We start from the raw sequence: 57671 nt of genomic DNA, 5'->3' as shown, positions 1-57671 counted from the left end.
GGCGAGCCGCACCAGTTCCAGCCGTTCCATCGCCTGCCGGGTCAGCGACCAGCGGCGGGAGAGGTAGCGGCTGGTGATGAGCCGCTGCTCGGGGTGGCCGGGCAGCCAGCCCTCGCCGGCCCGCAGCAGCTTGTCGACCTCCTCGGAGGTCACCCAGTAGTGCTTGGCGTCGTCGAGGACCGGGAGCAGGACGTAGAGGTGGCGCAGCGCCGCGGAGAGGGTGAGGGTCTCCGACTCCAGGACCAGCCCGACGTAGCGCGAGTCGCCCCACTCGGGGAACGCGGTGTCCAGGGCGACCGGTTCGGCGGTGACCGTCCAGCCGAGCGGCTCGAAGAGGCGCCGTACCAGGCCGGGGCCGCCCCGGGCGGGCAGTGCCGGGACCTCCACGCGCAACGGCCGCGGCTGCGCGGGGGCCTGCGGGAGGGCGCGGCACACGCCGCGCAGCGCACTGGAGAAGACGTTGCCGATCGCCACCGCGAGCAGTGAGGAGGCCGCGTACGGGCGGTCGTTGACGTACTGGGCGAGCGCCGCGTCGGGTGCTCCGCCGCGTCCCTTGCCCTTGCCGCGCCGGACCAGCGCGACCGCGTCGACCTCCAGCAGCAGCGCCGCCGTGCAGCGCTCGGCGTCCGCCTCCGGGTAGAAGACGTGCGCGACGCCGTAGGAGGTCGAGAACTGCTGCGCGCTGTCGGGATGCTTGTGCAGCAGGTACCCGAGGTCGGTCGCGGGACGTGCGGGGGTGCCGGTGGTGGTGATCGTCAGGAACACGGTGGGTCGCCTCGGAAAGGGTCGGAAAGAGTGCGAACGCGCTGGTGGTGCGCTTGTTCGCGGCTCCAACGTACCGAGGATCCCGGTACGGGACCCGGGATTTTTCCCCGCCTACCGGTCGGCCGGTACCCAGGCGCCGACGCCGAGTCGTCCCGTGGTGCCGAGGTCCAGGTACGGGGTGACCGTCACGGGTGCGGCGCCCGGCCTGGCCACGACGCGGACGTAGGGCACGGTCACCGAGGTGCCCGCCAGTGTCGTGTTGCGCCAGACCAGGCCGGAGCGGGCGGTCTGGCCGGGCTTCAGGGTGAGGGGGGCGGGCGGGGCGTCGGCACCGGTCCCGGAGGCGATGGCGGCGCCGCCGTGCAGGATGCGGATGCCGTGGACGGGCTCGCGGTTCTCGTCCAGGAGGCTCAGCCGCGGATAGCCGTCGAGCGTGTAGTCCGTCTTCCCGCAGTTCTCCAGGTGGAGTCCGACGACGCGCAGGCCCATCGCGGCGTCGCCGTCGTCGGCCCACAGCCGGGCACCGGAGGCCGGGCAGCCGCCCGTTCGGGCCGGTGCCTCGGCGGCGGGCACCTTGCCGACCTTCTCGATCTTCACCCTGGTCACCGGGGAGGCGCCGGGGGCGAGCACGCCGAGGTCGACCCTCCCGCTCCTGGTGCTGCCGGGAGCGACCCCGCTCACGGTCACCTCCCGGTGGTCCATCACCTCGCCGGTGTCCGTCGTGAAGGCGAAGAGCACCGTGTAGGTCATGGCCTCGCCGCCGTCGTTGGCGACCTGGTAGGCGGCAAAGATGCCGGAGTCGCCGGGCAGCCGGTCCGCGTGGACCGGGCCGCGGGTGGCCGACGGGGCAGGGGAGGCGGCCGGGAGGGTGACCGAGGTGATCCGTACGCCGTCCACCGGCGGGTCGGTGACGGGGGCGCGGGGTGCCGGGACGGCCGCTCCGGCGCCATGGTCCTGGTCCGCGGGAACCGCGCCGCACGCCGTGGCGAGGAGCAGGGCGGCGGCGGGGGCGAAGAGGCGAGGGCGGGAGCTGCGCATCCGGCCACCCCATCAGGGCGGGCCCCGGGGTGACTGTGACGGAGGCCATACCTCCGGTCACAGCCGTGTCACAGCAGGCCGGATGCGCGGTTCCGTACCGGTTACGACAGCTGGGACTGGACCTGGGCGGAGATCAGCTCCAGGTGGTCCAGGTCGGAGAGGTCGAGGATCTGGAGGTACATCCGGCGGGAGCCGACCTCGGCGTAGCGGCCGATCTTGTCGACGACCTCGGCGGGGGTGCCGGCCAGGCCGTTCGTCCTCAGCTCGTCGACCTCGCGACCGATCGCGGCGGCACGGCGGGCGACCTCCTGGTCGTCCTTGCCGACGCAGACCACGAGGGCGTTGGAGAGCGTCACCTCGTCGCCCTTGCGGCCGGCGGTCTCGACGGCGGTGCGCACCCGGCCGAACTGGGCCTTGCTGTCCTCGACCGAGGCGAACGGCATGTTGAACTCGTCGGCGTACTTGGCGGTCAGCCGGGGGGTGCGGGTCGCGCCGTGACCGCCGATCAGCACCGGGATCCTGGCCTGGGCCGGCTTGGGCAGCGCGGGCGAGCCGGTGAGGTCGTAGTACGTGCCGTGGAAGTCGAAGGTCTCGCCGACCCGGGTCTTCCACAGGCCGGTGACGATCGCGAGCTGCTCCTCCAGGCGGCCGAACTTCTCCTTCGGGAAGGGGATGCCGTACGCCTTGTGCTCCTCCTCGAACCAGCCCGCGCCGAGGCCCAGTTCGACCCGGCCGCCGGACATCTGGTCGACCTGGGCGACCTGGATGGCGAGGACCCCGGGCAGGCGGAAGGTTCCTGCGGTCATGAGGGTGCCGAGCCGGATCCGCTTGGTCTCCCGGGCGAGCCCGGCGAGCGTGATCCAGGCGTCGGTGGGACCGGGCAGGCCGTCGCCGCCGCCCATCCTCAGGTAGTGGTCGGAGCGGAAGAAGGCGTCGAACCCGAGGTCCTCGGTGGCCTTGGCGACGGTGAGGAGGGTGTCGTAGCTCGCGCCCTGCTGGGGCTCGGTGAAGATGCGAAGGTCCATGCGTCCATCCTGCACGGCCCCGGCCCCGGCAACCGCATCGGCATCGCCCGCCGCGCCCGTCCCCCCTCGGGTGAATGTCGTCGATCTCGGGCGCCGACCATCGACGTGGCCGGTGACCGGCACCTTCGGTGATCGTTGAGCGAGGGGAGCCGGACCGCCCGGCACCTGCGAGGTCGTCGGCCAGGGCCCTTCTGATGGATCTCCGTGGGAGAAGGAGCGGCGTTCGGTGCGTCGGGCGTGCGTGCCGGGCGTCGCGACGCCGCGGAGATCCATCAGAAGGGCCCTAACCGTCGCGGACCTCCTCGCGGGCCGCGAGTCTGCGGAGCATCTCCAGGACCCTGTCGCGGGACTCGTCGGCCGCGTCGATGGCCTCCATGCACTGCCAGTACGTCGTCTCGTCGGCCGCGGCGCTGGCCATGCCGACCAGCGCGATGCCGGCCTCGGCGAGCAGGGCGCCGAGGGAGAGCAGCGTCACGCGGGCGTCGTCCAGTTCGGTGAGCTGGGCGGCGCGCAGGGTGCCGGGGTCCAGGTCGGGGGTGGTGAGGACGCCGCAGCCCCGGCCCGCCAGCTCGGTCAGGCCGAGGGCCTCGCCGCGCAGTTCGGGCGGCCCCGAGACCGCCAGCCGGCTGCCGATCGCCTGGGCCAGGGCCTGGGCCTGCCACACCTCGGTCATCAGTTCCGTCACGCCCGCGCCGTGCGCCAGCGCCCGTCTGCTCGCCACGATGAGCCGCGTCGCGTCCATCCGTCGCCCCGTCCCCGTCGGTCCGAACTCCCATGCCGCACTCAGTAGTTCACTACCCAGAGTGAGGGTCTGCGAGACGTGGAGCCAGAGGAAGGCGGAAATCTGTGGACAACAATTCGGATTCGGGCGAGGTTTTGGTTACCGAGCGTCAACCATGCGCGCGGGACACCGGGGCCGACGGGGTGTCAGGCGGGCGGGAACCGGCTCTCGTTGCGGTCGATCTTGGCGGCCAGCGCGGCCAGCGGGTCGATGTCCAGGACGTCGCAGAGCTGGAGCAGATAGGACAGGACGTCGGCGACCTCGTCCGTGACCCGGTGCGCGGTACCGGGGTCGGCCATCACCCGGGACGACTCCTCCGGGGTCAACCACTGGAAGATCTCGACCAGTTCGGAGGCCTCCACACTGAGGGCGGCCACCAGGTTCTTGGGGGTGTGATACTGCCGCCAGTCGCGGGCGGCGGCGAAATCGGCCAGTCGGCGCTGGAGTCCCGCCACGTCGAGGGGTTCGTCGGTCACGCGTCCAGGTGTACCACTGTGATCGCCCCGGCTCCGTCCGCCCATGACGCGTCGCCGACCGCGCCGACGAATCGGATGTGCCCGCGTTCGCCCATCAGGACCGCCGTGCGCAGGAGTTCGGTGCGCTGGCGGGGGTCGAGGCAGCGGTCGAAACCGTCGGCGAGGACGGTGAGGCCGCGCATGGCGTCGGGGACCTCGCCGGGGGCGTCGACCTCCAGGACGCCGGGGCCGGTGAAGAGGACCAGGGCGAGGGCGAGATAGCGCAGTTCGCCGTCGCCGAGCCGGGCCAGCTCCGTACGGTGGCCGTCGCCCCGGTCGAGCAGCGCCCGTACCGTGCCGTCGCCGAGCAGCTCGGCCACCAGGTCGGTCACCGGTCCCGCGCAGCCGGTGCGCACGGCGTCGACGAGAAGTCCGTGCCGGCGGCCGCATTCGGCGCGGGTGCGCCACAGGACGTCGGCGAGGTTGTCGCAGCCGCGCAGCAGCCGGCCGGAGCCGGTGAGGACCGGGGTGCGCATGCTCTCGGGCCGCGGGTCGCAGGGGAACACCGACCGCAGGGCGACGACCATCTGCTCGACGGCGGCGAGGACCCGCCGCTGGCCGTCCGTCTTGCCGGCGACGCGCAACGGCAGCAGCGCTGTGCCGAGGCGGTCGTCGGGCAGCGGAGCCCTGGTCACCGGGGCGGTGCCGGCGGTGTGCCACGCGGCCTGGACGGCCCGGCGGCCCGGGTCCCGCAGGGCGGTCTCGAGGAGCACCAGCCCCCCGGCGGTCAGCCGCTCCCCCACGACGCGCAGTTCGGGCTCGGCCTGTACGGCGACGTCGAGCCGTACCGGCCCCTCGGCGCCGTCGGCCGTACAGCCGATCCGGAACCCGCGGCGGCGCTGCGCGTCGGGCCGGGCCCGCTCGGGTACGAGCGCGCCGGGATCCGGGAACACCTCGGCGAGCGCGGCGCCGCCGCCGAGCCGTGCGAGCGCCTCGTAGGCCGCGAGCACCGTGCTCTTCCCGCTTCCGCTGGGCCCGGTGAGGAGGGTGACCCGCCCGACCGGAAAGGCGGCGCCGCGGTGCCGGGCGAAGGCGGAGAGCCGGAGTTCGGTGACCCGGGGACGGGGGTCGCGGCGGAGGGTGGCGGCCGGGGGGCCGGGGTCGGGGGGCGACAGCGATGCGACCGGGGATCCACCGGCGACACGGGAAGAGGCGTACGGGTCGGGGGATCCGGAGGGTCCGGAAGGCCCGGAAGGCCGGAAAGGAGCCGAGGAACCGGAGGAACGGCGGGAATCAGAGGCGCCGGGAGGGGTCGGCGGCGGGGAGGAGGCGGAGGGGGCGGCCATGTGCGGACCGTAGGACTCCGCCGATCAGCCGAACCGTTCCACCCACCGCCCCTTCCTCCGATCGAGCGACACCGGGCAGAGCCACCCGAGCACTCACCCTCGCTACCGGCGCCACACCGCCCTCGCTACCGGCACCACACCGCCCTCGCTACCAGGCACCACACCGCCGGACCCACGCAAGCGCACCACACCGGCGGGCCCATCCACCACCCACCGGCGCCGGAGCCGCCCCCGCCCCGCCCCGCCCCGCCCCTCAGCCGCCGGAGGCTCCCGCGTCCTGCATCAGGCCGCTCACCTCGGTGCCGGGCGGGGTGAGGAGGAACACGTTGCGGTCCACCCGGTGCATCCCGCTGGCCAGGCCGAAGACCACGCCCGTGCTGAAGTCGAGGACGCGCTTGGCGACCTCCGTCTCCGCGCTGGTCAGGTCGAGCAGGACCGGTATCCCGGCCATCAGTGTCTCCGCGACCTCACGGGCGTCGGCGAAGATGTTGACCCGCAGGACGACGAACCGGCGTCTCGTCTCGGTCTCCGCGTCCGGCAGCGCGCGATGGTCCACGGCCGACGGCCAGGCGTCCCGGCCCCGTAGCGGCACCACCTGGGCGAGCCCCTCCCACTGTTCATCGGTGACGTCGTAACGGCTCACCGGCTCCCCCTGACCTGACTCGCACCCATTGCATGCACCAGCCAATTCTTACGCCAAGTCACCCGTTCGGCCCAACAGCGACACGAAGCGCGAACGGATGCGCAGGTCACACCACATCAGAAGGGAGATCTTCGTATCATTACGTCGATTGCGGCGCATTAACGGCCTCTTACTGCCCTCACACCGGACTCTTCACCTCCGGTGACGCCCCGTTCACCGCCCGCGATTACCGTCCCGGGGGTGCACTTGGCAGAATCTCAGCAGGTGGCACCCGGCCGGCGGACACAGTCGGCGGTGTCCGCCGCTCCCGGGGACCCCGGTGCCCCCGCGCACTGGCACCGCGTCCTCACCCTCCTCGCCGACATCGGCCTCTTCATCGGCACCCGGTCGATCTGGACCCAGGCCGCGACGCACCATCTGGTCCTGGCCGCCCTGATCTCCGTCTGCTACGTCTCGATCCTGGTCACCGGGGTGCTGACGCTGACGGTCCGCAGGACCCGCTCGCTGGCCCGCCTCGACCTGCTGGTCCTGGTCACGGCGGTGGTCCTCGCCCTGTGCGGCTGGGCGCTGAACCACGGCGGCGGCGACGAGGGCGCCCTCACCACCCAGGCCGCCAGGGAACTGGTCGCCGGCCACGCGGTCTACGGCCGGCCCTGGCCCTGGCTGTTCCACGGCACGGGCATCGCGCTCACGCCGACGACGAGCGGCGGTTACGACTACACGTACGGCTATCCCCCGCTGGCCCTGCTGCTCACCGCCCCGCTGCTGTGGCTCGGCCACCAGGGCGCCCCGGCGACGGCGGCGTGCACGGGCGCCCTGATCGCCGGCACGATCGCGCTGTGGCGGCTGCTCCCGGTGCCGTGGCGGTCCGCGGCGACCCTGTCCTGCCTGGGCTTCGGCCTCCTGACGGGGTACGCCCGGGTCGGCTACCCGGCGGTCGTCGCGCTGGCCCTGCTGATCCCGGTGGCGGTGCGCTGGCCCCGGATCGGGCGGGGCGGCCGGCTGGGCGCGCCGGGGATCGCCCGGGCCGCGTGCCTCGGCGCCGCCTGCGCGGCCCAGCAACTGCCGTGGTTCGTCACCCCGTTCCTGCTGGCCGGGATCTACGCGGTGCGGCGCGGCGAGCTGGGCGGCCGGGCCGCCGCCGGGGTGGTGCTGCGGGTCGCCGGGGTGGCCGTGACGGTGTGGCTGCTGATCAACGCGTACTTCATCGTGTCCGAGCCGGGCCGCTGGCTGCGCGGGATCGCGCTGCCCCTGATCCAGGGCGCCGTGGTGCACGGCCAGGGTCTGGTCGACATCTCGCTGTACTACACGAACGGCAGCGACCGGCTCGACTGGTACTCGTACGCGAGCCTGCTGCTCGCGGCGGCCCTGCTCGCCCTGTTCGTGCTGTTCGTGCGGCGGCTCGGCCCGGCCGCGACCGTCCTGCCGTGGCTGGCCTTCTTCCTCGCGACCCGTTCCCAGGACGGCTACTACCTCCTGATGACCCCGCTGTGGGTGGCGGCGGCGGTGACCGCGCCCCTGACGGAGTTCGAGCGGGCCTGGCAGCCGCGCCCGGCCGTGCTGACGGGCCCACGCCGCCGCCCCGCACTGGTCGTCGCGGTCGTGCTGCTGCTCGTCCCGGCGCTGGGGAGCGCGGCGCTCGCGGTGACCGGCGGGCCGCCGCTGCGGATGGAGATCACCTCGCTGCGGCGGGCGAAGCACCAGGCCGCGGTGGTCAGGTCGATGAGGCTGAAGGTGGTGAACACCGGAAGCGTGCCGCTCACCCCGCACTACACGCTCACCACCGGTCAGGGCATGAGCATGTACTGGCTGCTGGTGCGGGGACCGGCGACGATCCCCGGGCACGGCACGGCGAGCGTCGAACTCAGACCGGCGAACGGCCGGTTCGAGGTCCCCGCCAAGCCGAGCACCCGGATCCGGCTGCGCGCCTTCACCGCGGACCCGCAGACGCTGTCCAGTCAGGACGTCAGGCTGCGCAGGACGGCGGGTTAGCGCGTTGCGCCTGCCCGCGGTCCCGGCCGCCCGGCGGGTCGCGGGTCAGGCCGCCGCGCGGGTGAAGCGCAGGGTGGCGGTCACGGTGGTCGGGCCGCCCATCATGCGCAGCTGGTTGAAGGTGACGCCGAACTCCTCGCGGATCACCTGGAACTCGGTCTCCAGCGTCAGCCCCTCGGCGTCGGCCGCGACCAGCTTCGCGGTGACCTGCTGGGGGCGGCTGATGCCCCGGACGGTCAGCCGGCCGTCGACCCGCACCGTGTCACCCGCGCCCCGCTCGGCACCGCGTACCTCGAAGGTGATCTCCGGGTGGTCGGCGGCGTCGAGGAAGTCGGCCGAGCGCAGGTGGTCGTCGCGCTTCTTGTTCTTGGTGTCCAGCGAGGCCGCGTCGATCACCAGGGTGCCGGCCGCGGTGCCGTCGGGGGCCACCTCGCCCCGGCCGCTGACGCCGGCGAAGGTGCCCTTGACGGTGATCAGACCCCAGATGCTCTTGTGCCGGAAGGCCACGGCGGAGGCGGTCGGGTCGAGCTGCCAGAGGCCGGTTTCCACGGTGACGGTCATGACCGTGCTCCGATCGATCGTGATGTTCAAATTTGGATGACTCTCACGCTAGCCCAATATCCAAATTTGGACAACGGGTAGGATCGAGGTCATGGCCGCACCTCAGGAACACCCCGTCGAGCTGCCCGCATGTCCGTCCCTGGCGGGCGGCGGCCTGCTCCCGGCCGAGCTGCGCGCCTGGATGGTGCTGCTGGCCGCGACGGGCGCGGCGGAGCAGCGGCTGCGGTCGGTGGTGAAGGACTCGCTCGACGTCTCGCACGACGAGTTCCTGATCCTGTGCCTGCTGGCCGAGCAGCCGCACGAGGGCCTGCGCATGACGCGCGTCGCCGAACTGCTGGGCCGTCCCAAGACCCGCCTCACCTACCAGATCGCCTGCCTCCAGCACGCGGGGCTGGTCACCCGCAGGTCCGTCTGCGGCGACAAACGGGGCATCGAGGTCGCCCTCACCGACAAGGGCCGCCGGCAGCTCCAGGAGGCCTCCGACGGCCTCGCGGAGACGGTCCGCGACGCCGTCGGCCACGTGATCGGTCCGGAGCAGCGCAAGGCGCTGTGCGCACTGGTCCCCGACCTCGCGAACGAGCCGGACCCACCGTCCGCATCGGGCCGCTTCACCCCGCGAGGCCCAGGTCACAGCGACGGCGAGGGCAAGGTCACAGCCGTGCCGCCGGGCCCGTCCGGGCAGTCTGCCCTAGCATCCGAGCATGACGGTCCTGCCTGACGACGGGCTCTCCCTGGCCGCCGAGTTCCCTGACGCGACGCACGAGCAGTGGCAACGCCTGGTCGAGGGCGTGCTGCGCAAGTCGGGCAAGGAAGTCTCGGGCGAGGCAGCCGAGGACGCCCTGTCCACCACGCTGGAGGACGGGCTGCGCACCCGCCCCCTCTACACCCCGCGCGACAGCGCGCCCGACCCCGGCCTGCCCGGCTTCCCCCCCTACGTGCGCGGCGGCCGCCCCCAGGGGAGCACCGCGGGCGGCTGGGACATACGGCAGCGGCACGCGGCGGCTCCCGACGGCGCGGTCCTGGCCGACCTGGAGAACGGCGTCACCTCGCTCTGGCTGCTCGTGGGCCGGGGCGGCATCCCGGTGTCCGGCCTCGCCCACGCCCTCGACGGTGTCTACCTCGACCTGGCCCCGGTGGTCCTGGACGCGGGCCGTGACACCGAGGCGGCGGCGGCCGAGCTGCTGCGGCTGTACGACGAGAAGGGTGTCGCCCCCGAGGCGGCACGCGGCAACCTGGGCGCCGACCCGCTCGGGTACGAGGCGCGTACGGGTGAGTCCCTGGACTTCGCCCCCGTCGCCGCGCTCGCCCGGCGCACCGCCGAGGAGTTCCCGGGGCTGCGGGCGCTGACGGTGGACGCGCTGCCGTACCACGAGGCGGGCGGCTCGGCCGCGCAGGAGCTGGGCGCCTCGCTGGCCACCGGCGTGGCCTACCTGCGGGAGCTGACCGAGTCCGGCCTCGGTGTCGAACAGGCCCTCGGGCAGCTGGAGTTCCGGTACGCGGCGACCGCGGACCAGTTCCTGACGATCGCCAAGCTGCGGGCCGCGCGCCGGCTGTGGGCGCGGGTCGCCGAGGTCAGCGGCGCGGCCGGCGCGGGCGCCCAGGTGCAGCACGCGGTCACCTCACCGGTGATGATGAGCCGCCGCGACCCGTGGGTGAACATGCTGCGCACCACCATCGCGACGCTGGCCGCCGGGGTGGGCGGTGCCGACTCCGTGACCGTGCTGCCGTTCGACCACGCGATCGGCCTGCCCGACGCGTTCGCCCGGCGCATCGCCCGCAACACCTCCACGATCCTCGTCGAGGAGTCGCACCTGGCCCGGGTGATCGACCCCGCGGGCGGCTCCTGGTACGTCGAGCGGCTCACCGACGAACTCGCCCACGCGGGCTGGGAGTTCTTCCGCACGATCGAGCGCGACGGCGGCCAGGCGGCGGTGCTGCGCTCGGGCCGGCTGCGCACCGACCTGGCGGCCACCTGGGCGCAGCGCTCCAAGAAGCTCGCCAAGCGGCGCGAACCCATCACCGGCGTCAGTGAGTTCCCGCTGCTCGCCGAGAAGCCGGTGGAGCGCGAGCCGGCGCCCGAGACGCCGTCGGGCGGCCTGCCCCGGGTCCGCCGGGACGAGGCGTACGAGGAGCTGCGGGCCCGCTCCGACGCCCATCTCGCGGCGACCGGCGCCCGCCCCCGGGTCTACCTCGCCACGCTCGGTTCCGCCGCCGAGTACACCGGCCGCGCGACCTTCGCCTCGAACCTCTTCCAGGCGGGCGGCATCGAGCCGGTGACCGGGGGGAGCTTCGCGGAGAGCGGCGCCGGCGAGGCCGTGCTCTGCTCCAGCGACGACCGGTACGCCGAGCAGGCCGAGTCCGCCGCCGAGTCGCTGAAGGCGGCCGGTGCCCGGCACGTCTTCCTCGCGGGCCGCGGCGGGTACGCGGGCGTCGACTCGTACGTCTTCGCGGGCTGCGACGCCGTGGCCGTGCTGTCCGAGACCCTCGACCGCATGGGAGTGTCCTGATGGGAATCCCCGACTTCTCCGGCATCGAGCTGGGCACCCCCGTCACCGAGGGCAGTGCCGACCAGTGGCGGGCGGCCGGCGGTGACCTGCCGGTGTGGGAGACCCCGGAGGGCATCGGGGTCAAGCCGCTCTACACCGGACGCGACCTGGAGGGCCTGGACTTCCTGGGCACCTATCCGGGCATCGCGCCGTACCTGCGCGGCCCCTACCCGACGATGTACGTCAACCAGCCGTGGACCATCCGCCAGTACGCGGGCTTCTCCACCGCCGAGGAGTCCAACGCGTTCTACCGGCGCAACCTGGCGGCCGGTCAGAAGGGCCTGTCGGTCGCCTTCGACCTGCCCACGCACCGGGGTTACGACAGCGACCACCCGCGCGTGACCGGTGACGTCGGCATGGCGGGCGTGGCCATCGACTCGATTCTCGACATGCGCCAGCTGTTCGACGGGATCCCGCTCGACCGGATGACCGTGTCGATGACGATGAACGGCGCGGTGCTGCCCGTGCTGGCGCTCTACATCGTGGCGGCGGAGGAGCAGGGCGTACCGCCCGAGAAGCTGGCCGGGACCATCCAGAACGACATCCTCAAGGAGTTCATGGTCCGCAACACCTACATCTATCCGCCGAAGCCGTCGATGCGGATCATCTCCGACATCTTCGCGTACACCTCGCAGCGGATGCCCCGCTACAACTCGATCTCCATCTCCGGCTACCACATCCAGGAGGCGGGCGCGACGGCCGACCTGGAGCTGGCGTACACGCTCGCGGACGGCGTCGAGTACATCCGGGCGGGCCGGGAGGCGGGCCTGGACGTGGACGCGTTCGCGCCGCGGCTCTCCTTCTTCTGGGCGATCGGCATGAACTTCTTCATGGAGATCGCCAAGTTGCGGGCGGCCCGGCTGCTGTGGGCGAAGCTGGTCGCGCAGTTCGAGCCGAAGAACTCCAAGTCCCTTTCGCTGCGCACCCATTCGCAGACCTCGGGCTGGTCGCTGACCGCGCAGGACGTCTTCAACAACGTCACGCGTACGGCCGTGGAGGCGATGGCGGCGACCCAGGGGCACACCCAGTCGCTGCACACCAACGCCCTGGACGAGGCGCTGGCCCTGCCGACGGACTTCTCGGCGCGCATCGCCCGCAACACCCAGCTGCTCATCCAGCAGGAGTCGGGCACCACCCGGGTCATCGACCCGTGGGGCGGCAGCGCCTACGTCGAGCGGCTGACCTACGACCTCGCCCGCAAGGCCTGGGCGCACATCCAGGAGGTCGAGGCGGCGGGCGGCATGGCCAAGGCGATCGACGCGGGCATCCCCAAGCTGCGCATCGAGGAGGCGGCGGCCCGCACCCAGGCCCGGATCGACTCCGGGCGGCAGCCGGTGATCGGCGTCAACAAGTACCGGGTCGACAGCGACGAGGCGATCGAGGTCCTCAAGGTCGACAACTCCTCCGTGCGCGCCCAGCAGATCGAGAAGCTGCGGCGGCTGCGCGCGGAGCGGGACGAGACGGCGTGCCGGGACGCGCTCGACGCGCTGACCCGGGCGGCCGACGGCGACGGCAACCTGCTGGAGCTGGCCGTGCGGGCGGCCCGCGCCAAGGCCACCGTCGGCGAGATCTCCGACGCCCTGGAGAAGGTGTACGGCCGGCACGCGAGCCAGATCCGTACGATCTCCGGTGTGTACCGCAACGAAGCAGGCGAGTCCCCGAACGTGGACCGCACCCGGGCCCTGGTCGACGCCTTCGACGAGGCCGAGGGGCGCCGCCCGCGCATCCTGGTCGCCAAGATGGGCCAGGACGGCCACGACCGCGGCCAGAAGGTGATCGCGACCGCCTTCGCCGACCTCGGCTTCGACGTCGACGTCGGCCCGCTGTTCCAGACCCCGGAGGAGGTCGCCCGCCAGGCGGTGGAGGCGGACGTCCACGTGGTCGGCGTGTCCTCGCTGGCGGCCGGTCACCTCACCCTCGTACCGGCGCTGCGGGAGAAGCTCGCCGAGGAGGGCCGGGCGGACATCATGATCGTGGTCGGCGGGGTCATCCCGCCGCAGGACGTGCCGACCCTCCTGGAGATGGGCGCCACGGCCGTGTTCCCGCCCGGGACGGTGATCCCGGACGCGGCCCACGACCTGGTGCGGCGGCTGTCGGCGGAACTCGGGCACGACCTGTGATCGATGTCGACGCCTATGTGAAGGGTGTGCTCGACCAGAAGCGCGCGGTCATCGCCCGCGCGATCACCCTCGTCGAGTCCACCCGGCCACAGCACCGGGCGCTGGCACAGGAGTTGCTCACCGCGCTGCTCCCGCACAGCGGCCGGGCCCGGCGCATCGGCGTCAGCGGGGTGCCGGGCGTGGGCAAGTCGACGTTCATCGACGCGTTCGGCACCCTGCTGACGGGGCTGGGACACCGGGTGGCGGTGCTCGCCGTGGACCCGTCGTCGACGCGGACCGGCGGCTCCATCCTCGGCGACAAGACACGGATGGAACGCCTCGCCGTCGACCCGGACGCCTTCGTCCGCCCCTCCCCCAGCGCGGGCACGCTCGGCGGAGTGGCGAAGGCTACCCGCGAGTCGATGGTGGTGATGGAGGCCGCCGGGTACGACGTGATCCTGGTCGAGACGGTCGGCGTCGGGCAGTCCGAGACGGCGGTCGCCGACATGGTGGACTCCTTCCTGCTGCTCAGCCTGGCCCGCACCGGCGACCAGCTCCAGGGCATCAAGAAGGGCGTCCTGGAACTCGCCGACGTGATCGCCGTCAACAAGGCGGACGGCCCCCACGAGCGCGACGCCCGGTCCGCGGCCCGTGAACTGGCGGGCGCACTGCGGCTGATGCACGGCAAGGACGCGTTCTGGACCCCGCCGGTGCTCAGTTGCAGCGCCCGGGAGTCGACCGGCCTCGAACTGGTCTGGGAACGGCTGGAACAGCACCGGGCGCTGCTCGACTCCACCGGGCGGCTCGCCGCCAAGCGCCGGGACCAGCAGGTCGGCTGGACCTGGTCGATGGTCCGCGACGAACTGCTGGGCCGGCTGCACGCGCACCCGGCGGTGCGCGCGGCCGCCCCCGGCCTCGAACAGCGGGTCAGGGACGGCTCGTTGACGGCGACGCTGGCCGCCGAGGAGATCCTCAGGGCGTTCGAGGGACCTCAGGACAGCTGATCCTGGAGCGCCTCCCGGGCCCGGGCGACCCGGGAGCGGACCGTGCCCACGGGGCAGTCGCTGACCCGGGCGGCCTCCGCGTACGGCAGTCCGAGCAGCTGGGTGAGGACGAACGCCTCCCGCCGCTCGGCGGGCAACGCCGCCAGCAGGTCGAGCAGCGCGACCCCGTCCTCGAACCCGGGCAGCCCGCGCGGCTGGGCGCGCTCCACGGCGAGCTGCCAGTCGGGGACGTCCGCGGCGCGCGGGCGGGCGGCGGCGTACCGGTGGCTGTCCACGACCGCCCGGCGGGCGATCGACAGCAGCCAGGACCGGGCCGAGCAACGGCCCTCGAACAGGTGCAGGCTGCCCAGCGCGCGCAGGAACGTGTCCTGCGCGAGGTCGTCGACCGCCTGCGGGTCGGCGCACAGATGGGCGACGAAACGGGTCACGTCACGGTGCAGGGCCCGTACGAAGGCGTCCACGGCGGCCGGGTCGCCGGACCGGGCCGCGAGGGCCCAGGCCGTGACCGACGCGTCGCGTTGCGCGTCCGGCGCGGGGCGTGCGGGCAGGACGGAAGTGATCACTCGGTGTCCTCGGGGGAAAGGTGCGGGGGCGGCGGCCCGCCGTGCGGCGCCCACGCGGGTGACGCGGGCTCACGGGGCCGCCGTGTTCGTCCGGGGCGCGCAGGGGCGCGCCGGACCACCGGCTGTCGTCAGGCGACAGCGGTCCCCGCGGGCGGACCCCGGGTGGTGATCGCGTGGCCGAGGAGCAGCAGCCGCGGCGCCCGGTCCGAGCGACGGCGGTACGGCCGGGGGCGCGGCGGCCCGGCCGGGGCGGGCAGGGCGAGCAGCAGCCGCAGCGGGGCGGTGAGCCGGCCGGCCACGGCCCGCAGGACACGGAACACGGCGCGCTCGCCGTGGCCGAGCCACAGTCCGCACAGCAGCGCGGCGAGGAGGTGGGCGGCGAGCATGCCGGTCGCGGCGGGTCCCGTGCTGCCGAAGCCCAGGTACGCGACGGGACCCACGGGTGCCGAGGCCATGTGCATGTCGGCCATGCCGCCGGTCATGGCGCCGGCGGGGTCACCGGTCATGTCCATGTGCATCGCGGTCATGGGGGCCGTCGGGGCCGTCCACGCCTGGGCCGCGGAGAACCCGGAGTGCAGCGCCGTCTGGGCGCCCACCGCGGCGCAGACCACCAGCGGCAGCCCGCGTTCGCGTCCGGCCAGGGACCAGCCGGCGGCCGTGGTGGCCAGGAGGCCGGTGGCGAACGCCCAGGCCGGCACCGCACTGCCGGACATCAGCACGTGCCCGACGGCGGCGAGCAGCACGCAGACGGCCGCGAACACCGCGGACCGTACCGTGCGCGCACACCGACCTGCCGTCATGGCGCCTCATCCTTGCATCCGGCGCGGGATTGTCAGGGGATGGTACGGAGATGCACAGGCGGCGTGCTCAACGCACAGGCCGGGCGAGCTGGTTCACAGCGGACCTCGGGGCGTCAGCCCTTGGCCCACGGGCCGTCCGGCACCCCCGGACGTACCCGTGTGGCCGTCAGGTCCACCATGATCGTGCGGTCGTCGTCCAGGTCCTCCCTGACGCGCCGCAGCCGGCCCGCCCCGTCGACCCAGAACCGCAGCGACGGGGGCGCGGAGAAGATGTCGTAGCGGCGGCCGCCGATGCGGTCCTGGCCCACGTGGCGCCGGGCCGAGCGGGCGAACAGGCGGGCGCTGTCCGGGCGGTCGGCGGCCAGGGACAGGGCCAGCCGCAAGGCCGTGTCCAGGGACGCGGGCCCGTAGCTCCGGCGGATCCACACCCCGCGCCGCAGCCGCCCGGCCTCCGCCACCGCCTGGGCCAGGGACGCCGGCCGGGTCAGCGGCGCCGCGCTGCCGTCGGTCCTCGGCCGGGCCACCGCCAGGCCCCGGGTGTCCCACGCCAGCAGCCCGCGCTCCGCCGCGTCGCCCGTGTCGAACCAGCCCACCGCCCGGTGCCGGTGCTCGTCGACGACCGCGCGGACCACGGCCGTACCGCCGGGCAGCGGCGCCCGCACCGTCACCGCGGCCGGACTGTCCCGGTAGGTGCGGAACCGGGTGAGGGCCAGCCGCCGGGCCTCGCCCGCCGTGAGCGGCCGGGGGGCGTCGCCGCCTGCCATGACGTACGGGAGCGCCCCGCACACCGCCGTCACGACGGCGAGGGCGGCCCAGGTCCAGGGGGATCGCATCGGTGTCCGCATGGTCACGTACCTACACGTGCGCGGGCCGCGCCCGGTCGACACCGGTACGCGGCCCGCGCTGCGTCACCCTTGCGGGGTGCGTGGTGTACTCCGTGCCTACTCCGTGCCTCCTCCGGGCTCCTCCGCGCCTACTTCGGGCCGAGGGACAGCACGGCCGCCCGGATCACGTCGGCGACCTCCTGCGGGTGGGCGAGCATGACCAGGTGCGACGAGTCGACCTCGACGGTCGTCATGCCGGCGCGCTCGTAGCCGTAGCGCTCGACGTCCGGGTTGATGGTGCGGTCCGCGGACGACACCAGGCCCCAGGACGGTTTGGTCCTCCAGGCCGCGACCGGGGCCGGCTCGGCGAAGGCGGCACCCGCCAGCGGCCGCTGGGAGACGGCCAGCACCCTGGCCAGGTCCGGCTCCACGTCGGCGGCGAAGATCTCGGGGAACCGCTCGGGGTCCACCGTCACGTCGGTGCCGGGCTCGTCGGAGCCCTCGACCGGGAACGGCGTGTACACGAGGGCCGAGGCGAGCTCCGAGTCCGGGAAGCGGCCCTGCAGCTCGCCGAGGCTCTCGCCCTCCTCCAGGGCGTACCCGGCCAGGTAGACCAGGGCCCGCACGTTGGGCTCGGCGCCCGCCACGGTGATGACGGCGCCGCCGTAGGAGTGGCCGACCAGGACGACCGGGCCGGGGACGGCCCGGACCACCGAGGCGATGTAGGCGGCGTCACCGGTGAGGCTGCGGTTGGGCACGGCGGGCGCGAGCACCCTCAGGCCGTCGGCCTGCAGTTCCGGGACGACCCGGGCGAAGCTGGAGGCGTCGGCGAAGGCGCCGTGGACCAGGACGATCGTGGGCGTCGGGTCAGTCATGTCAGGCGGTGTGCAGGGCCGTGTGCAGGGTGCGTGCGGCCAGCGAGATGGCGGCCTCGGCGGCCTGCGTCCCGCGCAGCGCGTTGAGCATCACGAAGTCGTGGATGATGCCCTGGAAGCGGACCGCGGTGACCGGGACGCCGGCCTCGCGCAGCTTGTTGGCGTAGGCCTCGCCCTCGTCGCGCAGCACGTCCGCCTCGGCGACGATGACCAGCGCCGGGGGCAGGTCCTTGAGCTGCTCGGTGCTGGCGCGCAGCGGACTGGCGGTGATCTGGGCGCGCTCGGCCTCGTCGGTCGTGTACTGGTCCCAGAACCAGAACATGCCGTCGCGGCGCAGGAAGTAGCCCTCGGCGAACTGGTGGTAGGAGGCGGTGTCGAAGCTCGCGTCCGTGACCGGGTAGAACAGCACCTGCTGCACCAGCGGCACCCCGCCGCGCTCCTTGGCCATCAGGGTGAGGGCGGCGGTCATGTTGCCGCCGACCGAGTCACCGGCGACCGCGATCCGGGTGGCGTCCAGGTCCTTGGTCGCGCCCTGCTCCACGACCCACTTCGCGACCGTCCAGTTCTGCTCGATGGCCACCGGGTAGCGGGCCTCGGGCGAGCGGTCGTACTCGGGGAAGACGACGGCGGCGTTCGCGCCGACGGCGAGTTCGCGGACCAGGCGGTCGTGGGTGTGGGCGTTGCCGAAGACCCAGCCGGCGCCGTGGATGTAGATGATGACCGGCAGGGTGCCGGTGGCGCCGGCCGGCTTCACGATGCGGGCCCGGACGGTGCCGGTGGGCCCACCGGAGACCGTGATCCACTCCTCGTCCACGGCCGGCTTGGCGATCTCACCGGACTGCACCTCGTCGACGGCCTTGCGGCCCTCCTCCGGGGCCAGGTCGAAGAGGTACGGCGGGTTGGCGGTGGCCTCGACGAAGGCCTGCGCGGCGGGTTCCAGCACCGGCTTGACGGGCGAGAGGGCTTCGGACATGCGAGTCTCCTGGGATTGCGTGCGGCGCACCGGTCGGTTCCGGTACCGCCGAGCCCCACGGTAGGGGCGTCCCGGACACGGCAGTTGACCGCGAGCGCACACCCGGCGGCCCCGCAGCGCACGCCGGCGCCGCTCATCTCCGTCCGAGATGACTGCCATCCCGGATGATCGCCGCGAGCTGGGAAGTACGGCGGGCGGCGCGGCGCTGTGGGGGTACGTGAGTACACAGCCTCCTGTGAGGAACATCCCCGTGTCCCAGTCGTCGTCCGATCTCAGCTCCCCGCGCCGGGAGGCGCCCGCCGGGTCCGCCCACGGGGTGCCCGGCTGGCTGATCGCGCTGTTCGCCGTCGCCTGCGGGATGACGGTCGCCAACCTGTACTACGCCCAGCCGCTGCTGTCCGAGCTGCGCGGGGTCTTCCACATCGGCGAGTCCGCCGCGGGCGCGCTGATCACGCTCACCCAGGTCGGTTATGTGATCGGCATGGTCTTCCTGGTCCCGCTCGGTGACCGGCTGGAGAAGCGCGGCCTGGTCACCGCCCTGCTGGCGGTGACCACGCTCGCCCTGGTGGCGGCCGGGCTGTCGACCGGGTTCCCCATGCTGCTGGCCGCCTCGCTGGTCAGCGGTGCCACGTCCGTGGTGGCGCAGATCCTCGTGCCGTTCGCCGCGAGCCTGGCGCCCGACCACGCGCGGGGCCGGGTCGTGGGGCGGGTGATGAGCGGCCTGCTGACCGGCATACTCCTGTCCCGCACGCTCAGCAGCCTGGTCTCCGGGGTGGCCGGCTGGCGGGTCGTCTACCTCGGCTCGGCCGTGCTGATGGCTCTGCTGGCGGTGGCCCTGCGCGCCGCCCTGCCGCGGCACGCGCCCACCACGTCCGTGCCGTACCACCACGTGCTGCGCTCCACCGCCGCACTGGTGCGCACGCATCCGGTACTGCTGCGCCGCGGCCTCTACCAGGCGGCCATGTTCGGTGCCTTCAGCGCCTTCTGGACCACCGTCTCGTACGTCCTGACCGGGCCGCGTTTCCACTACTCCGCCGTCGGTGTCGGAGTGTTCGCGCTGGTCGGAGCGGCCGGTGCGGCCGTGGCCCCGTTGGCCGGGCACTGGGCCGACCGGGGACTGACCCGGCCGATGACCGGGGCCGCGTTCGGCGTCGCCGCGCTGGCCTTCGCCGTGGCCGGTCTCGGTCAGCACAGCGTCGTCCTGATCGGCCTGGCGGCCGTCGCCCTCGACATGGCGGTGCAGACCAGCCTGATCCTCGGACAGCACACGGTCTACCAGTTGGACCCCCTGGCCCGGGCCCGCCTGAACAGCGCCTTCATCGCGATCTTCTTCATCGGCGGCGCAATCGGCTCCCAGGCGGCCTCCCTCGCCTTCCGAGCGGACGGCTGGACCGCGGTGACCCTGTTCGGCGCCGCCCTGCCGATCCTGGCCTTCCTGTACTGGCTGACGGAACTGCGACGGGGGGCGGTGCGGTCGGCGTAGGGCTGGGGGCGACGGGCGTGTGGGTGCTGGGTGTGGCCGCTCCTTCGTGGTGGGGGGCGTGTCTAGGATGCGGCGGAGGTCGTCGCCCGGCTCGGGCGGGCGCTGGGTCGGTGGGAGCGGATGATGGACCTGCGGCAGATGGAAGTCGTGGTCGCGGTGGCCGACGCGGGTGGGTTCACGGCGGCGGCGCGCCGGCTGCACGTGGTCCAGTCCGCCGTCTCCGGTACGGTCCGCGCCCTCGAACGCGAGCTGGGCACCGCGCTGTTCACCCGGACCACGCACCGGGTCGGCCTCACCCCGGCCGGCGAGGCGTTCGTCCCGGCGGCCCGGCAGGCGCTGCGCGCCGCCGAGGCGGCCAGGGAGGCGGTCGACGCGGCGAGGGGCGAGCTGCGCGGCCGGGTGACGGTCGGCACGATGCAGGGCGTCTGGGCGGACCTGCACCTCGCGCTGGCCGCGCTGCGGGCGGAACATCCACGGGTGGGCGTCCGGTTGCGGCAGGCCGCGGTCACCGACATCCGGCAGGCGCTGCGCGAGGGCACGGTGGACCTGGCGGTGGTGGCACTGGACCGGCAGCAGCAACGCGGGCTGGTGACCCGGCTGCTGTCCCGGGAGGAGATGGTCCTGGTGGCCTCGCCCCGCCGGAGTCTCACCGTGAGCGGCCCGGAGGACACCGTCGACCTGGCCGACATCGCCGAGCTGCCCCAGGTGGAGTTCACCCCCGGGTGGGCCATCAGGGACGCGGCGGACCGCTCGTTCCGGGCGGCGGGCGTCGAACGCGCCACGACGTTCGAGGTCAACGACATCGTGGCCGCGTCCGAACTGGTCCGTGCCGACCTCGGCGTCTGCATCATGCCGCCGACCATCGCCCACCGCTTCCCGGACCTGACGGCCTACCGGTTCACCCGGCACGCGCCGAGCTGGAAGGTGATGGTGGTACGACCGCCCGGCGAGCCCCCGGCAGCGGTCGCGGCCCTGCTGCGCCACCTGCACCGGCCACCGGCCCCGAACCGGAACCCGACCACCGGACCGGAACCGGAACCCGACCACCGGACCTGAACCGGTCACGGGGGTCGAACCGCCCACGGGCCCTGCACCCGACCACCGGACCCGAACCGGCCACCGGACCCGAACCCGCGACCGCCGGACCGCGACCCGCGACCGCCGGACCCGAAGGCGGCCACCGGACCCGGATCGGAACCCGGCCATCGGACCCGAACCGACCACGGTCCCTGAACTGACCGTCGGCCGTGGCACCCGGCCACCGGCCCTCCCCACCGGCCAGGACCCGAACCGACCGCGGCTTCTGCACGGGCCGTCGGCCGTGCGTCGGCTGTCGGGCCGGACTCGGATCCGGGGTCCCGGCCACGGGGGCCGCTCGGGGCCGGCGTCCGAGTCAGTAGGCGTCGGCCTCCGGGATCACGTGCATCGCCGTCTCCTCCGCCGACGCGCCCGCGCCGTCCAGGCCCCGGTCGGAGGCGAACAGGTCGGACTCGGTGACCTCGTGCGTTCCCTCGTCCGGTGCGAGGAGCCGTCCGGCACGGTAGTCGCCGACCTCGTCGTCGACGAGTTCGCCGTCCGTGTCCCAGGCGTCGCCGATGCCGTCGCCCTCCGGGACGCCGAGGTCCGGCACCTCCTCGGCGAGACGCTCGTCCAGGGTCTCGCCCCGCCGCCCCTCCGCCGCCGTCACACCGGTGTGCTCCACGGCCCAGGGCCGCTCCGGCGGCGAGTAGCCCTCGTCCAGGGCCTCCTCGCCGGCCCGGTAGTCCAGGGTGTCCGCGGCGTCCAGCAGCCCCGCGTCGTCCTGCACCTCCGAACCGTCCGGCTGGTAGACCTCGTCACCCATCGCCTCGTCGGTCATGTCCGCTCCATCGCTCCCAAGGGGCAGTTCCCGAAGGACGGACCCCAAGCGGCAGCCCCACCCCATCGACCCCAAGTATCGGGGCGCCGCCCCCCGTCCCGCCCGCCGATCGCCGATCTGTGCGCTCCCGGAGCACGACAGGGCACTGTCGTCACTCCCCCTCGGCCGCCGCCCGCCGCCACTGCGCCGGTGACATCCCGTACGTCTCACGGAAGGCCCGGCTGAAGTGGGAGGCGCTGGCGAAGCCCCAACGGGCGGCCACCGCGGCGATCGGCCGCCGGGCGGCGCCGGGCCCGGCGAGTTCCGCACGGGCCGCGGCCAGCCGGCGGGTCCGCACCCAGGCACCCATGGTGGTGCCGTGCCGCTGGAAGAGCCGGTGCAGGTAGCGCAGCGAGATGGCGTGCTGGTCGGCGATGTCCCGCGGGGCGAGGCCGGGTTCGCCGAGCCGGGCCTGGACCGACGCCGTGATCCGCTCCCACAGGGCCGACTCGGGCGGCTCGCCGATCCGCTCGACGGCGAGGGCGGCCAGGATCTCCGGTACGGCACGGGCGAGTTGCTCGCGCCGGGACGCGCCGGACCGGGCGACCTCGTCGACGAGCCCGTCGAGCAACGGCAGCAGCAGCGCCGCCGCTCCCCCGGCGGCACCGTCCACGACGGTGGCCGTGAGGGCGTGCAGCTGCCGTTCCTCCAGGCGCAGCAGGGCGCGGGGCAGCATCAGGATCCGCGCCCGCTGCCGTTCGGGGAGCACGACGCGGAACGGGCGGCGGGCGTCGTGGAACGCCAGCCGGCCGGGCGTGAGTTCGGCGGTGCGGCCGTCCTGGAGCAGCAGGGCGGTGCCCTCCAGCTGCCGTCGGACCAGGATGTGGGTGCGCGGGTCGGCGGCGACGGTGCGCGCGTCGCGCAGGATCGCGCCGGGGCCGAACTCCTCGGTGGCGATCTGGAGGACGCCCAGCCGTTCGGCGGTCAGGGTGCCGGTCCACGGGCGGTCCCGCTCCACGCCGACCTCGACGTCCACGAAGGTCCGGGAGAGGGCGCGCTGCCAGGCGGCGAGGCGCTCGTCGGGTGCCGGTTCCCGGGCGGCACAGGTGACCGCGGTCAGCATGGCGCCCCGCCCGCCCGTACCCGGTCCAGCCAGTCGGTCGGGGACAGTCCGTAGGCGGTGCGGAAGGCCTTGCCGAGGCCGGCGGGGCCGCTGAAGCCCCAGCGCCGGGCGACCCGGCCCAGGTCGACCGAGCCGGGCGGCTGCGCGACGAGTTCCCTGCGGCACTCCCGCAGCCGCAGTTCGCGGATGAACCGGCACACGGTGGTGTCCTCGTCCTGGAACAGCCGGTGCAGGTAGCGGACCGAGATGCCGTGCGCCCGGGCGATGCCGGCCGGGGTCAGCCCGGGGTCGGACAGCTGCCAGCGGATGTACGTCCTGACGCGCAGCAGCAGGACGCCGTCGGCGCCGGGCAGTTCGGCGGGGTCCTGAGCGAGCTGGTCCGCCGCGGTGGCCGCCACCAGGTCGACGACGCTCCCGGCCAGCCGCTGAGCCGTCGGGGTCGCGTACGCCTCCGAGGTGTCCGCCAGCCGTTCCAGGAACGGCGCGAGCAGGGCGGGGAACCCTCCGCCGGGGCTGATCGCGCGGCCGGTGAGCCGCCGCAGGTCGGCCTCCGGGAGGTCCAGCAGACGCCGTGGCACCGCGAAGATCCTCATCCGGAAGCGTTCCGGGAAGGCGGTGCGGAAGGGTCGTACGGTCTCGAAGAACCCGATGTCCCCGGCCCGCAGCTCGGTGCTGCGACCGTCCTGTTCGACCAGGGCGCGGCCGGTGCTCTGGACGGCCACGAAGACCTGGCGCCCGTCGCCGCGGGCGATGAAGCGCGGTGCGCGGTGGACCGTGCCGGGGTCGGCCTCCACCGTGGTGATCTGCAACTCGCCGAGGCGGTCGGTGCGCAGGGTGGCGTCGTAGGTGCGGCCCTCGGCGGCGATGTCCATCCCCACCAGGGTGTCGAGCACGGCGTCGTGCCAGTAGTCCAGGCTCTCGCCCGGCGGCACCGAGCGCGTGGTCAGCACCCTGGCGCGGGGGCTCTCCTCGGGGGAGTCGATGACGGTCGGCATGGTGTCAGCCTCACCCGGCGGTGCGGGCCGGCGCATCAGTCGCCCGACTGGTCCTCGACGGCCGCGGTGGTGGCGGTGCCGGTCGCCGTCCCGGGGGGCCGCGCGGCGTCGAGGCGGGTGCGCAGGAAGGAGCCGCCCGTGCGGATCGCGGCCCTGGTGGTCTCGCTGTGGGCCAGGGCGTGCAGCGCCACGAAGTCGTGGACGGTGCCGAGGAACCGGACGGACAGCGTCTCGACGCCCGCCTCGGTGAGCAGCCGCGCGTACTGCTCGCCCTCGTCCCTGGCCACGTCGGCCTCGGCGGTGACGACCAGGGCGGGCGGAAGTCCCGCGAGCTCCTGCGGGCGGGCGCGCAGCGGCACGGCGGTGGGTTCGGCGCGCCCGGCCGGGTCGGTGACGTACCTCGCCCAGTAGGCGCGCAGGGCCCGGCGGGTGAGCAGGTGGCCGGTGCCGAACCGGCGTTGCGAGGCGCTGTCGCAACGGGCGTCGGTGAGCGGGTAGTAGAGGAGCTGCGCGGCGATCTTGGGACCGCCCCGGAGCTTGGCCAGCATGGTCACGGCGGCGGCGAGGGTGGCGCCGGCGCAGTCCCCGGCCACCGCCAGCCGGCCGGGGTCCAGGGCGAGTTCGCGAGCCTGGGAGACAGCCCGGGTCAGCAGGGCGTAGCACTCTTCGAGGGCCACCGGGTAACGGGCCTCCGGGGTGCGGCTGTACTCGGGGACGACGGCGCACACGCCGGCGTCGGTGACGAGTTCGCTGATGAGCCGGGCGTGGGTCTGGGCGTCGCCCAGGGTCCAGCGGCCGCCGTGCAGGTACAGCAGGACCGGGAGCGGTCCCGGCACCCCCGCCGGGCGGACCGTCCAGAAGCCGAGCAGCCCGGAGGGACCGACCGGTGCGGTGCGGAAGACGGCGTCCACGGCGAAGTCCTCGAACCGGTCGGCCTGGGTCTCCCGCAGTGCCTGCCGTGCGGTGTCCGGGCCGAGGTCGTCGAGGGCGGGCGGTGCGGCGGTGGCGCCGATCAGGCGCCGCACGGCCTGGTCGAGGACGACGGCCGTGGCCGGCCTGCCGGGTGTCATGGGCACCCCCGCGACCGGTGTCCCGACGTCATGGGCGTCCGTCCGGCCGGGCTCCCGGTGTCACGGGCTGTCCCGCGGCCGCCGTCCGTCGGCCCGCTCACCGGCCCTGCACCAGGTCACGGAGCTGGTGGCGGCTGCTGATGCCGAGTATGGGATACACCTTGTACAGGTGCGAGCCCACGGTCCGCGGCGAGAGGAAGAGCCGCTCGCCGATCTCCCGGTTCGACAGGCCGCCCGCGACGAGCTGGACGATCTGCCGCTGCTGAGCGGTCAGTCGCTCCAGCGGACCGGCGCCCTCGGGGGCCGGTGCGGCGCCGCTGGCGCGCAGTTCGCGGTGGGCGGCGTCCGCGAGGGTGCCCGCGCCGAGGTGTTCGGCGGTCTCCAGGACGGTGGTCAGCTGTGCGCGCGCCTCCCGGGTGCGGCGGGCACGGCGCAGCCAGATCGCGTAGCTGAGGCGGAGGTGCGCGCACTCCCACGGCCAGCGGTTCGCGGAGTGGTTGACGAGGGCGAGCTGGTAGTGCTGCTCGGCCTCGCGCTCCGGGCCGACCAGGGCGGCGGCGTGGTGCAGCAGCAGGGTCATCCTGGTGCTGGGGCGGTCGCCCTGGGCCGCCCGGACCCGCTCCAGGACCGGCAGGGCCTCGGCCGTGCGGCCGGTGCGCTGGGCGGTGACGGCGAGTGCGGCGATGCCGCGGGGCGACAGGTGGGGGTGCAGGGGTGATCCGTCGGCGGTGAACAGGCCGCGCAGGTGCCGCCAGCCGTCCTCCATGTCCCCGCGCAGCACGGCGACGAGACCGCGGGCGCGCAGCAGCCGGGCGTGGGTGGCCCGGTTCTCCTGAAGGCAGACGGCACGCCAGACGGACGGGGTGAGCCGGGGTTCCGGGGCCGGGGCGCCGCGCAGCGCCCACAGGGTCAGGGCCTGGGCCTCCAGGTCGGCCGTCAGGCCCGGCAGCCGCAGTACGGCGGCCTCGGTGCGGGCGTCCTCGATGACGGAACCGGCCTCGGTGAACCGCCCGCCGGCCAGCAGGGTGTCCACGTGCGGGACGACCGACCAGCCGCGCAGCCCGAAGGCGCGGGCGGCCCTCAGCCGGTCGTCGGCCGTGCGGGACCGGCCCAGGTCCGCGTCCGCCTCGTCGGCGTGGTGCGCCACCGCGGCGAGTACGGTCCGGACGACCGGCGCGTCCGGACCGCCGAGCGGGGCCCGCCCCGGCCGCCCTGGCCCGGCCGGCGCCCCAGGGGCGGTCTCGGGCCGCCCCACCACACCGACCAGCGCCTCCATGGCCCGCCGGGCCCCCGAAGAGTCCAGCCCGGCCAACGGTCCCTCCCCCTGGACCAGCCAAGCCCCGGCAGCCGCACCGGCCCCGCCGACCCGCTCGGCCCTCTCGGTCCGCTCGATCCCCCCGGTCCCCCCGGCTCCGGGCGTCCGGCGTACCCGGGCGAGCAGGGTCGGCAGGGTCGCCCGGTGTTCCGGCAGGCCCGAGCGGGCGGTGATGCCGGCGGCCAGGGTCGTGAGGGTGAGGGCGAGGGTCGGGTCGAGGGCGGGGAAGTGCTCCGAGGCGGCGGTCAGCAGCTCGAACGCCTCGCGCTGGGCGGACTCGTGGGACAGGGCGGAGGCCAGGGCCCCGGCCGCCACGCACAGGAGTTCCGGGTCGGCGTCCTCCTGGACGAGCCGTCCGTACAGCTCCCGGGTCCAGCCGGGGTCCCCCACCGTGCACGCCGCCGTCAGTGCCGCGGCGAGCAGGCGGGCGCGTTCCGGGCGTCCCGGACTGAGCCGGGCCGCCTGCTCCAGGTCGCGCGCGGCCCGCACCGCGTCCCCGCGCCGCCAGGCGGACCCCTCCAGCGCCGCGGCGACGGACGCGTCCGTGCCCACGGTGGCCGCGGCCAGGTGGCGTGCCCTGGCCTCGGGCCGCGCGGCGACCTCCGCGAGGTCGCGGTGCGCGCGCTGGCGCTCGGCCGCGGGACGTCGCAGACAGGCGGCCGACCGCGCCAGCGGATGCCGGAAGTCCAACCGGTCCTCGGCGAGCACGACCAGCCCGGCCGCCTCCGCCGGCGCCCACACCGCCAGGTCGCCGATGCCCAGGGCGGCCATGACGGCGGCGACGCTCTCGTCCGGTTCCGCGGCGGCCGCGTACAGCAGGGCCCGGCTCGTCGCGGCGGGCAGCGCGGCGAGTCGTACCCCGAAGACGTGTTCCGCGGGGGCGTGCCGCACCGCCTGCGCGGGGCCCGGCGCGGCGCGGCCGAGTTCCACGAGGGCCAGCGGGTTGCCCGCGGCCTCGGCGAGGATCTCCAGCCGGTGTCTGCCGGTGGGCGGGAGCGGCTGGCGGTCGAGGAGGGCGGCTGCCGCGGCGGCGTCCAGCGGGCCCAGCCGCAGGGACTCGGTACCGGGTGGCGGCACGGGCAGGGCCGCCTCGTGGCGGGCGCCGAGCAGTAACGTCAGGGCGCGGCCGGCCAGCAGCCGGGCCGCGGTGAACAGCGTCTCCAGGAAGGCGCGGTCGCACAGGTCGGCGTCGTCCACGCACACCAGCACCGGCCGGTCGGCACAGAGCCTCTCGAGCAGCGCCGTCACCGCCGCCGGCAGGTCGGCCTCGTCCGGTCGCCCGTCCCCCGGTGGTACGGCCCCCGGCGGGCGCTCGTCGGCCGCCCGCGACGACGCGAGGAGCTGCCGCAGGCAGGCGGGTACGGGCCGCGGGTCCCCGGCCCAGCCCTGTGCGGCCAGCACCAGGACGCCCTCGGTTCCGGCCCGCTCCCGGACGTGCCGGAGCAGCGTCGTACGCCCGATCCCCTCGTCGCCGAGGAGCAGCAGGGTCCCCGGGGTGCCGGGTTCGCGCCGCACGCACCGCAGGATTCGCTCGATCTCGCCGTCCCGGCCCAGCAGGGCGGTCCCCGGCGTGGCCCCCTCGGGTGGGTGGACCGTCATTCACGTACTCCCATGGCGGTGCGTTCTCCCTGGCCAGGGCCATCCTCGCGGAGTCCGGGCCGGCCCGCTTCCGTCATCTGACCAGTCACCGCGGTACCGGTCGCCCCGGTCGTCACTGGCAGGATGGACGTACCAGCGCGCTCACCTCGACCCGTGGCGGCGCACAGACGAGAAGGACGGTCATGCACGGCGGCACCGACCACCCCCGCGAACCGCGCATCCTGGGCCGGACCGCCGAACTGGGCCACGTCGACCGGCTGCTCGCGGCGGTGGACGGCAGCGGTCCGCAGGTGCTGGTGCTGACCGGGGAGCCGGGGGCGGGCAAGAGCACCCTCGTCGACCGGGCGGCCGAGCGGGGGCGGGAGCTGGGCCTGGGGATCCTGCGGGTGCGCGGCAGTGAGGGGGAGGCGGGCCTCGGTCTGTCGGGGGTGCACCAGCTGCTGCATCCCCTGCTGCCGGGCGACGGGCTGCCCGCGGCCCAACGGGAGGCCCTGGACCGTGCCTTCGGTCCGGACGGGGCCCGGTACGAGCTGAAGCTCGACCAGTTGTCCCTGTGCGCCGGTGTGCTCGGCCTGGTCACCGAGGCCGCCGCCCGCCGGCCGCTGCTCCTGCTGGTGGACGACGCCCAGTGGCTGGACCTCGGTTCGGTGGACGTGCTGGGCTTTCTCGCCCGGCGGCTGGAGGGCAGGCCGGTGGTGCTGCTGCTGGCCGCCCGCGAGGACGGCGTACCGGCCCGCTTCGACCGGGACTTTCCCCAGGTGACCGTGGGCCCGCTGAGCCGCACCGCGGCCGGGCTGCTGCTGGACGCGCAGCCGGATCCGCCCCGGGGCAAGGCACGGGCCGAGATCCTGAGGCAGGCGGCCGGCAATCCGCTGGCCCTGATCGAGCTGCCCCGCGCGCTGGCCCGCGGCCGGAGCGCGGACGGCGGCCAGGGCGCCGCGGGTACCACGCTGCCCCTCACGGCGCGGCTGGAGAACCTGTTCGCCGCCGACCTGCCCGGTCTGCCCGCGCCCACCCGCCAAGCCCTGCTGCTGATGGCCGCGGCCGGCGCGGCCCCGCTGGCCGACCTGATACGGGCCGCGCCGGATCTGGACGTCGTACGGGCGCTGGACCCCGCCGAGCGGGCGGGGCTGGTGCGGGTGGCGGACGGCAGGGTGCTGCCGCGGCATCCGCTGGTGCGTTCGGCCGTCTACCACGCGGCGTCCTTCCACGAGCGCCGGCAGGCGCATCTCGCGCTGGCCGCCGCGCTGACCGAGGAGCCCGACCGCCGGGCCTGGCAGCTGGCCGCGGCGGCCACCGGCCAGGACGCGGAGGTCGCCGACGCCCTGGCCGAGAGCGCCGAACGGGCCCGGGACCGGGGCGGCTACGCGGCGGCCGCGACCGCGCTGGAACGCGCCGCCGAGCTGACCCCGGCCCCGGACCTGCGCGCCCGGCGGCTGCTGACGGCCGCCCAGGCGGCGATGTTCGCCGGCCATCCGCAGTGGGTGGGCGAGATGAGCGGCCGGGTCGGCGGGATCACCGAGGATCCCCGGCTGCGTGCCGAGGCCTCGCTGCTGGGCGGCTGGGCCCTCGGGGTGACGCTGCGTCACGAGGACGCGCTGGCGCTGCTGCTCGGCGTCGCCGAGGCCTGCGCGGCGCCCGCTCCGGGTCTGGCCCTGGACGCCCTGAGCACCGCCGCGACGTCCGTCTACAACTCCGGTGCGCCCTACTACCGTGAGGAGCTCCGCCGGATCGGCGGCCTGATCGACGAGGACGGTGACCCGGCGGGCCGTGCCTGGGTCCGGGCGGTCGTCGATCCGCACCACGAACGGCCGCTGCTGGCACGGCACCTGGAGGACGGACTCGCCGCCCTGGCGCGGGCGGAGACCCTCGGGAACCTCACCGCGCTGGGCGGCACGACCTGGATCCTGGACGAGACCGGGCAGGCGGTGCGCATCCTCGGGCGCACCATGGACGTGCTGCGGCGGGCCGGCAGCGCGGGCACCAACGCGACCGTCACCCAGGCGCTCGCCCTCGCGCTGTTCGAGAACGGCTCCTGGGCGGCGGCGAAGGACGCGGCGGACGAGGCGTTCTGGATGGCGACGGAGGCGGGTGCCGACAACGTGACGGCGGGCGCCCGGGTGCTGCGGGCCACCCTGAGCGCGCTGCGCGGTGACCACGCGGCGGCCCGGACGCAGGCGGCGGAGGCCGTCCACGGCGTGGACCTGCGCCGCTCGCTGAGCCTCCAGGTCCGGCACCGGTACGCCCTGGGCATGGCCGCGTTCGTCGCGGGCGAGCACGAGGACGCCTACGAGCAGCTGCGGGCGATCTTCACCCGGGACTTCCGCCCCGTGCCCGTCCACTACCACGCCTCGCTCTACCACCTCGGCGACCTGGCGGCCGCGGCGGTCCGCGCCGGACGGGCGGACGACGCCCGCACGGTGGCCGACGCCGTGGCCCACGCCCTGAAGCCCGACCCCTCACCCCGGCTGGCAGCCGTCCTGAGCCGGGCCGCCGCGCTGCTGACCGACACCGACGAGGCGGAACGGCACTTCCGTGCCGCGCTCGACGACCCGGCCACCGACGCCTGGCCGTTCGAGAAGGCGCTCGCGCGGCTCGACTTCGGCGAGTGGCTGCGCCGGCGCCGGCGCAGCGTCGAGGCCCGTGCGCACCTCGGCGCCGCCCTGGAGTGCTTCCAGCGCCTGGACGCCCGCCCGTGGACCGAGCGGGCGGCCGCGGAACTGCGGGCGGCGGGGGCCTCGGGGCCCTCGGTCGGCGGTGAACTCACCCCGCAGGAGCGGCAGATAGCCGAACTCGCGGCGCAGGGCCTGACCAACCGCGACATCGCGGCCCGCCTGTACCTCTCCCCCCGTACGGTCGGCTACCACCTGCACAAGGTCTTCCCCAAGCTGGGCATCACCGCCAGGGCCCAGCTCCGGGACGCGCTCTCGGCCGACGGTCCGCGGTGACGGTCCGTGGTGACGGTCCGCCGGCCGGCGCAGGACCGGCACCCGTCACTCGGTACCGGTGGGCCTCCCGGCGCACAGCGCGTGGTCGACGAGGGCGCCGGTGGCGCGGTTGAGGGTGGGCAGGTCCGGTGGCGCGGTGGTCGTGGTGATCGAGACGGTCACCGCGCGCCTGCCGTCCGCGCTCACCGCGGGACGGGTGTTGACGCCCGCCCCGTCGCCCTCGTGGGTGTAGTAGTAGCCGCCGCAGGAGAGCGGGATCCTGCGCAGCCCGAGGCCGTAGGTGCCCTCGGGCATCTCCGCGACGTCCTCCGGGTCGTCGGTGCGCTCCACCGTCCGCCGCATCTCGCGCCACTGCGCGGCGGGGAGCAACCGGCCGCCCGCCAGGGCGCGGAAGAAGGTGTCGAGGTCGGCGGTGGTGCTCACCACCCCGGAGTCCGCGGTGTGCTGGAGGCTGTGCTCGGTGACGTCGAGGCGCCTGCCGTCGGGGTTGGTCAGGTACGCGTTCACGTGCGGGTCGGGCAGGCGCGGGTCGAGTCCGGGCACGGAGGTGTCGCGCAGCCCCAGCCGGTCGATCACCCGGCGCTCGACGAGCTCCCGCCAGCTCGCGCCGCCGGCCTTCTCGGCGATCATCCCGGCCACCAGGTAGTTGGTGTTGGAGTACGCCCAGCGGGTGGCCCCGCCCCGCTCGGGCACGAACAGCGGGCGGTGTCTCATGGCCACCGCGACCAGGTCGGCCGCGGGTGTGGTGTCGTACCGGTTCTCGTCGAAGTGGTGGAGCAGCCGGTCCTGGATCTCCGGGTCGTCGACGTAGTCGTACAGACCGCTGGTCTGGCGGAGCAGGTCGCGGACGGTGATGCGGCTGCCGTCGTTGCCGTGGCCCGCGACGACTCCGGGGAGCCAGTGCGCGACGGTGTCGTCCAGGGACAGCCGTTTCTCCGCCGCGAGTTGGAGGACCACGGTCGCCGTGAACGTCTTCGTCGTGCTCGCCACCCGGAAGTGGGCGTTCCACGGGACCGGTTCCGCGGAGCCGGCCGTCCGGGTGCCGATCCGTGCCATGAGCGGCCCGCCGGCCGTCCCGTCGACCCTGGCCAGCACGTTCACGTCGCCTCCCCCGGCCCGTCGTACGGCCGCCAGGTCCCGCCGGAGCACGTCCTCGCCGTAGTGCCGCCCCGGTCCCGGCGGCCCGCCGGTGCCGGCCGTGGCGGTCACGGGCGGCACCAGCGTGAGCAGGGCGGCGGTGAGTACGACGGCTCCGGCCCTCTTCGGTGTCGGCATCCGCATGGTCGGTCCCCCCCGGTGGTGAGTTCTGTCGGTGACGTGCACCAGCCAACCGGATCCGGGGGCGCTCGAGAATGGGGCCGTCCGCAGGTCCGGGGTGTACCCAACCCCCCTTCGGGTGCGCACGGCCCCCGCCGCTCAGGTTTCGAGGGCCCGGCGGACGAACGCCTCGCGGGTCGCCGTGGCCGCCCGGGAGACCGCCGCGTCCGGTACCGTCCAGTCGAACCCGTGGAAGCCCCCGCCCCACATGTGGAGGTCCACGCTCACCCCCGCCTCGGAGAGACGGCGGGCGTAGTCGAGGATCTCGTCGCGGAACCCCTCCGCCGAACCGGTGTCGAGGTAGGTCCTGGGCAGCCCGGCGAGGTCCGCGGCGCGGGCCGGCGCGGCGTAGGGCGACACGTCCGGGCCGCCCCGCCGGTCGCCCAGCAGGGCGTTCCAGGCGTAGAGGGCGGCGTTGCGGTCCCAGGTCCCCGTGCCGTCCAGCATGCGGCTGCTGTGCGTCCCGAAGCGGTCGTCGAGCATGGGGCACATCAGCACCTGGTGGCTCAGGCCGGGGAAGCCGCGGTCGCGGGCGAGCAGTGCGGTTCCGGCCGCGAGGCCGCCCCCGGCGCTGGCGCCGAGCACGAGCAGCCGCTCGGGGCGGATGCCGAGCCGCTCCGCGTTCTTCGCGGTCCACACCAGCCCCGCGTAGCAGTCCTCGACCGGCGCGGGGTCGGGGTGCTCGGGGGCCAGCCGGTACTCCACGGACACCACCACGGCGGCGCCCTCGGCGACGAACGGCAGCACCGTGCGCAGGCCGTTGCGGCGGTCTCCCACGACCGTCCCGCCCGCGTGGATGTGGTAGATGCCGCCGACCGGCTCCCGGTGCCCGGCCGGGCTGAGGACCAGCAGGGTGAGGTCGGGGGCGCCCTCGGGTCCGGGGACCCGGAATTCCGACAGGCGCACCCTGCCGCCCGCCCGCAGTTCCTCCGGCCCCTCGCCGGGCAGCCCCTGGGCGGTCAGCCGGCGGGCCTCGGGGAGGGTCGCGTCCGACAGGGCCGGGAGGTTTTCGCGCAACTCGGCCTCGACAGGCGCCAGTTCGGGGTCCAGCGGCGGCCGTACCGGCGTAGGACCGAGATCGGCGGCCGTCGTGCGGTCGGGCATCGTGCTCTCCTTGTCGAACGGGGCGGACTCCTCGACCCCGGCGAACCTGTGCGGCTTCGGCGTCGTCCGACGGACGGGTACCCCGCCGTACTCCCCTCTGCCCGAGGCAGGCAGGACGAGCCGGAAATATCCCTGCACGTCGCATGGCAGCGCCCGGTTCACTCCGGTTCCTCCGGTGGGGGATCGGTGGGCGGCGTGGAGGTGGGCCCGTGGGTGCCGCGGGCGTAGGAGGCGAGGCGGGTGGCGAGGGCGCTGACGAGGTCGCGCAGTTCGTCGGGGCGGTCGATGACGAACGGCCGGTCCAGGGAGGCGAGGACGGGAGGCAGCCAGTCGAGCCGCTCCGCCCGGATCTCGACGCGCCGCCAGCGCTCGGCCGCCGCATCCCGGCCCGCCGCGGGCTCGGGATCCGCCAGCCTGGCGACGGCGGCGGGGAGGCGGGCGCGGATCTGGGCGACGGTCCCGTGGATCCGCAGGATCACCTCGTGCCGGTGGTCGGCCGTGGCCAGGGCCGACAGCAGGCGCTGCGCCGGGGCGGGCCCGGCGGGTGGCTCGAACGAGCCCGGCAGGGTCCTCGCGTCCGCGATGCGGTCGAGCCGGAGGGTGCGGTCCTCGTCGATCCCGGCGTCCTTGCCCGTGACGTACCACCGGCCGGAATGGGCGACGATCCCGTACGCGTGCAGCGTGCGCTCGCTGTGCCGTCCCGCGCCGTCGGTGTACCGGACCGTGACCGGCCGCCGGTGGCGCACCGCATCGGCCAGGGTGAGCAGGACCCCGGCGTCCGGGGCGTCGGACCCTCCGGTCCGGTCGGTGAACGCGAGTGTCTCCAGGAGCGCGGCGAGCCGGCGGGCGAGGTGTCCGGGCAGCACCCGCCGGATCTTCGCGGACGCCGTCTCGGCCGCCGTGTCCCCCGCCGCCGTCAGCCCGGTGCGGCGGCCGGCGACCAGGCCGAGCAGGACGGCCAGCGCCTCCTCGTCGGTGAGCATGAGCGGAGGCAGGCGGTGTCCCGGAGCGAGTCGGTACCCGCCGTAGCGGCCGCGCACCGACTCCACGGGCACGTCCAGGTCGATCAGCTGGTCCACGTACCGCCGCACGGTGCGTTCCTCGACGCCGAGCTGGCCGGCGAGTTCGGCAGCGGTCCGGGTGCCGCCCGACTGGAGCAGCTCCAGGAGGGTGAGCACGCGTCCGGTGGGTCGGTACATGTTCCCAGCCTAGGGCGAATACCGGACCGGTTCCGTCCGCTATCTCTCCTAGCCTGCGAGGCGTACACCGTCGGCACAGCCAGGGAGACCCCCGTGAACTTCGTATCGATCCGCATCATCACCGGCGACGTGGCGCGTCTCGTCGAGTTCTACGAGCGGGCCACCGGCGTGCGGGCCGCCTGGGCCACCGAGGACTTCGCCGAACTCAGGACCCCCACCGCCACCCTCGCGATCGCCGGTACCCGCACCGTCCCGCTGTTCGCCCCGGACTCCGCCCGCCCGGCGGACAACCACAGCGTGATCACCGAGTTCCTCGTCGACGACGTGGACCGCGTCCACCGTGACCTGGCCGGTTTTGTCACCGACTTCGTCACCGAGCCCACCACGATGCCCTGGGGCAACCGCTCACTGCTGTTCCGCGACCCCGACGGCAACCTGGTCAACTTCTTCACCCCGGTCACCCCGGCGGCCGTCGCGAAGTTCGCCCGCTGACGCCCGAGCGGCGCGCTCGTCGTGCGGTCAGCGCCCGCCGAGGTCCGCCAGCACCTCCCGGGCGGCCCGCGCGCCGGAGGCGAGGGCGCCCTGGACGGAACCCGTGCCGCGATGGTCCCCGCAGACGTAGCGGCCGGGGCCGATGCGGCAGGGGCGGGTCAGCCGCCAGGGCGGCGGCATGGCGGGCAGCGCGGCCTCGACGGTGCGCGCGACCAGCAGGTCCCAGGCGCCGGTGTCGGTGCCGTACAGCTCGGACAGCGCCGTGCCGACGGCCGCCCTCACCGGCTCGGTGTCGCCGCCCAGCACCGAGGTGGCGACCAGGGCGCTGCCGCGCGGCGCGTACTCGGGTGCGACATCGCTGAGGACGCAGGTGTTCAGCACGCGGCGGCCGGTGTCGACCAGCAGGACGGGCCCACCCAGGGGCGAGCGCGGAGCGACGTGGTGGTACGTCGTGACCGTGCGGTGGGCGGGGACGTCCAGACCGGGCAGCAGCCGTGCGGCGGCGTCGGCACCGGTCGCCACGACCACGGCACGCGCGGGCAGTTCCGTACCGTCGGCCGTGACCACGCCCCGGCCGGCGAGCCGCGCCACGGGGGTGCCGAGCCGTACGGTGCCCTTGGGCAGGGCGGCGGCCAGGGCACGGGGGACCGCCTGGACGCCGAAGGCCGGCAGGCACAGGGCGCCGCGCAGCATGCTGCGCCACACCAGGTGGAACACCCGGCTGGAGGTCTCCAGGGCGTCCTCCAGGAAGACTCCGGAGAGGAACGGCCGGAAGAAGCTTTCCACGAACGATTCGGAGAAGCCCGCCCCGGCGAGGGCGGCGCGGGTGGTGCGCTCCGGTGACCGCTTGAGCGCACCGGCCGGAGCGAGCGCGTCGCGGGCGCCGAGCGCGGCCAGCGCCGCCAGGTCGCGCGGCCCGGCGAGCCGTCCGGACAGCAGCGACCGCACCGTGTCGGGGCGGCGGCGCGGATCGGCCAGCAGCACGCGCCGGTCGCCGGTGTGCACCAGGACGCCCGGCAGGAAGGGGCGCGGGGCGAGGAACGGTGCGGGCAGCCGGCGGCGCAGCTGCGGGTATGCGGGGTTGACGACCTGGAAGCCGCGGTCCACCGTGAAGCCGTCCAGCCGGTCGGTCCGCATCCGTCCGCCGACCCCGTCGCCCGCCTCCAGCACCGCGACGCCGAGCCCGGCGGCGGCCAGGTCACGGGCACAGGCGAGGCCGGCGACCCCGGCACCCACCACGACGACGTCCGCGACCGCGGATCCGTCCGCCACGGCCCACCACCTCGCCTCGCTCCTCGGGACCTGCTGCGACGTCCGCACGGGCGCGGGGCCCGGCGTCTCTTCCTCAGGTACTTCCCCGTCGGCAGCCGGCACGGATGCGGCGCCACCCGAACGGGGGACCATCGGCGGCCGGCCGCATCCGGGACCGGCCGCCGGGGCGAAACCTTCCGAGAGCGAGACTACGGAAGCGGAAGTGAGCCCCCATGCACACCTCGGTCGTCGTGTTCACCTGCGATCTGCGCCTGTCGGACCATCCGCCGCTGCGCGCGGCCCTGCACGGCGGCGGCCGGGTGGTGCCGCTGTTCGTGCGTGACCCGTCCGTGGACGCGGCGGGTTTCGCCGCGCCCAACCGGCTCGCGTTCCTCGCCGACTGCCTGCGTGACCTGGACGCCCGGCTGCGGGAGCGGGGCGGGCGGCTGGTGCTGCGCGAGGGCGACACGGTCACCGAGGTGTGCCGGGTGGCCGCCGAGGCGGACGCCGACGAGGTGCACATGGCGGGTGACGTGAGCGCCTTCGCGCACGCGCGGGAGCGGCGGCTGCGCCGGGCCCTGGAGGCCGAAGGGCGGCGCCTGTACGTGCACGACACGGTGAGCACGGCGGTGCCGCCGGGCGCGGTCACCCCGAACTCCTCCGACCACTTCGCGGTGTTCACGCCCTACCACCGGCACTGGTCCGCCCAGGGCCTGCGGGACGTGCTGGAGGCCCCGCGCGCGGTCACCGTGCCCGAGGAGGTGGGCTCCGCCCCGCTGCCGGAACGCGGCGCCGTGACCGGGGTGTCACCGGGGCTGTGCGCGGGCGGCGAGACGGAGGCCCGGCGCCGGCTGGCCGCGTGGCTGCGCTCCGGCGTGGCCTCGTACGAGGACGGGCACGACGACCTGGCGGGGGACGCCACCTCCCGGCTCTCCCCCCACCTGCACTTCGGCACGCTGTCGCCGGTCGAGGTGGTGCACCGGGCCGGGCGGGCGGGCGGCCCCGGCGCGGAGGCGTTCGTACGGCAGATCGCCTGGCGCGACTTCCACCGCCAGGTGCTCGCCGCGCGTCCGGAGGCCGCCGTCCGCGACTACCGCACCAAGCGCGACCGCTGGCGGCGCGGCAGGGACGCGGAGGCGGACGCCGAGGCGTGGCGGGAGGGCCGCACCGGCTACCCGGTGGTGGACGCGGCGATGCGGCAGCTGCGGTACGAGGGCTGGATGCACAACCGGGGCCGGCTGCTGGCCGCGAGCCTCCTCACCAAGACGCTGTACGTGGACTGGCGGGTGGGCGCCCGGCACTTCCTGGACCTGCTGGTCGACGGCGACCTGGCGAACAACCAGCTGAACTGGCAGTGGATGGCCGGCACGGGCACCGACACCCGGCCCAACCGGGTGCTCAACCCCGTCACCCAGGGCAAGAAGTACGACCCGGACGGTGCGTACGTGCGGCGCTGGGTGCCGGAACTGGCGGCCGTGAAGGAGACCCATGTGCACGAGCCGTGGAGACTTCCGGCGCAAGAACTGGCGAGGACCGGCTACCCCGAGCCGGTGGTGTCGCTGGCGGCGGGCCTGGACCGCTTCCGGCGGGCCCGGGAGCGGTCCTGAACGTCATCCGGCTCCGCCGCTCCCCGCTCCGCACAGCGCGCGCAGCGCCTCCACCGCCTGCGCCAGTCCGGCCGGTCTGAGCACCTCGGCGGGCTGGGTCCGGCTCCAGCCGGGGCCGCCCAGCAGCACCGCCGGACCACGGCGCGCCCCCTTCATGCCCCAGCGCAGCGCGGCGACGTGCCGGGCCAGGGCGGGAGCGGCCCGTGCGCTGTCCTGGGCCCACAGCACGACCGCGACCGGCCCGAGCCTGCGGACCGCCGCGTCCAGCGCCTCGACGGGCACCGCCGCTCCCAGCATGCGCACCGGCAGACCCTCACGGCCGAGCGCGGCGTGCAGCGCCTCCAACGGCAGCGTGTGCTGTTCGCCGGGCGCACAGGCCAGCAGGACGCAGCCGGTCGCCGGGGCGGTCACCGGGAGGACGGGCGGCGCGCTGCGGCGCAGCACCGTGGAGACGTGCCAGGCGAGCAGGTGCTCCACCTCGACGTACCGGTCCTCGGAGGAGGCCCAGCGGCGTCCCACGGCGCGCAGCGTGGGGGCCATCACCTCCTGCCAGGCGACCACCACGCCGTACCGCTCGACGGCCGCGGTGAGCTGTTCCTCCAGGGCCGGCGCGTCCAGCCGTACGGCGGCGCGGGCCAGGCCGCGGCACTCCAGACGCACGTCGCCGAGGGGCAGCGCGCCGGCCGCCCGGGACCGCGCCGCGGCCGGCGGGAGCGCCGGGGCGGCGACGGTCTCGGGCGCGGGCGGCGGTCCGGCGGCGGACGCTCGGGCGGCGCGGGCCGCGTCGGCCGGCGGGATGCCGGTCGCCGTCAGCCGGCACATCTCCTCGACGGTGGCCACGTCCCCCGCCGTCCAGCGCCGGTGGCCGCCCCCGGTGCGTGCGGTCGGTCCGATGCCGTAGCGGCGGTCCCAGGAACGCAGGGTCATGGGCGAGACACCGAGGCGCCGCGCCAGCACCCCCGTGGTCACACCGGCGCCGCCGGGTGCGGCGGCTGGTTCGGGCGGGGGCTGCCCGGGTGGGTTCGCGGTGGTCATGTGCTCCTCTTCCCAAGGCCGGCACCCGCTCCGGCGACCGGCACCGAGTTTCCGTGGCCTGCGCCGGGCTCCGGTGGCGGGCACCGAGTTCCCGTCGCCGGCACTGAGTTCCCGCGGCCGGTGCCCGAGCCGTCCGTCGGGGCCTTCCTACGCGGCCTCGCCGTCCAGGCACCGGCCCAGGCGGAGCAGGCCGCGCCGGGCGTGGCTCTTGACCGTACCCAGCGGCCAGCCGGTGACGTGGGCGATCTGCGTCTGCGTCAGGTCACCGTAGAACGCCAGGCACAGCACCCGCCGCTGGGCCTCGGGAAGGCGGCGCAGTTCCCGCGTGACGTCCACGCGGTTCAGGACCGCGTCGTGCGCGTTCGACGAATCCGGCGAGCGGGTCGACTCGCGCGCGGCCGCCGCGGCGGCGACGTCGGTGCGCCGGGTGCGGGCGGACAGGGCGTCGGCGATCTTGCGCCGGGCGATGCCCACGAGCCAGGCGGGCAGCGGGCCGCGGCCGGGGCGGTAGCCGTGGCGGCCGTGCCAGGCGGCGAGGAACACCGTCTGGGTGACGTCCTCGGCCTCCGCGCCGTCCCCCAGCGACTGCCGGGCCAGCGAGAGGACGAGAGGGGCCCACCGGCGGTAGACCGCCTCCAGGCCGCCCTCGTCCCCGGCCACGAAGCGCAGGGCCAGCGCGCTGTCGGGATCCGTCGTGGTCACGGGCGGGGTCTCGGTGATGGCGACTGCGGTCATGTGGCTGCTCCTGGTACCGGATCGCTCCTCGGAGGGATGGCTTCCTGCCTCGGCACCACCGTCCGTCCCGCACTCCCACCCAGGCAACTCGCATCGAGTCTGCATCGGCTCACTCGGGTCCTGGCCGGGTGGGCCACCACACGCGGTCCCCGGCGTCCCGCACGAGCGCCGGCACCAGCAGGGAACGCACCACCAGGGTGTCCAGCAGCACGCCGAACGCGACGATGAAGGCGATCTGCACCAGGAAGGCCAGCGGAATCACGCCGAGCGCCGCGAAGGTGGCGGCCGGCACCACCCCTGCCGAGGTGATGACCCCGCCGGTCGTGACGAACCCGCGCCGGACGCCCTCGCGGGTGCCGTGCCGCAGGGTCTCCTCCCGGACCCGGGACATCAGGAAGATGTTGTAGTCGACGCCGAGTGCCACCAGGAAGACGAACCCGTACAGCGGGACGGACGGATCGGTGCCGCCGAATCCGAACAGGTCGCGGAAGACCAGCGCCGCCACACCGAGGGTCGCGGTGAAGTTGAGCCCGACGGTGACCACCAGCAGGACGGGGACCGCGAAGGAGCGGAGCAGCAGCACGAGGATGGTCAGGATGACGGCGAGCACCACCGGGACGACGACCACACGGTCCCGTTCGGCCGCCAGAGGGCGACCGTTGCGAACGGGACGAGCTGTGAACCATCTCAATCATTGAGCAATACGGGTCGATGACATGGGTCACCCCTGCTTCTCCGCGCGCCGAACGTTCGGATGCAGCCCTCAGCGGCCGGCGGCGGACTCCGAGGTGAGGCCGAGCAGCGCGCGCAGCCGGGTGGGCGTCATGGGCTCGGGTGCGTCGAGGATGGCGGCCAGCGCCTGCACGTCGGTGGCGTGCAGGTTCTGCCGGGCCGCGTACTGCTGGATGACCCGGCCGACCTCGCCGTGCATGCGACGCAACTGCACCGCGAAGGCCGGCAGGTCGCCCGGGAAGGCGGGGAGGTCTCCGGGGGCCGGATGCCCGCCGTTCGTCTCCGTGCTCACCGGCGCATCGTACCGGGGTACTCGCGGATCACACGCGGGCCGCATCCGCGGGCGGTGCGACGGCCGAAGACCCCGCAGAGGAGGAGCCATGGAGACGACGACGGAACGCCCCCTGTGCCTGGTGACCGGGGCCAGCGGCTACATCGGCGGGCGGCTCGTGCCGGAACTGCTGGCCGCCGGATACCGGGTGCGCTGCCTGGCCCGCTCCCCCGGGAAACTGCGCGACCACCCGTGGGCCGAGGAGGTGGAGGTGGTCCAGGGAGACGTCACCGACCCCGTCACGGTCGGTGCCGCCATGCGGGAGGTCTCCGTCGCCTACTACCTGGTGCACGCGCTCGGCACCGGACACGGCTTCGAGGACACCGACCGGCAGGCCGCCCACGTCTTCGGCACGCAGGCCGCCCGCGCCGGTGTGCGCCGCATCGTCTACCTCGGCGGGCTGACCCCCGCCGGGGTGCCCGAGCGGGAGCTGTCACCCCATCTGCGCTCGCGCTCCGAGGTCGGGCGCATCCTGCTGGCGAGCGGGGTGCCCACCACGGTGCTGCGCGCCGCCGTCATCATCGGGTCGGGCTCGGCCTCCTTCGAGATGCTGCGCTACCTGACCGAGCGGCTGCCGGTGATGGTCACGCCCAGCTGGGTGCGCACCCGCATCCAGCCGACTGCGGTCCGGGACGTGCTGCGCCTGCTGGTGGGCAGCGCCCGGATGCCCGCGGACGTGAACCGCGCCTTCGACATCGGCGGCCCCGACGTGCTGACGTACCGCGACATGATGCTGCGCTACGCGGCGGTCGCCGGACTGCCCCGGCGCGTGATCGTGCCGGTGCCGGTGCTCACCCCCCGCCTGTCCGGTCTGTGGGTCGGCCTGGTCACCCCGGTCCCCGCGTCCATCGCCCGGCCGCTCGCGGAGTCGCTGCGGCACGAGGTGGTGTGCCGGGAGAACGACATCACCCGGTACGTGCCCGACCCGCCCGGCCACCCCATCGGTTTCGACGACGCGGTACGGCTGGCGCTCAAGCGCGTGCAGGACGCCGAGGTCACCACCCGCTGGTCCTCCGCCTCGGTACCGGGCGCCCCCAGCGACCCGCTGCCCACCGACCCCGCCTGGGCGGGCGGAAGCCTCTACACCGACCTGCGGGAACGTCCGGTCGACGCGCCGCCGGAGGCGCTGTGGCGGGTGATCGAGGGCGTCGGCGGGGAGAACGGCTGGTACTCCTTCCCGCTGGCCTGGTCCGTGCGGGGGATCGCCGACCGGCTCGTGGGCGGGGTCGGGCTGCGCCGCGGGCGCCGGGACGCGCACCGGCTGCGGGTGGGCGACTCGGTGGACTTCTGGCGGGTGGAGGAGATCGAGCCGGGCAGGCTGCTGCGGCTGCGCGCGGAGATGCGGCTGCCCGGCCTGGCCTGGCTGGAGATGTACGCCGACACCGACGACACCGGCCGCACCCGCTATCGCCAGCGCGCCCTGTTCCACCCGCACGGACTGCTCGGCCACGCCTACTGGTGGAGCGTCTCCCCCTTCCACTCCGTCGTCTTCGGCGGCATGGCCCGCAACATCGCCCGCACGGCCGAGGCCGAGGAGGGCCATGCCCCGCCCGGCACGATTCCCTCCGTCACCCCGAGCGGTGCCGGCGCTCGGCGCGCGGCCGGGCGAAGTGGTCGATGAGTGCCCGATCGACCGAGGCGACTCGGAAATGATGAATTCATCAGAGCTGCTGCCCCCATCGGTCCCGCGGTTAGGCTCGGTCCATGCCTACGTCAGCCCCGCCCAGCAACCGGTTCGAGCGGCGCCGCGCCGAGACCCGACGCGCGCTGATCCGTTCGGCCCGGCAGATACTGGCCGAGACCGGGGACACCGGCGCCAGCATCCAGGCGATCGCCGAGCGCGCCGACGTCGGTTTCGGCTCCTTCTACAACCACTTCACGTCCAAGACGGAGCTGTTCGAGGCGGCCGTGGTGGACGCCCTGGAGGAGTTCGGACAGAGCTTCGACGAGCGCCTGGCGGGGACCGACGACCCGGCGGAACTCGTCGCGGCGGGCTTCCGGCTCAGCGCCCGCATGGCCGACTCCCACCCGGAGCTGATGCAGGTCCTGCGGCGTCGCGGACTCGGTCACATCCACACCGTCAACGGCCTGACCCGGCGAGCGACGCGCGACATCGAGGTCGGCATGGCCTCGGGCCGCTTCACCGCCGCCGACCCCGTGGTCGCCCTGTCCGCACTCGGCGGAACCCTGCTGTCCCTGCTGGAACTCAGGTTCGCCCGCCCCGAGCTGGACGGCGACGAAACTGCGGTGAGCCTGGCCGAGATGGTCCTGCGGATGCTGGGCCTCCCGCCGGACGACGCCCACGAGGTCGCCCGGCGCCCACTGCCCGACCCGGCCTGACCTCACCCACCACCGCCACGCGGCGGACGACCTGCCCCGACGGAAGGCGACCGAGCCGCACCACCACCGGCGAGGCCTCGCCGCCTCCACGGGCCGCGACTCAGTCGGCGGCGGCCTCCGCGGCGAGCGCGGCCGTCGTCTCCTCGACCACGGCGCACGCCTGCTGCTCCGGCACGCCGGCGGCGATGAGGGTGGTGACGGCCACGCGGGTGCCGTCGTCCTCCAGCGCCCCGGTGTTGACCTGCTCCAGCAGGGCGACCGTCATGGCCTCCAGGCCGGCGCCCATGGCCGAGGCCGGCAGCCGGGAGTGGAAGACGCCGTCCCGCTGGCCCCGCTCCAGGATGGCGGTGGCCCTGATCCGGGCGGGTTCGAGGATCCCGGTGACTCGTTCCTGGCCCAGGTCCCGCTGGGCGAGGGCGAGGAGCATCCGGTACCGGTCCCCCACCGGCCACATCGTCAACGAGAAGCGGGCCAGCGCCCGTTCGGCCGGCTCCGCCGACCGCGATTCGGCGGCCACCGCGGCCTGGAGGGTCTCGGCGGCCTCCTCGGCCAGCGCCTCCAGGAGCGCCGCCCGCCCGGGGAAGTGCCCGAAGAGCGTGCGCCGTACGACGCCGGAGGCGCGGGCCAGCTCTTCCAGGGTGATGTCCGGGTTCCGGCCGAGCTCCTGGCGCGCGGTGGCCAGGATGCGCGCCCGGTTGGACCGTGCGTTGCGTCGCTGCGGCACGCGGCCGACGGGCTGGGACACGGAGGGACCTCGATGAAGGCGACGAACGACGGGGCGTCCTCATTCTGGCACGCGGGCTTCGGCCCGATCCACGGCCGCGGCAGCGGGCCGTGCGGCTCCGATCAGGGCGGGAGCCCCCTCCTGGAGGCGAGGGGCGCCCTGCGGCACGCACACCCCGTGCCCGGCGCCGCCGTCCGCGGCGTACGGCTCCCGCGCCTCACCGCACGGCGGCCTCCTGCGGCTCCGCCGCAGCCCCGGACTTCGCCCGCGCCGGCAGCCGCGCCCCCTCGATGTCGACGTCCGGGGTGATCCGGCCCAGCCATCCGGGCAGGCCCCAGGCACGGCGGCCGAGCAGTGCCATGACCGCCGGCACGAGGGTCATACGGACGACGAACGCGTCGACGAGGACACCGAAGGCTAGGGCGAAGCCGATGGACTTGATGATCGGGTCGTCGTTGAAGACGAAGCCGCCGAAGACCGCGGCCATGATGAGCGCGGCGGCGCTGACGACCCGTCCGCTGCGGGCCACCCCCTGGGTGACGGCCTCGGCGGCGTCGCCGGTGTGCTCGTGATGCTCGCGCATCCGGCTCACGAGGAACACCTCGTAGTCCATGGCCAGTCCGAAGAGGACGCCGATGAGCAGGACGGGCAGGAAGCTGGTGACCGGGGCCGCCGACGGGATGTCCAGAACGCCGTCGAGGTGGCCCTCCTGGAACACCCACACCGTGGCGCCCAGGGACGCGGCCACCGACAGCAGGAACCCGAACGCGGCCTTGAGGGGCACCAGGACGGAGCGGAAGGCGATCGTCAGCAGGATCAGGGCCAGGATCACGATGATGGCGATGAACAGCGGCAGCGCGTCGGAGAGCTTGGCCGCCACGTCGATCGCGGCAGCGGTCGTACCGGCGATGTAGAGGGTGCCGCCGGCCCTGTCGACGGCAGGCGCCTCGGCCCGCAGCCGGTGCACCAGGTCGGTGGTGGCCCGGGCGTCGGGTCCGGTCCTCGGGACCACGGCGACGACGGCCAGGGTCGCGTCCGCGTTGGTGACCGGCGCGGCGGTGACGGCCACCCCGCGGTCGTCCGCCAGAGCGGTACGGAGCTCGGTCACGGTCGCGGTACGGTCGGCGGCCGGGACGCCCTTGAGGTCGACGACGGCGGTCAGCGTGGCGTTGAAGCCGGGCCCGAAGCCCTCGGTCAGCAGGTCGTAGCTCTTGTGCTGGGTGCTGTCGGCGGGCTGCGAGGCGTTGCTCGGCAGGCCGAGGCGCAGGTCGCGGGCGGGCACGGCCAGGGCGAGCAGGCCGACGACCCCGGCCAGCAGGACGAGCAGGGGCTTGCGGGTGACCGCTCGGGCCCAGGCCAGTCCCCAGGAGCCGGCCGCCTTCACGGTCGTCCGACGGCTGCGCGGCCGCAGCCGCTCGCCGAGCAGGGCGAGGGCGGCGGGGACGAGGCTGACGGCGACCAGGACGGCCAGCAGCACGGTCGCCGCGGCGGCCAGGCCCATCACCGTCAGGAACGGGATGCCGGTGACCGCCAGTGCCGCGAGCGCGATGATCACGGTGGCACCGGCGAAGACGACGGCGCCGCCCGCGGTGGCCACGGCCCGGGCGATCGAGTCCTCGACGTCCTGTTCCGGGTCGGCGAGTTGCTCGCGGTGGCGGGAGATGATGAACAGGGCGTAGTCGATGCCCACGGCCAGCCCGATCATCAGGGCGAGCACGGTGGCGGTGCTGGTCATCTCGACGTACCGGGTCATGAACTCCACCCCGAGAACGCCGATCGCCACCCCGACCAGGGCCGTCAGCAGCGGCAGCCCGGCCGCCACCAGGGAGCCCAGGGCCAACGCCAGGATGACGAAGGCGAGCACCACCCCGATCACCTCGGCCGGCCCGCCGACCTCGGTCTTGCGGTCCATCGCCGAGCCGCCGAACTCGACCTCCAGTCCGGCGTGACGGGCCTGGGCCATCGCCCGGTCCAGGGCGTCCTTCGACGCCTGCGGCACCTCGCTGGCCGGTTGCCGGAAGCGGACGTCGGCGTAGCCGATCCGCCGGTCCGCCGAGACCGTCCTGTCCTTGATCGGGTCGGACACCGCGACGACCCCGGAGACCCGGGCCGCCTTCCGCAGGCTCGCCTCGACGGCCGCGTCCGTCTTCGGCCGGGTCAGGGCGCCGCCCTCGGGTGCCGCGAAGACGATTCGGGCGACCCCGCCCGCGGCCTCGGGGAACTCCTCCTTCAGCAGGTCCTGCGCTTGCTGCGACTCGATCCCCGGCACCGAGAACTCGGTGGTCACCTTGCCGTGCAGGGTGACGCCGAGACCGGCGACGACGGCGAGCAGGAGCAGCCAGGACGCCACGACCCTCCCGCGCCGGCGTATCGCCCACCGCGCCCAGCTGTACAGGCGTGAGGCCATGCCCGTCTTCCCTCTCTCTCACACTGGTCCGGTCCCCCGACTCGCTACACCGTACGGTATTTTTGCAGTCGACTGTAACTTCGCCACGGATGGTAAACTTGGGCGCGTGATGAGCGAGGGCCTGCGGGAGCGTGCCAAGGCGCGGCGCCGGGAGGCGATCCTCCGGACGGCGTACGAACTGTTCGCCGCCCACGGCTACGAGGCGACGACGATCGCCGACATCGCGGCCGCCGCGGAGGTGTCGCCGCGCACCGTCACGCTCTACTTCCCGTCGAAGCTGGAGCTGGCGACCTCGCACCTCGACGCGGTCGCGGACCGGCTGGCCACGACCCTGCGAGAACGTCCGGCCGGGCGGACCACCCTGGACGCGCTGGAGCTCTGGCTGCGCGGGGAGGTCGCCCTGCACAGCGACCTGGACGACCTCCACGACCGGATGCTCGACCTCAATCCCCAGCTCAGGGCCGTCACCAACGTCCGCCTCACGGAGGTGATCCAGGAGGGCACCCGCGTCTTCGCGGAGGAGCGTGGGGTCGCCCCGGACGCCTTCGGGCCGCGCATGGCGGCCGCCGCGGCGGCCGCCGTGGTGGCCGAGGTCTGCCGCCACACGCGGGAGGCCGACATCGACAGGGCGATGACCTTCCTGCGGGCCGGGGTCGCCTCGCTGGACACCGAGTAGCCCGACCGCCCGTTCTCGTCCCCCGGCAGGGGCGTGGCCGCGCACTGAGCCCACACCGTCCCGCCCGGCCGCCGGCGCCCTCGAGGTCCGCCGCGCTCAGCGCGTCCGGGCGGGGGGTGCGCGCTCGGCGGGGGTGCCGGAGACCTCGACCGGGGACCACGGCACCGGCGGGTCCGGCCTCGTAGGGGCGCAGCCGGAAGTCCCGGCCGGACACGTGCCCGTGCCGGCCGCACCGCGTCGGCGGCCGGCTCACCGACGGGCGGCCAGTCATGCGTGTCTCGCGTGCGGCGTGGGCGGGGTTCCTCGGGCGCGGCCGGACCCGCGGCGCGTCGCGTCGCTCCATGTGCCGGCCGGAACCGGCGGGGTACTCGGCACCCCCGTTCCTCCGGGTGCCGGTCCCCCTGACATCGGCATCGGCACCCGGCGCACCCGACGCCTCTCAGGAGCCACGATGTCCCAGCCTCGTCAGACGCAGGTCCCGCCCGGTGTGACGGCCGAGATGACGCCCCGGCCCGATCACGGCGAACACAGTTACCAGGGCTCCGGACGGCTGACCGGCAAGGTCGCGGTGATCACGGGCGGTGACAGCGGGATCGGACGTGCGGTGGCGATCGCCTACGCCCGCGAGGGAGCGGACGTCCTGCTCTCCTACCTGGACGAGCACGAGGACGCGGAGGAGACAGCGCGGTGGGTGCGGGACGCCGGCCGCACGTGCGTACTGGTCTCCGGTGACCTGGCCGACCCGGCCCACTGCCGCTCCGTCGTCGACAGGGCCGTCGAGGAGTTCGGCCGGGTCGACGTGCTGGTCAGCAACGCCGCGTACCAGATGACCCGGGACTCCCTCACGGACATCCCCGACGCGGAGTGGGACCGCACGCTGGCGATCAACCTCAGCGCGTTCTTCCACCTGTCCAAGGCCGCCGTTCCGCACATGCGGCCCGGCTCGGCGATCATCGGAAGCACCTCGGTCAACTCCGACAGCCCGCCACCGCAACTGCTGCCGTACGACGTCACGAAGGCCGGCATCGCCAACATGGTCGGTTCGCTGGCCCAGATGCTGGCGTCGAAGGGCATCCGCGCCAACAGCGTCGCCCCGGGCCCGATCTGGACCCCGCTCATCCCCGCGACCATGCCGCCCGAGCAGGTCGAGAGCTTCGGCTCCCAGGTGCCGCTCGGGCGCCCAGGCCAGCCGGCCGAACTGGCACCGGTGTACGTCATGCTCGCGTCCGACGAGGCCAGTTACGTGTCCGGAGCACGCATCGCCGTCACCGGCGGACAGCCGATCCTGTGAACGCCGGAGGGACGGCCCTGTACCCCCTGCGGTTGACCGTCACGGCGAAGCCCCTGGTGTTCGGCGGTCACGCCATCGCCCGCCGCCTGGGCAAGAGGGGCCTGCCGGACTGGAACGTGGCGGAGACCTGGGAATGCAGCGCCGTCGAGGGCAACCTCAGCGTGGTGACCAATGGTCCGCTGGCCGGCCGGACTCTCCACCAGGTGCTGTCCGACCACACGGAAGCACTCATGGGCGCCGGCTTCTCCGGCGCCCGCTTCCCCCTGCTGACCAAGTTCATCGACGCCACCGGAACGCTGCCCGTGCACCTGCACGCCGACGACGAGGCCGCCCGGCGCCTGGAGGGACAGCCCAACGGGAAGACCGAGGCCTGGCACGTCCTGGACGCGGCGCCCGGCGCGACCGCGCTGTGCGGCGTCAAGCGCGGCGTCACGGCCGACGGGCTGCGCGCCGCGCTGGAGGCGCAGGACTTCGACGCCGTACTGCGCCGTCTGCCGGTGCGCGCGGGCGAAACCCTCTACGTGCCCGGCGGCACCCTGCACAGCTTCGGGCCGGACACCCTCGTCTACGAGATCGAGCAGACGTCCGACATCCAGCAACACGCGATGCGCTGGAACATGACGGACGGCTCCCCGGTGAGCGACGAGGAACACCGCTCCCGTCTCGACATGCTGATGCGCCAGGCCGACCTGGAGAGCCGACCGGACTTCACGCCCGGACTGAGCATCGCCGTCGGGGACGGAGTGGAACGGGTCTTCCTCTGCGCGGGCCCTACTTCGCCCTCGAACGCCTACGCGCCGGGACCGCGGAACCCCTGCGCCTCGCCTTCACCACCGCACAGATCCTGTCGAACGTCGGCGCCCCGGTACGGGTACGGACCCGGACCGCGAGCGAGGAACTCGGCCGGGCGGAGACGCTCCTGCTGCCCGCGGCCTGCGGTGGGGCCGAGATCGCCGGGCCCGCCGACGTCCTGATCGGCTATCTGCCCGACCTCGACCGTGATGTCCGCGCCCCCCTGCTCGCCGCGGGCTACCCACCCCCGCTCCTGCGGCGGTTCGTCGCGTCCTCAGCCTGATACGCGGCACGTGCGACCAGCGCGTTCAGAGCGTGTCATCGGACCGCTTCCGCACCGGGCCCGTAGCGCACGGCCAGCAGGGCCACGTCGTCGTCGTTGTCCGGCGGCCGCACCCGCGCCAGCAACTCGTCGGTGAAGGGCTCCAAGGGGCGGTGGGCCAGGGCCGCGGCGTGCCGACGCAGGCGTTCCAGGCCCTCGTCCAGGGTGTGACCCGGGGACTCGATCAGGCCGTCGGTGTAGAGGAGCAGGGTCGCCCCGGGCGGCAGTTCCGCCGTCGCGTCGGGGCGGGGTCGCTCCGGTGTGACGCCCAGGAGGATCCCGTGGCCGTCGGTCAGGTAGCGGGCCACCCCCTCGCGGGTGACCAGCAGCGGAGGCGGATGGCCCGCGTTGGTCCAGGACAGCTCGCAGTGACCGTCGGCGTTCTCGCTCATGCGGGCGAAGACCAGCGTGGCCATGGAGACCTCGGCGATGTGCAGGGTCGCCTGGTCGAGCCATTCCACGATCTTGCTCGGTGGCTTCTGCTGGGACACGGCGTAGGCCCGGAGCATGTTGCGCAGCTGGGCCATGCCGGCCGCGGCTTCCAGGTCGTGTCCGACGACGTCGCCCACGGCGAGGGCGGTGGCGCCGTCCGTCAGGGTGAAGGCGTCGTACCAGTCGCCGCCGACGTGGGAGGCGTCCGGCGCGGGCAGGTAGCGGGCGGCCATGCTGCGGCCGGGTGACCGCGGGAGCTTCGGCAGCAGGTGGCGCTGCATGGTCTCGGCGACCTGGCGCTGGCGCTGGTACAGGCGGGCGTTCTCCAGAGCGAGGCTGGCGCGTCGGGCGATGTCCTCCAGCAGGGCGGCCTCGGCCGAGGTGAACCGCTCGGGCTGGTCGGCGCGGCCCAGGGTGAGGGCCCCCATCACACTGTGCAGGCTGCGGAGCGGGACCACGACGGCCGAGTGCATGCCGGTCGCCTCGAACAGGCGCCGCTGCTCCACCGCGATCCCGGAGTCCGGGGGGCCCTGATAGGTCTCGGGGCCGGCGAAGGAGGACGCGACGCCGCGCAGGGCGCGGGACAGGGGCATCGGGGACTCCTGCGGCACCGGCGGCATGGGCCCTTGGAGGTCGTCCCGGAAGACCACGGTGCCGTCCTCGGCGTGGGCGACGGCGAAGCGCCAGACCTCGTCCCGCTCGCCGATCAGGTCGATGACGGTCCAGTCGGCGATGCGCGGCACCACGAGGCCGATCAGGCGGCGCAGTGCCTCGTGGATGTCCAGGGTGGACGTGAGCAGGGTGGTCGTCTCGGCCAGGAGAGCGAGCCGTTCCAGTTCGGACAGGCGCGCGCCGGCCGGCGGGCGCGGGGCGGGGGGCCCGGGATGCCCCGTGGAGTGGAAGAGGAAGAGCGTGGCCGGGTGGCGGTTGCCCGTGTCGCAGGGGGTGGCCAGCCACCCCACCGGGAGCAGCGTGCCGTCGCCGCGCTCGAACCACTCGTCCTCGCCCTGCCGGGTGCGCCCGCCGAGGAGGCTCTCCCGAAGGCGGCACCGGGCCCTCGGCACGGGTTCCCCGGTGCTGGTGCGGTGCAGCAGGTCATGGGCGTCCCGGCCGACCAGCTCGGCGGTGGGGCGGGCCAGGAGTTGTTCGCCGCGCGTGTTGACCGCGACGATCAAGCCCCGTTCGTCCGTCAGGCAAGCGCCGGCGCCGAGGGCGTCCAGGGCCCGGGCCACCGCTTCTCGCGGACCATCCGGGCGCATCATCTCTGCCTCCCGTCGCCGACGGAACCACGTGCCGTCCCCACACCCCGGGTACCCCGCGGCACAGAGGTGACCCTCCGGCACGAGCAGGGGCGGCCCAGCCCGGCCGCCCGGATGCGGACACCCGCCGCCCTCCTGCCCCAAGTCCGCTCAACTGCCGTTCCCAGACGGGGATTCAGGAGGGCGACGGCAACTTGTTACCCGGCCGTAGCGGATGTCCATCCACCCCCTCTAGGCTCTGCCCGACCACCGAGCACCATGGAGGGATCTGACATGCTCATGATCCGGCAAAAAGTCCGGGCCGCACTTCTGACGGCCTCGGCCCTGCTGCTCGGTGTGGTGGCGATGCCCGCCGCACACGCCGCCGACGTCGGCGGGCAGACGCTGGCCGGGGTCTCCGGCACGGGCATCCACAACACGTACGACGACGGGTCCACATACACCTATCTGGCCGACGCGCTGGACACCGGCACCTCCCTGGTCGAACTCGACACCTGGCACAACGTGTTCACCGGGAAATGGAACGTGAGTCACGGCAACCCCCTGGGCAGCAGCAACAACTGCGTGCAGGCGAGCACGGCCGCCGACCTCTACACCGGCAACCGCAACCAGAACCTCGACAGCTGCCTCGACGACATCCGGATCTGGCTCCAGGCCCACCCCGCCGGCCACCCGGTCATGGTCAAGATCGAGATGAAGAACGGGTTCTACAACACCCTCGGCATGACGCCGACCACGTTCGACAGCTACGTCAAGGCGCACCTCGGCGGCGTTCTCTACACGCCCGCCGACCTGCTCACCAAGAGCGACGGCTCGCGGTACGCGGATCTCGACACCGCCGCGAAGGCGAACAACTGGGCGAACTACGGCTCGCTCGCCGGGCGCGCGATCGTGGAGATCATCCCCGGCACCTTCGAGCAGGCCGTCAGCCCCGCCTCCTCGTGGTCGGACGTGGTCTACGCCCAGCACCTCAAGGACCTCGCCGCCGCGGGGAACATCAGCCAGGCCGCGGTCTTCCCGAGCGTCCTCGGCGCCCAGGCCGGCGACCCGCGCACCCGCTACGGCGACACCACGCTGCGCCCGTGGTTCGTGGTGTTCGACGCCGACGCGGGCGCCTGGGTCGGCGACGGCACCACCGAGTGGTACAACACCAACCACTATCTGACGGTCGTCACCGACGCCTACGACGTCGCGCCCGCGCTGAGCTCCTCCGCGCCGTCCCTGGCCGACGCCCGGGCCCGGGTCGCCCTGCTCGCCGCCGACGGGGCCTCGTACATCTCCTCGGACTGGATCACCGCCCCGGCCGACGGCGTCCTCGGCGACGTCCTGCCCCGTGGCTGACACCCGGCGCCCGCACGCGCTCCTGCGCCTGCTCACCACGGGTGCCGCGGCCCTCGCGCTCGTCGTGTCCGGCCAACTGGCCGGCGCGGCGGGGGCGGCGGCCGCGGCCCCGGCCGACCCCGTGTCGCTGGTCGACCCGTACATCGGCACCGGCGGCAACGGCGACTTCAGCGCCGGGAACACCTTCCCGGGCGCCGACGTGCCGCACGGCATGCTCCAGTGGTCGCCCGACACCTCGTCACGGCCCAAGGGCGGCGGCTACGGCTACTCCGACACGGCCGTCTCGGGATTCAGCCTCACCCACGTCTCCGGCGTCGGCTGCGACGCGGCCGGGGACCTGCCGATCCTGCCCGTGGTCGGTTCGCTCGGCTCGGACCCCGCCTCGACGACCGAGTCCTTCTCGCACTCCGGCGAGACGGCCTCACCCGGCTCCTACTCCGTCGGCCTGGGCAACGGCACCAGCGTCGCGCTGACCACCAGCACACGGGCGGGCGTCGGCCGGTTCACCTTCCCGTCCTCCACCCGGGCGAGCCTGCTCCTCAAGGTGCAGGACACCCAGACGCCGTACGCCTCCTCGACGCTCGGCCTGTCCGGCGGCGACACGGTGACCGGGTCGATCACCAGCACCGGCTTCTGCGAGGACACCACCCCGATCACGCTCTACTACGCGATCACCTTCGACCACCCCTACACCGCCACCGGCACCTTCACCGGCGGCGAGTACCTGACGTTCGACACCACGAGCAGCCGGACGGTGGAGGCCCGGGTCGGCATCTCCTACACCTCGGTGGCCGAGGCCGCGGCCAACCGGGACGCCGAGGTGACCGGGAAGACCTTCGCCGCCGTCACGTCGGCCGCGGCGGCGGCGTGGAGCGCCCAGCTGTCGAAGATCGCCGTCACCGGCGGCACCCCGGACCAGCAGAAGGTCTTCTACACCGCGCTCTACCACGCCTCGCTCTTCCCCGCCGTCATCAGCGACGCGGACGGCTCCTACCGGGGCTTCGACGGCGCGGTGCACACGGTGGACAGCGGCCACACGGCGGAGTACGCCGACTTCTCCACCTGGGACACCTACCGCTCACAGGCCCAGCTCACCGCACTGCTGGACCCGTCGGCCGCCTCCGACATGGCGCAGTCGGTCCTCGACGACTACCGGCAGGGCGGCACGCTCACCAAGTGGGGCATGGAGACCGCCGAGACCCACATCATGGTGGGCGACTCCGCCGTACCGCTGCTCGCCGCCTACTACGCCTTCGGCGCACGGAACTTCGACACGTCGACAGCGCTGTCCGCCATGGTCGCGGAACAGACGACGAACACCGACGTCACACCCGGCGTGACGTACCTCGACTCCTTCGGCTACCTGCCCACCAACTCGCTCTACGGCTGCTGCCACGAGTACGCCACGGCGTCCACCCAGCTCGAGTACGACACCGACGACTTCGCGCTCTCGGCGTTCGCGGGCGCACTGGGCGACACCGCCACGCAGAAGAGGTTCCAGGACCGGGCGCAGGACTGGGAGAACATCTACAACCCGTCCTCCGGCTACCTCCAGCCCCGGCACTCCAACGGCCGCTGGATGGACGGCTTCGACGCCAAGCTGATCACCGGCACCTCGTCCAACGACTTCGCCGAGGGCGATGCCTTCACCTACACGCCGATGATCCCCTTCAACCTCGCCGGGCTGGCGTCCCTGGAGGGCGGTAACGCGTCCCTGGCGTCGTACCTGGACAGCGTGCTCGGCGGGTACCAGGGCCTGGGCAGTGTCATCGGCACCCAGTCCAACATGGGCAACGAGCCCAGTATCGGGCTGCCCTGGGAGTACGACTGGGTGGGCGAGCCGTACAAGACGCAGTCCACCGTTCGGGCCGTCCAGGACCAGCTCTGGACGGACACCGCCGGCGGTCTGCCCGGCAACGACGACCTCGGCGAGATGAGCGCCTGGTACGTGTGGTCCGCACTCGGCCTCTACCCGGAGATCCCGGGCACCGCCGACCTGGCCATCGGCAGCCCGGTGTTCACCTCGGCGGTGGTCTCCACCGGCGGGGGCACGCTCACGGTCGACGCCCCGGCGGCGGCCGACGGTGCGCCCTACGTCCAGTCGCTGCGCCTCAACGGCGGCTCCTGGAACAAGGCGTACGTACCGGCCTCGTACCTCGGCGGTGCCACGGAGCTGGACTTCACCCTCTCCTCGTCCGCCAATGCCTCCTGGGCGGCGGCGGTTTCCGCTGCTCCGCCGTCCTACGGCGGCACCCCTGGCACCGGAGCGGCTCAGCCCAGCGGCCCGCTCACCGAGAGCGCCACCGGCAAGTGCGCCGACGACGCCGGCTCGGGCACCTCGAACGGCACCGCCGTCCAGATCTACACCTGCAACGGCACCACCGCGCAGACCTGGAAGGTCGTCCCGGACGGCACCCTCCAGGTGCTCGACGACTGCATGGACGTGACCGGCGGTGCGACCACCTCCGGCACCAAGGTGCAGCTGCACACCTGCAACGGCACCCAGGCCGAGCAGTGGCGGGCGAACCCGTCCGGCGAGATCGTCAACCCGGTCTCCGGCCTCTGCCTCACCGACGCGAGCAACGGCGCCACCGACAGGACCCGACTGACCATCGCCGCCTGCACGGGCGGCGTCGGGCAGCGCTGGACGGTTCCGTCGTCCGGCTGACGCACGGCGGGGAAGGTCCGAGGGCGAGCAGCCGAGGCCGCTGCTCGCCCGTCCGGGGCCGGCCGCTGCTCGCCCGTCCGGGGCCGGCGGACCGGTCAGTTCGGTCGGCGTAGTCCGGCGACGAGGAGCGCGACCAGTCGGCGTGCGTCGTAGCGGGGGTCGTCCTCGGCGCCGATGCAGAGGTTTCCGATGCCGCGCATCAGGTGGTAGGCGTCGAGGTCGGAGCGGATCTCGCCGGAGGCGGCGGCGGCTTCGAGGAGCTCGGTGCACACCGGCAGGAGACGTTCGAGGAAGTGGACGTGGAGCGCCTCGAAGCCTGCGCTGTCGCCCTGCATCGCGGCCGCGAGACCGTGTTTGGTGACGAGGAAGTCGACGAAGAGGCCGACCCACCGCTCCAGGGCGCGACCCGCGGTGGGGCCGGCGGCCAGCAGGTCGGGGCCTGCTTCGGCGCAGGCGTCGATCTGGTGGCGGTAGACGGCGACGACGAGGTCCGCCCGGGTGGGGAAATGGCGGTAGATCGTGGCCACCCCCACCCCGGCCTCCGCCGCGATGTCGCGTACCGGCGCCTCCACACCCGAGGTCACGAAGACCGCTGCGGCCGCGTCCAGCAGCGCCTGCTGATTGCGCCGGGCGTCCTTGCGACTGGACCTGGCTGAGCTTCCCTGGCGCCGGCCGCTGTCGTTCACCGCAGCACTCCTTCCATGGCCGACCTTGCAAAACGGATCGGCGTTCCGTATCGTATGCGGAACAACGTTCCGTTTGCTTCATCATGGCAGACCGGCAGGGCGGCGGCCACCCGCTGTCCGCACCACCCTGCACCGCCACCCGGCGCGGCGCCGCCGCCCACCGGGCCCACCGAACCCCAGAGTGCGCACGCACCGAACGGAAGGCACACCCATGTCCGCATCCAGGACCGCGAACGCCCAGCAGACCACGGGCACACCCGCCACCGTGATATCCGCGCGGCCGGTCGTCCTGTCCGCGCCGGAACGCGGAGACGACCTCCAGGTGCGCGTGTCCGCCCCCGCGACCGGCACCGGCCTTCCCGTCGTCGTCTTCTCGCACGGCTTCGGCTGGTCGATGGACGGCTACGCACCCCTGGCCGACCACTGGGCCGCCGACGGCTTCGTGGTCGTCCAGCCCACCCACCTCGACTCCCGCACCCTGAACATCCCCGCCGAGGACCCCCGTACGCCGCGGATCTGGCGCATCCGCGTCAAGGACCTCACCCGGGTGCTCGACGGACTCGACGCCCTGGAAGCCGCCGTGCCGGGCCTGGCCGGGCGCCTGGACCATGACCGCGTCGCCGTGGCCGGGCACTCCTGGGGCGCCCAGTCGGCGAGCACGCTGCTGGGCGCGCGCGTCCTCGACTCCGACGGCAGGCCCGGCGAGGACATGTCCGACGCCCGCGTCAAGGCGGGTGTGCTGCTCGCCCTGCCCGGCCTCGGCGACGACCTCGTCCCGTTCGCCGCCGAGAACTTCCCCTTCATGAGGCCGTCCTTCGACACCATGACCACACCGGCCCTCATCGTCGCCGGGGACCGCGACCAGTCCCACCTGTCCACCCGTGGTCCGGACTGGTTCACCGACCCCTACACCTACAGCCCGGGCGACAAGAGCCTGCTCACCCTCTTCGACGCCGAGCACTCCCTCGGCGGCATCTCGGGCCACGAGGTCGCCGAGACCACCGACGCCAGCCCCGCACGCGTCGCCCTGGTCCAGCGGCTCACCACGGCCTACCTGCGCAGCGCCCTGTACGGCGAGGCCACCGCCTGGAAGACGGCGACCGCCGCCCTGGAGGCGGACCCCGATCCGCTGGGGAAGCTCCAGAGCAAGTGACGCCCCCCCGAGCGGGAGGACGGTGGCCGGCGGACCTGGATGAACACGCGGGGGCGTCATCGTTTCCCCGCCGGTGTGACGGGCACCCGGCGGGCGCGGGCAAGGAGTGATGCGATCATGTCGACCGCGACGGCACGGGCCAGGGCCGACGCCCTGCTCACCGGCCACGGACAGACGTACGCGCGAGAAGCCGGCGTGAAACTGCGCGACACACCGCAGCCGCTCTACCAGTTGCTGGTGCTCGCCCACCTGCTCAGCGCACGGATCAGGGCGTCCGTGGCCACGGACGCCGCACGCGCCCTGTTCGACGACGGAATGCGCACCCCCAAGCGCATGAGCGAGGCCACCTGGCAACAGCGTGTCGACGCCCTCGGCAAGGGCCACTACCGCCGGTACGACGAACGCACCGCCACCCAGCTCGGCGAGGCCGCCGACCAGGTGCTGGAACGGTATGGCGGCGACCTGCGCAAGCTCCGCGAGGCCGCCGACGGCGACGTGGAGGAATGCCGGCGCCTGCTGCGCGAACTACCCGGCATCGGACCCGCCGGGGCGGACATCTTCCTGCGGGAGGTCCAGGGCGTCTGGCCTGAGTTCGCACCGTACTTCGACGCCAAGGCCCTCCGAGGGGCCGAACGGCTCGGGCTCCCGAAATCCCCTGGCGCCGTCGCCCGCCTGGTCGAAGAGCGCGAGTACCCGGCGCTTGCGGCTGGACTGGTGCGGTCCGCGCTCGACAAGCAGGTCGCGGACGACGTCACCGCACGCGCCGGCAACTGACCGACCGCGCGAGGAAGACCCGGCCGGTCACAGCCCGTGCGCCGACGCAACGCCCCCGCCTCGTCGGACACGTGCCCGCCCACCGGTCTTCCGGGGAGGGGCCGGCGGCCGGCCCGGTCAGCGCGGGACCGGCCGCCGGCCGCCGGCGGTGGCTCAGGCCGGTTCAGCGTTGCAGGGTGAGGACACCCGGCCGCCACGGAAGCTGGTCGTACGGTCCGCTCGCGGAGGGGGACTTGCCCTGGTAGAGCAACTGCAGGTTGCAGGGGTCGATGGTCATGGTCTGGTCGGGGTTGTTGCGGACCAGGTCACCGTGGCTGATGTCGTTGGTCCAGGTGGCACCGCT

General features: G+C 74.2%; 47 protein-coding genes and 3 pseudogenes (1 of these 50 running past the window's edge). 19 read left to right on the top strand and 31 right to left on the bottom strand.

Going from position 1 to position 57671, the window contains the following annotated elements:
- The 7 genes from AB0958_RS25200 to AB0958_RS25170 form a co-directional block, all read right to left on the bottom strand.
- Positions 1-765, bottom strand: the 5' portion of a protein-coding gene (locus tag AB0958_RS25200; RefSeq protein ID WP_366892737.1) for a 3' terminal RNA ribose 2'-O-methyltransferase Hen1. 696 nt of this gene lie to the left of the window's left edge; the window shows 765 of its 1461 coding nt (coding positions 1-765); its start codon is at positions 763-765; the stop codon falls past the left edge of the window.
- A 111-nt stretch (positions 766-876) separates the two neighbouring features.
- Complete coding sequence (locus AB0958_RS25195; protein WP_366892736.1) at positions 877-1803, bottom strand: DUF4232 domain-containing protein; 927 nt, start codon at positions 1801-1803, stop codon at positions 877-879.
- Between the two features lie 101 nt (positions 1804-1904).
- Positions 1905-2828: an LLM class F420-dependent oxidoreductase gene (locus AB0958_RS25190; RefSeq protein ID WP_366892735.1), complete on the bottom strand. Its 924-nt coding sequence runs from the start codon at positions 2826-2828 to the stop codon at positions 1905-1907.
- A 283-nt stretch (positions 2829-3111) separates the two neighbouring features.
- Positions 3112-3570, bottom strand: a complete 459-nt coding sequence (locus AB0958_RS25185) for a DUF6099 family protein (RefSeq protein WP_366892734.1) — start codon at positions 3568-3570, stop codon at positions 3112-3114.
- A gap of 185 nt (positions 3571-3755) precedes the next feature.
- Entirely contained in the window at positions 3756-4085 is a 330-nt protein-coding gene (locus AB0958_RS25180; protein ID WP_366892733.1) for a nucleotide pyrophosphohydrolase, read from the bottom strand.
- Positions 4082-5410, bottom strand: a complete 1329-nt coding sequence (locus AB0958_RS25175; RefSeq protein ID WP_366892732.1) for an ATP-binding protein — start codon at positions 5408-5410, stop codon at positions 4082-4084. Before AB0958_RS25175 ends, AB0958_RS25180 begins: the two co-directional genes overlap by 4 nt.
- Positions 5411-5663: 253 nt before the next feature.
- Entirely contained in the window at positions 5664-6053 is a 390-nt protein-coding gene (locus AB0958_RS25170) for a cell division protein SepF (RefSeq protein ID WP_132892245.1), read from the bottom strand.
- Between the two features lie 294 nt (positions 6054-6347).
- Between AB0958_RS25170 and AB0958_RS25165 the strand changes: the two genes are divergently transcribed.
- Complete coding sequence (locus tag AB0958_RS25165) at positions 6348-8045, top strand: hypothetical protein (RefSeq protein ID WP_366892731.1); 1698 nt, start codon at positions 6348-6350, stop codon at positions 8043-8045.
- 45 nt (positions 8046-8090) lie between these two features.
- On the opposite strand, the gene AB0958_RS25160 is transcribed toward AB0958_RS25165, so the two are convergent.
- Entirely contained in the window at positions 8091-8606 is a 516-nt protein-coding gene (locus tag AB0958_RS25160) for a YceI family protein (protein WP_366892730.1), read from the bottom strand.
- A gap of 91 nt (positions 8607-8697) precedes the next feature.
- Between AB0958_RS25160 and AB0958_RS25155 the strand changes: the two are divergent.
- The 4 genes and pseudogenes from AB0958_RS25155 to meaB all read left to right on the top strand — a co-directional run.
- Positions 8698-9177: pseudogene (locus tag AB0958_RS25155) on the top strand (MarR family transcriptional regulator); the annotation flags it as partial.
- A 130-nt stretch (positions 9178-9307) separates the two neighbouring features.
- Entirely contained in the window at positions 9308-11113 is a 1806-nt protein-coding gene (locus tag AB0958_RS25150; protein WP_366892729.1) for a methylmalonyl-CoA mutase family protein, read from the top strand.
- A complete protein-coding gene (gene scpA, locus AB0958_RS25145) occupies positions 11113-13272 on the top strand; it encodes a methylmalonyl-CoA mutase (protein WP_366892728.1) in 2160 nt (719 codons plus the stop codon). The genes AB0958_RS25150 and scpA overlap by 1 nt, the downstream gene beginning before the upstream one ends.
- A complete protein-coding gene (gene meaB / locus AB0958_RS25140; protein WP_366892727.1) occupies positions 13269-14255 on the top strand; it encodes a methylmalonyl Co-A mutase-associated GTPase MeaB in 987 nt (328 codons plus the stop codon). Before scpA ends, meaB begins: the two co-directional genes overlap by 4 nt.
- Here meaB and AB0958_RS25135 read toward each other — a convergent pair.
- From AB0958_RS25135 to AB0958_RS25115, 5 genes are all read right to left on the bottom strand, one after another.
- The gene (locus tag AB0958_RS25135) at positions 14243-14818 is read right to left on the bottom strand and encodes a sigma-70 family RNA polymerase sigma factor (RefSeq protein ID WP_366892726.1); all 576 of its coding nucleotides are present in this window, start codon (positions 14816-14818) and stop codon (positions 14243-14245) included. The two genes, meaB and AB0958_RS25135, sit on opposite strands and share 13 nt — an antisense overlap.
- 128 nt (positions 14819-14946) lie before the next feature.
- Positions 14947-15618, bottom strand: coding sequence for a hypothetical protein (locus AB0958_RS25130; protein ID WP_366892725.1), 672 nt, complete (start codon positions 15616-15618; stop codon positions 14947-14949).
- Positions 15619-15731: 113 nt separating this feature from the next.
- Positions 15732-16451, bottom strand: coding sequence for a hypothetical protein (locus tag AB0958_RS25125; protein WP_366892724.1), 720 nt, complete (start codon positions 16449-16451; stop codon positions 15732-15734).
- 140 nt (positions 16452-16591) lie between these two features.
- Complete coding sequence (locus AB0958_RS25120) at positions 16592-17317, bottom strand: alpha/beta hydrolase (protein ID WP_366892722.1); 726 nt, start codon at positions 17315-17317, stop codon at positions 16592-16594.
- A gap of 1 nt (position 17318) precedes the next feature.
- On the bottom strand, positions 17319-18290 hold the full coding sequence (locus tag AB0958_RS25115; RefSeq protein ID WP_366892720.1) for an alpha/beta hydrolase: 972 nt from the start codon (positions 18288-18290) through the stop codon (positions 17319-17321).
- 250 nt (positions 18291-18540) lie between these two features.
- Here AB0958_RS25115 and AB0958_RS25110 point away from each other — a divergent pair, with 250 nt between their 5' ends.
- Both AB0958_RS25110 and AB0958_RS25105 read left to right on the top strand, forming a co-directional pair.
- Entirely contained in the window at positions 18541-19773 is a 1233-nt protein-coding gene (locus AB0958_RS25110; RefSeq protein ID WP_366892719.1) for an MFS transporter, read from the top strand.
- A 120-nt stretch (positions 19774-19893) separates the two neighbouring features.
- Positions 19894-20829, top strand: coding sequence for a LysR family transcriptional regulator (locus tag AB0958_RS25105; RefSeq protein WP_366892718.1), 936 nt, complete (start codon positions 19894-19896; stop codon positions 20827-20829).
- A 337-nt stretch (positions 20830-21166) separates the two neighbouring features.
- On the opposite strand, the gene AB0958_RS25100 is transcribed toward AB0958_RS25105, so the two are convergent.
- The 5 genes from AB0958_RS25100 to AB0958_RS25080 all read right to left on the bottom strand — a co-directional run bounded on the left by AB0958_RS25100 (position 21167) and on the right by AB0958_RS25080 (position 27712).
- Positions 21167-21631 (bottom strand): DUF5709 domain-containing protein, encoded by a 465-nt coding sequence (locus AB0958_RS25100; RefSeq protein WP_366892717.1) that lies wholly within the window; start codon positions 21629-21631, stop codon positions 21167-21169.
- A gap of 151 nt (positions 21632-21782) precedes the next feature.
- Positions 21783-22733: a helix-turn-helix domain-containing protein gene (locus AB0958_RS25095; protein WP_366892716.1), complete on the bottom strand. Its 951-nt coding sequence runs from the start codon at positions 22731-22733 to the stop codon at positions 21783-21785.
- A complete protein-coding gene (locus AB0958_RS25090) occupies positions 22727-23728 on the bottom strand; it encodes a helix-turn-helix domain-containing protein (protein WP_366892715.1) in 1002 nt (333 codons plus the stop codon). Before AB0958_RS25090 ends, AB0958_RS25095 begins: the two co-directional genes overlap by 7 nt.
- Positions 23729-23763: 35 nt before the next feature.
- Entirely contained in the window at positions 23764-24798 is a 1035-nt protein-coding gene (locus AB0958_RS25085; protein WP_366892714.1) for an alpha/beta hydrolase, read from the bottom strand.
- 97 nt (positions 24799-24895) lie between these two features.
- Positions 24896-27712 (bottom strand): AAA family ATPase, encoded by a 2817-nt coding sequence (locus AB0958_RS25080; protein ID WP_366892713.1) that lies wholly within the window; start codon positions 27710-27712, stop codon positions 24896-24898.
- A gap of 182 nt (positions 27713-27894) precedes the next feature.
- On the opposite strand from AB0958_RS25080, the gene AB0958_RS25075 reads away from it, so the two are divergent.
- On the top strand, positions 27895-30660 hold the full coding sequence (locus AB0958_RS25075; protein WP_366892712.1) for an AAA family ATPase: 2766 nt from the start codon (positions 27895-27897) through the stop codon (positions 30658-30660).
- 45 nt (positions 30661-30705) lie between these two features.
- Here the strand turns inward: AB0958_RS25075 and AB0958_RS25070 are convergent, their stop codons facing one another.
- The 3 genes from AB0958_RS25070 to AB0958_RS25060 form a co-directional block, all read right to left on the bottom strand.
- On the bottom strand, positions 30706-31935 hold the full coding sequence (locus AB0958_RS25070; protein WP_366892711.1) for a serine hydrolase domain-containing protein: 1230 nt from the start codon (positions 31933-31935) through the stop codon (positions 30706-30708).
- A gap of 141 nt (positions 31936-32076) precedes the next feature.
- On the bottom strand, positions 32077-33081 hold the full coding sequence (locus AB0958_RS25065) for an alpha/beta hydrolase (protein ID WP_366892710.1): 1005 nt from the start codon (positions 33079-33081) through the stop codon (positions 32077-32079).
- Positions 33082-33239: 158 nt separating this feature from the next.
- Positions 33240-34280: a YafY family protein gene (locus AB0958_RS25060; RefSeq protein WP_366892709.1), complete on the bottom strand. Its 1041-nt coding sequence runs from the start codon at positions 34278-34280 to the stop codon at positions 33240-33242.
- Positions 34281-34373: 93 nt separating this feature from the next.
- On the opposite strand from AB0958_RS25060, the gene AB0958_RS25055 reads away from it, so the two are divergent.
- The gene (locus AB0958_RS25055; protein WP_366892708.1) at positions 34374-34772 is read left to right on the top strand and encodes a VOC family protein; all 399 of its coding nucleotides are present in this window, start codon (positions 34374-34376) and stop codon (positions 34770-34772) included.
- A gap of 27 nt (positions 34773-34799) precedes the next feature.
- Here the strand turns inward: AB0958_RS25055 and AB0958_RS25050 are convergent, their stop codons facing one another.
- Positions 34800-36044, bottom strand: a complete 1245-nt coding sequence (locus AB0958_RS25050) for an NAD(P)/FAD-dependent oxidoreductase (protein WP_366892707.1) — start codon at positions 36042-36044, stop codon at positions 34800-34802.
- Positions 36045-36256: 212 nt separating this feature from the next.
- Here AB0958_RS25050 and AB0958_RS25045 point away from each other — a divergent pair, with 212 nt between their 5' ends.
- Complete coding sequence (locus AB0958_RS25045; RefSeq protein ID WP_366892706.1) at positions 36257-37630, top strand: deoxyribodipyrimidine photo-lyase; 1374 nt, start codon at positions 36257-36259, stop codon at positions 37628-37630.
- 3 nt (positions 37631-37633) lie between these two features.
- On the opposite strand, the gene AB0958_RS25040 is transcribed toward AB0958_RS25045, so the two are convergent.
- From AB0958_RS25040 to AB0958_RS25025, 4 genes and pseudogenes are all read right to left on the bottom strand, one after another.
- Positions 37634-38665, bottom strand: a complete 1032-nt coding sequence (locus AB0958_RS25040) for a cobalamin B12-binding domain-containing protein (protein ID WP_366892705.1) — start codon at positions 38663-38665, stop codon at positions 37634-37636.
- A 147-nt stretch (positions 38666-38812) separates the two neighbouring features.
- Complete coding sequence (locus AB0958_RS25035; protein WP_366892704.1) at positions 38813-39400, bottom strand: sigma-70 family RNA polymerase sigma factor; 588 nt, start codon at positions 39398-39400, stop codon at positions 38813-38815.
- 109 nt (positions 39401-39509) lie between these two features.
- Positions 39510-40043, bottom strand: a pseudogene (locus AB0958_RS25030) (MMPL family transporter); the annotation flags it as partial.
- A 141-nt stretch (positions 40044-40184) separates the two neighbouring features.
- A pseudogene (locus tag AB0958_RS25025) lies at positions 40185-40361 on the bottom strand (MarR family transcriptional regulator); the annotation flags it as partial.
- A gap of 151 nt (positions 40362-40512) precedes the next feature.
- On the opposite strand from AB0958_RS25025, the gene AB0958_RS25020 reads away from it, so the two are divergent.
- Positions 40513-42084: an SDR family oxidoreductase gene (locus AB0958_RS25020; protein ID WP_366892703.1), complete on the top strand. Its 1572-nt coding sequence runs from the start codon at positions 40513-40515 to the stop codon at positions 42082-42084.
- Positions 42085-42167: 83 nt separating this feature from the next.
- Complete coding sequence (locus AB0958_RS25015) at positions 42168-42803, top strand: TetR/AcrR family transcriptional regulator (protein ID WP_366892702.1); 636 nt, start codon at positions 42168-42170, stop codon at positions 42801-42803.
- Positions 42804-42903: 100 nt separating this feature from the next.
- Here the strand turns inward: AB0958_RS25015 and AB0958_RS25010 are convergent, their stop codons facing one another.
- A complete protein-coding gene (locus AB0958_RS25010) occupies positions 42904-43548 on the bottom strand; it encodes a TetR family transcriptional regulator (protein ID WP_366892701.1) in 645 nt (214 codons plus the stop codon).
- 196 nt (positions 43549-43744) lie between these two features.
- Positions 43745-45934 (bottom strand): MMPL family transporter, encoded by a 2190-nt coding sequence (locus tag AB0958_RS25005; RefSeq protein ID WP_366892700.1) that lies wholly within the window; start codon positions 45932-45934, stop codon positions 43745-43747.
- A 109-nt stretch (positions 45935-46043) separates the two neighbouring features.
- On the opposite strand from AB0958_RS25005, the gene AB0958_RS25000 reads away from it, so the two are divergent.
- The 3 genes from AB0958_RS25000 (at position 46044) to AB0958_RS24990 (ending at position 48875) form a co-directional block, all read left to right on the top strand.
- Positions 46044-46610, top strand: a complete 567-nt coding sequence (locus AB0958_RS25000) for a TetR family transcriptional regulator (protein ID WP_366892751.1) — start codon at positions 46044-46046, stop codon at positions 46608-46610.
- 451 nt (positions 46611-47061) lie between these two features.
- The gene (locus AB0958_RS24995) at positions 47062-47901 is read left to right on the top strand and encodes an SDR family oxidoreductase (RefSeq protein WP_366892699.1); all 840 of its coding nucleotides are present in this window, start codon (positions 47062-47064) and stop codon (positions 47899-47901) included.
- A 32-nt stretch (positions 47902-47933) separates the two neighbouring features.
- Positions 47934-48875: a type I phosphomannose isomerase catalytic subunit gene (locus AB0958_RS24990; protein ID WP_366892698.1), complete on the top strand. Its 942-nt coding sequence runs from the start codon at positions 47934-47936 to the stop codon at positions 48873-48875.
- 136 nt (positions 48876-49011) lie between these two features.
- Here AB0958_RS24990 and AB0958_RS24985 read toward each other — a convergent pair whose 3' ends face one another.
- Entirely contained in the window at positions 49012-50709 is a 1698-nt protein-coding gene (locus AB0958_RS24985; protein WP_366892697.1) for a SpoIIE family protein phosphatase, read from the bottom strand.
- Between the two features lie 270 nt (positions 50710-50979).
- Between AB0958_RS24985 and AB0958_RS24980 the strand changes: the two genes are divergently transcribed.
- Both AB0958_RS24980 and AB0958_RS24975 read left to right on the top strand, forming a co-directional pair.
- On the top strand, positions 50980-52047 hold the full coding sequence (locus AB0958_RS24980) for a hypothetical protein (RefSeq protein ID WP_366892696.1): 1068 nt from the start codon (positions 50980-50982) through the stop codon (positions 52045-52047).
- Positions 52040-54715 (top strand): lectin, encoded by a 2676-nt coding sequence (locus AB0958_RS24975; RefSeq protein WP_366892695.1) that lies wholly within the window; start codon positions 52040-52042, stop codon positions 54713-54715. The genes AB0958_RS24980 and AB0958_RS24975 overlap by 8 nt, the downstream gene beginning before the upstream one ends.
- Before the next feature lie 95 nt (positions 54716-54810).
- Here the strand turns inward: AB0958_RS24975 and AB0958_RS24970 are convergent, their stop codons facing one another.
- Positions 54811-55401, bottom strand: a complete 591-nt coding sequence (locus tag AB0958_RS24970) for a TetR/AcrR family transcriptional regulator (protein WP_366892693.1) — start codon at positions 55399-55401, stop codon at positions 54811-54813.
- Between the two features lie 211 nt (positions 55402-55612).
- Between AB0958_RS24970 and AB0958_RS24965 the strand changes: the two genes are divergently transcribed.
- Both AB0958_RS24965 and AB0958_RS24960 read left to right on the top strand, forming a co-directional pair.
- Complete coding sequence (locus tag AB0958_RS24965) at positions 55613-56554, top strand: chlorophyllase (RefSeq protein WP_366892692.1); 942 nt, start codon at positions 55613-55615, stop codon at positions 56552-56554.
- A 117-nt stretch (positions 56555-56671) separates the two neighbouring features.
- Entirely contained in the window at positions 56672-57328 is a 657-nt protein-coding gene (locus tag AB0958_RS24960) for an endonuclease (protein WP_366892691.1), read from the top strand.
- Positions 57329-57491: 163 nt separating this feature from the next.
- On the opposite strand, the gene AB0958_RS24955 is transcribed toward AB0958_RS24960, so the two are convergent.
- A partial coding sequence (locus AB0958_RS24955) for a non-reducing end alpha-L-arabinofuranosidase family hydrolase (protein WP_366892690.1) occupies positions 57492-57671 on the bottom strand: 180 nt, incomplete at its 5' end.

It is taken from the genome of Streptomyces sp. NPDC006655 (genome assembly GCF_040703965.1).
Classification (GTDB): Bacteria; Actinomycetota; Actinomycetes; order Streptomycetales; family Streptomycetaceae; genus Streptomyces.
This window is presented reverse-complemented; position numbering and strand designations above follow the sequence as displayed.

Excerpts from the sequence above, each read along its gene's own strand:
- AB0958_RS25195 (WP_366892736.1), bottom strand. The coding sequence starts at position 1,803 with ATGCGCAGCTCCCGCCCTCGCCTCTTCGCCCCCGCCGCCGCCCTGCTC.
- AB0958_RS25190 (WP_366892735.1), bottom strand. The coding sequence starts at position 2,828 with ATGGACCTTCGCATCTTCACCGAGCCCCAGCAGGGCGCGAGCTACGAC.
- AB0958_RS25185 (WP_366892734.1), bottom strand. The coding sequence starts at position 3,570 with ATGGACGCGACGCGGCTCATCGTGGCGAGCAGACGGGCGCTGGCGCAC.
- AB0958_RS25175 (WP_366892732.1), bottom strand. The coding sequence starts at position 5,410 with ATGGCCGCCCCCTCCGCCTCCTCCCCGCCGCCGACCCCTCCCGGCGCC.
- AB0958_RS25160 (WP_366892730.1), bottom strand. The coding sequence starts at position 8,606 with ATGACCGTCACCGTGGAAACCGGCCTCTGGCAGCTCGACCCGACCGCC.
- AB0958_RS25150 (WP_366892729.1), top strand. The coding sequence starts at position 9,308 with ATGACGGTCCTGCCTGACGACGGGCTCTCCCTGGCCGCCGAGTTCCCT.
- scpA (WP_366892728.1), top strand. The coding sequence starts at position 11,113 with ATGGGAATCCCCGACTTCTCCGGCATCGAGCTGGGCACCCCCGTCACC.
- AB0958_RS25130 (WP_366892725.1), bottom strand. The coding sequence starts at position 15,618 with ATGACGGCAGGTCGGTGTGCGCGCACGGTACGGTCCGCGGTGTTCGCG.
- AB0958_RS25125 (WP_366892724.1), bottom strand. The coding sequence starts at position 16,451 with ATGCGATCCCCCTGGACCTGGGCCGCCCTCGCCGTCGTGACGGCGGTG.
- AB0958_RS25120 (WP_366892722.1), bottom strand. The coding sequence starts at position 17,317 with ATGACTGACCCGACGCCCACGATCGTCCTGGTCCACGGCGCCTTCGCC.
- AB0958_RS25115 (WP_366892720.1), bottom strand. The coding sequence starts at position 18,290 with ATGTCCGAAGCCCTCTCGCCCGTCAAGCCGGTGCTGGAACCCGCCGCG.
- AB0958_RS25105 (WP_366892718.1), top strand. The coding sequence starts at position 19,894 with ATGATGGACCTGCGGCAGATGGAAGTCGTGGTCGCGGTGGCCGACGCG.
- AB0958_RS25100 (WP_366892717.1), bottom strand. The coding sequence starts at position 21,631 with ATGACCGACGAGGCGATGGGTGACGAGGTCTACCAGCCGGACGGTTCG.
- AB0958_RS25095 (WP_366892716.1), bottom strand. The coding sequence starts at position 22,733 with ATGCTGACCGCGGTCACCTGTGCCGCCCGGGAACCGGCACCCGACGAG.
- AB0958_RS25090 (WP_366892715.1), bottom strand. The coding sequence starts at position 23,728 with ATGCCGACCGTCATCGACTCCCCCGAGGAGAGCCCCCGCGCCAGGGTG.
- AB0958_RS25085 (WP_366892714.1), bottom strand. The coding sequence starts at position 24,798 with ATGACACCCGGCAGGCCGGCCACGGCCGTCGTCCTCGACCAGGCCGTG.
- AB0958_RS25080 (WP_366892713.1), bottom strand. The coding sequence starts at position 27,712 with ATGACGGTCCACCCACCCGAGGGGGCCACGCCGGGGACCGCCCTGCTG.
- AB0958_RS25075 (WP_366892712.1), top strand. The coding sequence starts at position 27,895 with ATGCACGGCGGCACCGACCACCCCCGCGAACCGCGCATCCTGGGCCGG.
- AB0958_RS25070 (WP_366892711.1), bottom strand. The coding sequence starts at position 31,935 with ATGCCGACACCGAAGAGGGCCGGAGCCGTCGTACTCACCGCCGCCCTG.
- AB0958_RS25065 (WP_366892710.1), bottom strand. The coding sequence starts at position 33,081 with ATGCCCGACCGCACGACGGCCGCCGATCTCGGTCCTACGCCGGTACGG.
- AB0958_RS25060 (WP_366892709.1), bottom strand. The coding sequence starts at position 34,280 with ATGTACCGACCCACCGGACGCGTGCTCACCCTCCTGGAGCTGCTCCAG.
- AB0958_RS25045 (WP_366892706.1), top strand. The coding sequence starts at position 36,257 with ATGCACACCTCGGTCGTCGTGTTCACCTGCGATCTGCGCCTGTCGGAC.
- AB0958_RS25040 (WP_366892705.1), bottom strand. The coding sequence starts at position 38,665 with ATGACCACCGCGAACCCACCCGGGCAGCCCCCGCCCGAACCAGCCGCC.
- AB0958_RS25035 (WP_366892704.1), bottom strand. The coding sequence starts at position 39,400 with ATGACCGCAGTCGCCATCACCGAGACCCCGCCCGTGACCACGACGGAT.
- AB0958_RS25020 (WP_366892703.1), top strand. The coding sequence starts at position 40,513 with ATGGAGACGACGACGGAACGCCCCCTGTGCCTGGTGACCGGGGCCAGC.
- AB0958_RS25015 (WP_366892702.1), top strand. The coding sequence starts at position 42,168 with ATGCCTACGTCAGCCCCGCCCAGCAACCGGTTCGAGCGGCGCCGCGCC.
- AB0958_RS25005 (WP_366892700.1), bottom strand. The coding sequence starts at position 45,934 with ATGGCCTCACGCCTGTACAGCTGGGCGCGGTGGGCGATACGCCGGCGC.
- AB0958_RS25000 (WP_366892751.1), top strand. The coding sequence starts at position 46,044 with ATGAGCGAGGGCCTGCGGGAGCGTGCCAAGGCGCGGCGCCGGGAGGCG.
- AB0958_RS24995 (WP_366892699.1), top strand. The coding sequence starts at position 47,062 with ATGTCCCAGCCTCGTCAGACGCAGGTCCCGCCCGGTGTGACGGCCGAG.
- AB0958_RS24985 (WP_366892697.1), bottom strand. The coding sequence starts at position 50,709 with ATGATGCGCCCGGATGGTCCGCGAGAAGCGGTGGCCCGGGCCCTGGAC.
- AB0958_RS24980 (WP_366892696.1), top strand. The coding sequence starts at position 50,980 with ATGCTCATGATCCGGCAAAAAGTCCGGGCCGCACTTCTGACGGCCTCG.
- AB0958_RS24965 (WP_366892692.1), top strand. The coding sequence starts at position 55,613 with ATGTCCGCATCCAGGACCGCGAACGCCCAGCAGACCACGGGCACACCC.
- AB0958_RS24960 (WP_366892691.1), top strand. The coding sequence starts at position 56,672 with ATGTCGACCGCGACGGCACGGGCCAGGGCCGACGCCCTGCTCACCGGC.